Source organism: Lactobacillus amylolyticus DSM 11664, from assembly GCF_000178475.1.
Lineage (GTDB): Bacteria > Bacillota > Bacilli > Lactobacillales > Lactobacillaceae > Lactobacillus > Lactobacillus amylolyticus.
In genome coordinates, this window is record NZ_ADNY01000029.1 from 54,262 (window position 1) to 111,932 (window position 57,671).

A 57,671-nucleotide genomic window follows, 5' to 3' on the forward strand; every position below is an offset into this window, starting at 1 on the left:
ACCTAAGTGCAATTCCAAAAGCTGTCCAATGTTCATACGTGATGGAACACCCATTGGGTTCAAACAAATATCTACTGGAGTACCATCTGGCAAATATGGCATATCTTCTTCTGGTACAACTGCAGCAACAGTACCTTTGTTACCGTGACGACCAGACATCTTGTCCCCAACTTGAATCTTTCTCTTTTGGGCAATGTAAACACGAACCATTGTGTTAACACCTGGTGAAAGTTCATCGCCTGCTTCACGAGTGTAGACCTTAACGTCTTGAACAATACCGCCACCACCGTGTGGTACACGAAGTGAAGTATCACGAACTTCACGAGCCTTTTCACCAAAGATAGCATGAAGCAATCTTTCTTCGGCTGATAATTCAGTAACACCCTTTGGCGTTACCTTACCAACTAAGATATCACCATCATGAACTTCAGCACCGATTCGAACAATACCATCTTCGTCCAAATCCTTCAAAGCGTCTTCACCAACGTTAGGAATTTCACGAGTAATTTCTTCTGGACCAAGCTTAGTATCACGTGCTTCTGATTCATAATCTTCAATACTGATTGAAGTGTAAACATCGTCTTTAACAAGACGTTCAGAAAGCATGATGGCATCTTCGTAGTTGTACATGTTCCAAGTCATAAAGGCAATCAATGGGTTTTGACCCAAAGCAAGTTCACCGTGGTCCATTGCTGGACCATTAGCAATAATGTCGCTTGCATCAACCTTATCACCCTTCTTAACGTTAGGAGTTTGGTTGTATGACTTAGAGTTGTTTGAACGACGATACTTTTCAAGAGTGTACTTATCTAAAGTACCATCTTCACGTCTAATTCTGATTTCATTACCATCAACATATTCAACCGTACCTGGAGCCTTAGCTAAAAGTGCAGCACCTGAGTCATGAGCAGCACGGTATTCCATACCAGTACCAACAAGTGAACCATGAGGATTAATCAATGGTGCAGCCTGACGTTGCTGGTTGGCACCCATCAAAGCACGGTTTGAGTCGTCGTTTTCAAGGAATGGAATACATGCAGAAGCTACAGACACAACTTGTTTAGGAATAACGTCCATGTAGTCGATCTTGTCTGGAGAAACTTCGACGTTGTCTTCCTTGTGACGAGCCAAAATCAATTTTTCTTTGAAGGAACCATCTTCGTTCAAAGGAGTGTTGGCACCGGCAATGATGTAGTTATCTTCAACATCAGCTGTTAAGTAGTCGATCTTATCAGTAACCTTGTGAGTCTTCCAAGATACACGACGGTATGGAGTTTCAATAAAACCATACTTGTTAATAATCGCATATGTAGCCAAAGAGTTGATCAAACCAATGTTAGGACCTTCTGGCGTTTCAATAGGACATAGACGACCATAGTGAGTATAGTGAACGTCACGAACTTCATAACCAGCACGATCACGAGTCAAACCACCAGGCCCTAAGGCTGACATACGACGCTTGTGTGTCAATTCACCCAATGGGTTGTGTTGGTCCATAAACTGTGAAAGTTGTGAAGAACCAAAGAATTCTTTGATACTTGCAACGATTGGACGAATGTTGATCAATTGTTGTGGAGTTACGGTTGAAGGATCTTGAATTGACATTCTTTCACGAACAACACGTTCCATTCTTGCCAAACCAATTCTGAATTGGTTTTGAAGAAGTTCACCAACACGACGAATACGACGGTTACCTAAGTGGTCAATATCGTCAGTAGTACCAATTTGATCTTGTAAAGCAAAGAAGTAGTTGATTGAAGATAAAACATCAGCTGGAGTCAAGTGCTTTACATCTGAACCGATATGACCATTAGAAATAAGCTTAACTTCTCTTTCAGGGTTAACCTTTGAGTAAACTTTAATTTCTTGAACAGTAATTGGGTCTGACAAAACACCTTCCTTTGAAGGTTGGTAAGTTACCATCTTGAAGTCATCACGATCAAGGTACTTTTCAAGTTTGTCCATTACTTCGTGAGTAACAACAGTACCCTTCTTAGCAATAATTTCACCAGTATCTGGATCAGCTAAAGTTTCAGCCAAAGTTTGCCCATATAGACGGTTCTTAAGTGAAAGCTTCTTGTTGATCTTATAACGACCTACTGTAGCCAAGTCATAACGACGTGGATCAAAGAAACGAGCGTACAAAAGTGAACGTGAAGAATCAGTAGTCTTTGGTTCACCTGGACGCAGTCTTTCATAAATATCCTTTAAAGCTTCAGCAACACGTGAGTCAGCTGGGTTCTTGTGAACATCCTTGTCCAAAGTAAATTGCAAAGTATCACTTTGACCAAACATATCTAAGATTTCGCCATCTGAGCCAAGGCCCATTGCTCTAATTAAAACAGTCAAAGGCAACTTACGAGTACGGTCAACACGTACGTAAGAAACATTTTTAGCATCCGTTTCATATTCAAGCCAAGCACCACGGTTAGGAATTACTGTTGTGCCAAAGGTTTGACGACCATTTTTATCAAAATCGCCTGAGTAATATACACCAGGTGATCTTACCAATTGAGAAACGATAACTCTTTCAGCACCATTAACAATGAATGAACCTGATTCGGTCATCAAAGGCAAATCGCCAAAGAATACATCTTGAGTCTTGATTTCGCCAGTTTCTTGGTTGGTTAATTTTAAAGTAACATGCATAGGTGCAGCATAAGTTGCATCATGATCACGAGCTTCATCGACAGTATACTTAGGCTTTTGAAGCTTATAACCTACATATTCAAGTGACAACTTACCTGAAAAGTCGCCAATTGGCATAATGTCATCAAAAACTTCTTTAATGCCTTTGTCGAGAAACCACTTATATGATTGGGTTTGAACATCGGTCAAGTTAGGTAGTTTCAAAACTTCTTTAATCTTTGAAAAGCTACGTCTTGTTCGGTGTTTACCGTAATTCAATACGTGTCCGTTTAACAAGGAAAAACATCCTTTCTGTTAGAGAAAGCAAATATTACAATTCTGTTACAAATAAAAAAAACTGCAATTTTAGGCATAAAAAAGACAAAAACAACTAAGTGTCGTTTTTGTCTTTATCATTTTGCTGGACAATAGATCAGCAAAATCCTGAAATTCAGCCTTTTAAATCACTCATCACTATACTTGCTTTTGAGGAATTTGTCAACTGCAAGACCTGCTAAATCAATTAATTCTTCACTTTTTCTTTTGCATTTTCGACATCAAATTTCAATTGACCATGACTGCAGCCAATCTTTAAAGTTTGTCCCGCTGCTAAATCTCCATTGATCAACATCTCAGCAATTTGATCTTCAATATCGTTTTGAATAGCTCTTCTTAGTGGTCGAGCACCATTTTCTGGATCAAACCCATCTTTAGCAATCTTATCAAGTGCCGCACGAGAGACTTTCAATTCAACGTCTTTCTCTTGCAGACGCACAATCAATTTATGCATCAACAGGCTGACAATTTGACGAAGCTGCTTTTGATCAAGTTCATCAAAAATAATTGTTTCATCAATTCTGTTCAAAAATTCTGGACGGAAGAACTGCTTGAGCGCCTGACGAACTCGATCAGCACGAAGTTGTGCCTGACTTGCGTTATCAGCATTAAAGCCAACAGCTTTAGTATCAAACAAACTGCGTGAGCCCAAGTTAGAGGTCATAATAATGATCGTATTTCTGAAGTCAACTTTGCGTCCTTTAGAATCTGTTAAAAATCCTTCATCCAATACTTGAAGAAGCAAATTAAAGACGTCTGGATGAGCCTTTTCAACTTCATCAAGCAATACTACTGAATATGGGTGACGGCGAACTTGCTCAGATAACTGACCGCCTTCTTCATAACCTACATAGCCTGGAGCGGAACCAATCAGCTTGCTGCTGGCAACCGGATCCATATATTCTGACATGTCAATTCGAATCATATTATCTTCGGAGCCAAACATTGCAGCAGCAACTGATTTAGCCAATTCAGTCTTACCAACACCAGTTGGCCCTAAGAATAAGAACGATCCGATTGGACGACGTTCATCCTTAATTCCACTTCTGCTGCGGCGAATTGCACGAGCGACAGCTGACACAGCCTTATCCTGACCAATAACACGTTCATGCAAAATAGCTTCCAAATTAGCTAAACGCTTTGTTTCGTTATGTTTCATTTGCGTAACTGGTACGCCAGTCCAAGAGGAAACAACTTTCGCAATATCCTCTGGTTCTACCGTTGCTGATTGACTAAGATTATCATTCAAACTATTCATAATTTGCTGCTTGTTTTCTTGCAAAGCATTTTGTTTATCTTGCAATTTTGCCGCTTCAACGAAATTTTGATTAGCTGCAGCGTCATTTTTTTGACTAATAATCTTTTTAATTTGTTGATCAAGTTGAAGCAAACGATTATCAGAACCGGCATTATTTCTAATCTTAACCGCAGCTCCAGCTTCATCAATTAAATCAATTGCTTTATCAGGAAGATAGCGGTCCGAAATATAGCGCGTAGACAAACTAATCGCATCTTTCAAGCTGTCCTCGGAAATTCTGACATGGTGGAACTTTTCATATTTTGGCTTTAATCCTTCCAAAATTTTTAAAGTATCTGCCTTAGTTGGTGCATTTAACCGAACTTGTTGGAATCTGCGAGCCAAGGCCTGATCTTTTTCGATATATTTTTGATACTCATCAAAAGTCGTCGCACCAATCATTTGCAAATCGCCACGAGCCAAAGCAGGCTTCAAGATATTTGAGGCGTCAATTGCGCCTTCGGCACCACCGGCTCCGATAATTGTATGGATTTCGTCAACAAACAAAATTACTTTTCCGTCTTTGGCGATTTCCTTGAGTATCTTTTTCATTCGATCTTCAAATTCGCCCCGGTATTTGGTACCTGCGACCAAATTAGCGATGTTCAAAGACATTACTCGTTTATTCAATAAATCCGTTGGCACTTTTTTATTAACGATGGCTGTTGCAATTGCTTCTGCCACAGCTGTTTTACCAACACCAGGTTCACCAATTAAGATTGGATTGTTCTTTGTCCGTCGTGACAAAATTTGAATAACACGTGCAATTTCACGATCACGTCCAATTACAGGATCAATTGCGCCTTCAATTACTCGCTTATTAAGATTAATGGCGGCATTATCCAGTGTTGGTGTTGCTGACTTTTTGATTTGTACATTGTTAACAGTTGGAACGTTGTCAAGCCAGTCGGAAGAATCGTCAAAGTTTTGTCCTTGATTCAAACTATCTTCCACATCTTGGCGCAAATGAGCCAGGTCAACATTCAGATTTTTAAGAATCATTGCTGATAAAACTTGTTCACTCGCTACTAAGCCAAGTAAAAGATGATTCGTTTGGATTTCATGATATCCGCCTTGATCGGCAGCACGTTTAGCGTAATCAAGTATTAAGCTAAGACGTGGTGAAATTTCCATGTAATCAGTGTTGGCAGCTGAGCCGTAACCTGTATAGCGTTCAATTTCTTCTCTAATTGCTGTTGGCGTTAAATTCCATGAACGCAGGATTTTGCCTGCATCCCCATCAGACTCAATTACTAATGCAAGCAATACATGTTCTGTTCCAATTAAACGGTGATGGAAATTTTGCGCTTGTTCTCGGGCAATTTCCAAGACCTGATTTGAACTTTTACTATAAGAATTTTCCATACAAACACCACCTTAAAATTGACGTTCAATATTTTAGTCGTGATCGTCAGTAAAGTAAAATATTTCGCATTAATGCTTAAAAATCACTGCCGCAATTTTTTCTAAATATTCTTGATCTGTTTGATCAAAGTTGTCTTTAACCAACGCATCAAAGTCAAACACGCCCCAGATTTGTCTGTCTTTAAAAATAGGGACAACAATTTCTGACTTTGAACGACTGTCACAAGCAATGTGTCCTGCAAATTGATGCACATCGGTGACAATTTCAGTTTTTTCATTAGCAACTGCTGTACCACAAACTCCCTTGCCAAAAGCAATATGGACACAGGCTGGTTGACCTTGAAATGGACCTAGTATCAGTTCATTATTTTTAATACGATAAATACCTGCAAAATTGACATTTTTTAAGCCATGAAATAAAAGAGCAGATAAATTTGCCGTATTTGCAATCCAGTCGTCTTCGCCTTCAACTAAGGCTGCGGCTTGTTCGACCAACAATTGATAATCTTTTTTTGAAGCTGCTGACAATAAGACCATTCCTTTCCCTTGGTTCATGTCATTATAACAAAAGCCAAAAGGATTAACTAGTAATTAACTTATTTTAGATAAGTGAAGGCTAAATAAAAAAATAAGCATCCCTTATTGAGATGCTTATTCTAATATCAGTCGGGAAAACGCGATTCGAACGCGCGACCTCTACGTCCCGAACGTAGCGCTCTACCAAGCTGAGCCATTTCCCGGTAACAAAAAAACCCACCTGGCGGTGAGCTTTTATTCTTTGGAGCGGAAGACGGGATTCGAACCCGCGACCCCCACCATGGCAAGGTGATGTTCTACCACTGAACTACTTCCGCAGAACAGTTATTATTATAGCAAAGCATCTAATAAATGCAAGCACTTTTTTAAAAAACATTTTTCATAAATTTAGGTACAAAAAAAGCTCACAGACGTGAGCTTTCATTCTTTAGAGCGGAAGACGGGATTCGAACCCGCGACCCCCACCATGGCAAGGTGATGTTCTACCACTGAACTACTTCCGCGATACAAAAAGTATTATAGCAAAGATTATTCTCTTTGCAAATACTTTTTGAAAAAATATTACTTATCCGTTTTTAACTAAGTTAATTTTAGTTATTGTACCGAATTAAAAAAATTGCTACAATATCTTCAATTTAATTAAAGGAGATTTCACATGAGATTACGTACTATTGCTTTCTAAATCAAAATCTTAATATTAGGAAGCGAGAAAAACATGCCAAAATTTAATATCAGACAATATCAACCAAACGATTATGCTGAAGTATGCCGCATTCACGACGTTAGTCGTAAAGAAGAGCTAACAATTGGTGGTGCGGAAAAATACTTCATACCTTTAGAGACAGCTCCATATAAGGATGATTTTTTCTCCTGCAAAATTTATGTAGCTTATGATGCTGACAGCATATTGGGCTTCGTTGCAGTTCATCTCCAAGAACTGGATTACATTTATGTAGATCCAATTCATCAAAATAAAGGTATCGGGTATGCTTTAGCAACGACAGCTTTGAGGTACATGAGTCGACCAGTTAGTCTTGATGTATTTGCAGAAAATACTAAGGCCAAAAAGCTTTACAAAAAATTAGGCTTTAAGTGTCAAGAAGTTAGATATCAGCAATGGGATTTAAATGATCCTAAAAAATACTCTGATGAAAAAATGATTCTCAATTAAAAAATACATAAACAAAAACTCTTATCCATGCTTAAAACATAGATAAGAGTTTTTTAATTTATAAGATTACTTATTTTCTTTATTCTTCTTTTCCATATCAGCCTTAACTTCTGCATCAATTGAAGGAACTGCTTCTGGACGCATTGTTGGGAAGAGCAATACATCACGGATAGCTGGAGCATCAGTCAAAAGCATTACCAAACGGTCAATACCGATACCCAAACCACCTGTAGGAGGCATACCGAATTCCATCGCACGAAGGTAATCTTCATCGATCATATCAGCTTCATCGTTACCAGCATCACGTTCAGCCATTTGAGCTTCAAAACGAGCACGTTGATCATCAGGATCGTTTAATTCTGAGAAGGCGTTGCCGTATTCTTCACCCATAATGTAAATTTCGAAACGGTCAGTAAATCTAGGATCATCGGCGGTCTTTTTAGCTAATGGTGAAATTTCTACTGGGTGACCGTAGACAAATGTTGGATCAACAATGGTTTTTTCACAGTACTTTTCAAAGAAGGCGTTAATTATGTGACCAACCTTCCAATAGCTTTCACAGTGAATATCGTGATCTTCAGCAATCTTCTTGGCTTCTTCGTCAGTCATTGGCTTCCAGAAGTCAACACCGGTCTTTTCCTTAATCAAGTCAACCATGTGAACGCGGCGGAATGGCTTGCCTAAATCAATGTCTTGACCTTGGTAAGTAATCTTGCCATCTGGAGAAACAACCTTAGCAGCTGCACGAATAATGCCTTCTGCTTCATCCATGACATCATGGAAGTCCCAGTATGCTGCATAACTTTCAAGTTCAGTAAATTCTGGGTTGTGGTGAGTGTCCAAACCTTCGTTTCTAAATACACGACCGATTTCGTAAACACGTTCCATATCGCCGACAATCAAACGCTTCAAAGGAAGTTCCAAAGCAATTCTCATGTAAAGGTCAATATCCAAAGCGTTATGGTGAGTAATAAATGGACGAGCTTCAGCACCACCTGGAATATTGTGAAGAACTGGAGTTTCAACTTCCAAGAAGTCTCGCTTGTTTAAGTAGTCACGAATAGCTTGAATAATTTGAGTACGGTGAACAAAACGCATGTAGCTTTCACGGTTAGTGATTAAGTCAAGGTAACGTTGACGATAGATTTGCTCAACATCTTTCAAACCATGGTACTTATCTGGCAATGGACGGAGAGCTTTTGATAAGAAAGTAACGTGAAGTGCACGGATAGTTAATTCACCCGTATCAGTCTTCATGACTTCACCATCAATTCCTAAGAAATCACCAATATCAGATTTCTTGAAAATCTTGTAGTTGTCTTCACCAACGATGTCTTTACGTACGTAAATTTGGATCTTGCCAGTCCGGTCATAAAGATCAGCAAAGCCTACCTTACCTTTACCACGTTTTGCAAGCATTCTGCCCGCGATCTTGGTCTTAGGCATATCTTCGTTTAATTCGTCTTTATCTTCCTTACTGTACTTTTCGTTCAAAGTTTTTGCTAAATCTTGACGATCAAACTTTCTCATGCCATATGGCTCAATACCATTTTCACGCAGTTCTTCCATCTTTTGACGACGAGCGATCAATTGGTCGTTCATTTCATTCTTTGCCAATGTATCTTTCCTCCATTTATTTGTTCACTATAGCGCGTCTAGCTTCGCGTTCGGCCTGCCGTTTTTCATAGTCATCAACGAAATTGTCGAGCAAATCATATACTTCTTGACGTGTCCATACTTCATTTATTTTAGCACGAGTACGAGCTGAACGGGGAATTCCCTTTAAATAGTATGCTGCCTGTTGCCGAAATTCAGGGACGGCAATTTTTTCACCCTTTAATTCTACCAAACCATCCAACTGATGTTTAGCAGTTGCTACTCGTTCACGCACAGTCTGTGGTTTTAGCTTTTCGCCAGTTTCAAGATAATGAACCATGTCTTTGATAATCCATGGATTTCCCAAAGCTGCACGTCCAACCATTACTGCAGTCGAACCAATTTCATCCAGAGCCTTCTTAGCATCTTCAGGCGTACGAATATCTCCATTTGCTACAAAAGGAATATCCAGTGCGTTAGCTACATCATGCAACACTTCCCAGTCTGCATGACCCTGGTACATTTGTTTACGAGTTCTGCCGTGCATTGCAATCATTGATGCTCCAGCTTCTTGAGCTGCTAACGCATTTTCAACTGCAAAAATATGCTTGCGATCCCAGCCGATTCTCATTTTAACCGTGACTGGCTTAGAAACATTTTGCACAACGGCATGAACCATCTGGTAAATCTTGTTTGCATCCAATAGCCATTTTGAACCGGCATCGGTTTTAGTTACCTTGGGCACGGGACAACCCATATTAATGTCAATTATGTCAGCCGCAGTATGTTTATCAACATATTGAGCCGCTTCAAGCAAAGTTTCTTCCGTTCCCCCGAAAATCTGAATACTCATTGGGTGTTCACGTGGATCAACTTGCATCATGCTCAACGTTTTTTTGTTGCGATAAATAATTCCATGATCAGAGATCATTTCACAAACAACTAATCCTGCACCGAATTCTTTGCACACCATTCTAAAAGCCGAATTTGAAACACCAGCCATTGGGGCAACTACAACTCGATTTGGGATAGTAATATCGCGTATTTTCCAGCTATTATCCACCAAATCATCCTTTCAAATACTCCAATATTGTAACAAAAAAAGCCCCTAAATGCGAAAGCACAGGGACTTAGAAAATATTTTTTATTTTAATAATCTTTTTCAGATGTCTTTTTAGCTAAAATTGCCTTTAATTCATCTTCACTGTAGTGGTATTTATTGCCGCAAAAACTGCAAGTCAATTCAGCACCATGATCTTCATTAATCATTGCTTCTAACTGATCAGTTTTTAGCGTTTCCATAATACCGGCGTACTTTTCCTTAGAGCAATCGCAACTAAAGGCCACATCATCTTTTTCCAAAATCTTGCAGTCCGTGCCCAAAATCTTACGAGCCAAATCTTCTGGCGTCATTCCATCCAAAAATGAAGTCGACAAAGCTGGCAACGACTTAATTCGTTTAATCGTTCTTGTAATCAGTTCGTCACTTGCACCTGGCAAGGCCTGCAGCATAAAGCCGCCAGCTTCACCAATTGTATTATTTGGATTAACAAAAACAGAAAGACCAACAGCAGAAGGAATTTGCTCTGATTTAGTCAAATAATATGCGAAGTCTTCCGCAATTTCACCAGAAACAATTGGTACTTGACCAGTGTATGGTTCTTTAAGTCCAAGATCTTTAGTTACTTCCAGCCAACCTTGTCCGACAGCCTTTTTAACATCAATATGTCCGTCTTTCTTAGGCGGCAAAGCAATATGCGGATTCTTTACATAGCCTTTAACAGTTAAGTCAGATTTGGCAGTTACAATGGTTGGTCCCACTGGTCCATTTCCTAATAAACGCACTGTTAATTCTTCTTTATCCGTTAATTCAGCTCCTGCTAAAAGCAGACTGCCGACGATGGTTCTGCCCAAAACGGCTGAAGAAGCAGACCAGGTATCATGACGCTGTTGTGCTTCACCTACCACGCCTTTGGCTGTAATCGTCAATAAGCGAAGATTTTTGGTTTTATCAATTGATTTTACTAAATAATCGTTCATTGCTTTCTCCTAAAAAAATAGAGCCCGTTACAGGCCCTATTTTTATTCAATTATTCATCCTTATCATCAGAAGGTTGATCAGGTTCAGTTGACTCAGTAGTTTGAGTTGGTTGAACTTGATCATCTTTTGGTTTTTCCGGTTCATTTTCTGAAGGGGTATCTAATTCATTTGCAGCCTGTTTAGCTTCAACTTCATCTTGATCCTTCTTTTCAGCCTTTAAAACTTCCTTCTTCTCTGCAGCAGCCCTTGCTTCTTCATAAGTTGAAATTTTAGACTCACTAGGATATTCTTCTTCATCCTTTTCAGGCATCTTGCCAGTCTTGTATAAAGACATGATTTGCTTTTCGTTCAAGGTTTCGTACTTCAGCAATGCATCAGCAATTAACTTATGCTTTTCACGATTATCCTTAACAATTTCAAGAGCCTTGGCATGAGCCTTATCTAAGATCTTCTTAACTGCTTCATCAATCTTAGTAGAAGTTGCTTCACTATATGGCTTCATGCCGTAAGGATTGGTTTCGCCTTCTTTTTCAAGCTCAACCATTCCTAACTCATCAGTCATACCGTAATTTACAACCATGCTATGAGCAATTTGGGTAGCTTGTTCGAAGTCGTTGGAAGCACCAGTTGATTTATCACCAATCGTAGCTTCTTCTCCGGCACGACCACCCATCAAACCAACAATTTGTTCAAATAATTGCTTCTTGGTCAAAATAAATTGATCGTCTTTTGGAAGCATGATGTTGTAACCGCCGGCACGGCCACGAGGAACAATCGTAACTTTACGAACAGTACGAGAATCGCTCAAGACCAAACCACAGATTGCGTGACCAGCTTCGTGGTAAGCGACTCGTTTTCTTTCTTGTTCAGAAATTAAACGACCCTTCTTGGCTGGACCTGCAACAACACGGTCTTCAGCTTCATCAATATCTGAAGCGGTAATTTCATTCCCATTGCGACGTGCAGCAACAAGGGCAGCTTCATTCAAGACGTTAGCTAAATCAGCACCAACAAAGCCTGGAGTTTGACGAGCAACTTCTTTTAAGTCAACGTCAGGAGCAAGTGGCTTATTCTTGGCATGAACTTTCAAAATAGCTTCACGTTCGCGAACATCAGGAAGACCAACTAAAACTTTACGGTCAAAACGACCTGAACGAAGCAAAGCTGGGTCCAAAACATCTGAACGGTTAGTAGCAGCGATAACGATAACACCTTCATCGCCTTCAAAACCATCCATTTCAACCAATAATTGGTTTAATGTTTGTTCACGTTCATCATTGCCGCCACCCATGCCATTGCCACGACGACGACCAATCGCATCAATTTCATCAATGAAGATGATACTTGGTGCATTCTTCTTGGCATTGTTAAACAAATCACGTACACGACTTGCACCAACACCAACAAACATTTCAACGAAGTCTGAACCTGACATTGAATAGAATGGAACGTTAGCTTCACCAGCTACAGCACGAGCAAGTAAAGTCTTACCAGTACCAGGAGGACCCTCAAGCAAAACACCAGATGGAATTTTGGCACCTAACTTAGTGTATTTTGCTGGATTCTTCAAAAATTCGACAACTTCAACTAATTCTTGTTTTTCTTCTTCTTCACCGGCTACGTCAGAGAAACGTACCTTGTTCTTAGACGGATCTTCTGGCTTAACGTGGGAACGACCGAAGTTCATAATTCCGCCTTGGCCACGTCCAGCACCACCTTGATTCATCATCATCCAAAGCATAACAATGAACAAAATGGTTGGCACAAGCATGACAATCGTTGAAATCCAATTACCAGTTTGTGATTCTCCTTGTGTCGTCATCCGAGCATTATTCTTTTGTGCCAAGCTCTGCACAGTGGAAACGCTAGAATCATTTTGCAACATTGTGGTTGAAAAGCGAGTTACGCTTTGGCCAGATTTGCTATTGAAGAAATCTAGGCTATTGCTTGATTGACTTGTTGATTTTTGTGCTTTCTTGTAAGTACCTGAAACAGTATAGACACCATTAGCAGGCTGAACGCTAAAGTTTTTAACTTTGCCTTGACGTAAATCCTTAACGAATTCTGAATAACTGATATTTTCAGTGCTTCCAGAACTGCTAGAACCGCCGAGTGCCCAGTTGATTCCCCATAGGAGCAGAAGGAACACAACTATATAGAAAAGGCCATTTGACAACAGCCGATTCCGGTTATTCTTCATAAAAAACCTCCGCAAAGTTTCTAAAAGTTATACGAATAAAAGTTTAACACAAATCTACGTATAGCACTAATTTTTTACAAGTTCTTATTCTTTTTTTAAACGATATACATAATAATGTTGAGCGTTTTCAATCCACCTTTGATCGCGATAGCATTTTTCTACAAAAATTGCCTGGTTTTTCTGATTAAAAACAGCTAGACACAGTGATCGCAGTTCGTTTGGAATCGCTGCTTGAGCAAACATTTTCTTTGCCTTGGCATGTTGCCCATTTTGCAATTGCAATTTGCTGCCTGCAGGCAAAGAAGCAATTTTAAATTCATGCTCATCTGACCAAAAATCACCAATTAAAGGCAAAGAATGCTCAACTACACTAAGCATAAATTTATGATCACGAAATGTAAACTCCTCTTCGGCGCGAACAACTTTTGGTTCCTGCCTAAGAAGCAGCTTTTGCGGCCATAAATAATAATATTTTTGATAAAGACGCAAATTATAACCTGTGAGATAGTGGCTGCAGCGTTTATGCCAAGTCTGCCAAATAAAGTTTTGCCAGAAATAAGCCCGCTGCCTTTGATCAAGTTGGAGTAAGGCTTCTCCTTTAATGCGATAAGCCTGATCTAAAAATCGTTCTGGTCTTCCAATCTCTGCCACTTTTTCATCAGCTAAAGCCGTCAGTACTTTTTCATCATCACTATAACGCAAGGCATTTTCCAGCAAATGGGAATTTTCCTTTTTTAGCAGTGGGACCACATGGTGCCGCAAGCGATTGCGCAATGTATCGTCTTTGGCATTGGTTTCATCTTCAATAAAAGCGATATGATGCTGCTGATCATATTCAAGCAGTTCCGCCTTAGAAGTTGATAAAAGTGGACGCAGCAGCGCTGTACCATGCATTTTCCCAACAGCTTGCAGGCTATTCATTTCTTGCGGATTTCCAGAACGAATAAATTTTAATAGAATATTTTCCAGCAAATCATCCCCGTGATGAGCCGTTAATAAATAATCTGCTTGATATTGGGCAACTACCTGGCTTAAAAAAGCGTAGCGAAAATGCCGTGCGGCTGCTTCAATGCCAGTTCGCGGCTGCTCTTTTTTAAGCCAAACCCCCTTTGCCAACGGCAAATTATGCGAATGGCAATATTCCGTTAAAAGCTCGGTCTCCTTCTGACTGTCAACACGCAGTTGATGATCAAAATGCGCCACAATTAGCGAAAAATTATGACTTTTACGCAGTTCATTCAGCATATCGAGCAAGGCCATCGAATCCGGACCGCCACTGGCCGCAATTACCAATTTTTTATTATTTAGCTTAATTTGATGCTGTTTGAAAAAAAGTTCAATCTTCATTTTTACCTAGAAAAAATGACCCTTCCGGGTCATCAATTAATCCTCAGCTAATACCTGCTTTAGCTGCTTAATCTCAGCTTTGGCATCTGCTGCTGTTTGATTCAATATTTTACTAAAATCCTGTTCCTTGACCTTAGAAAATCGATTACGATGATCAATTAAATCAGGATCATTAACGCGGGCTAGAGATAAACCTAACCGTCCTTTATAATTATGAACGACCACAACGCGCAATTCATCACCAACACGATGCTGATTTCTTTCTCTAAGCCAATTGCCATCAAAATCTTTATGATGGATTAATCCAGATTTATGTCCCGGCAAAGTTAAAAAGATACCCAAATCAGTGATGTTGTTGATGACGCCTGTTACACGTTGACCAACTTCATATTTCATTAATTGTTGTCTCCATTAGGAATAGAATAAACTTTTTCGTTAGTCTTACTATACAAAAACTTATTCCGGATAAATTTAGCTACGTAGTCGGTATCTTTCAAATTATTGCGTTCTTGCGTCAACTTTTCGTCTTTTGTCTTTACCGTATTCAAATTCTTCTTTGCGACTTCAACTTGCTGATTAATTCTTGCGGTTTGCGACACTTTGATGCCGATTTGAATGCCTAAGGCCACAAAGATAATTGCAAAGACAGCAATAATCCGATTGCGACGAACGCGATGAATTTCTTTTTCTCTGTTAGCTTGTTTCTTTCTCAGTCTTGCTTCTCGTTCTTGTGGGCTTTCTGAGTTATAAATTCGTGGTCCGTTCATTTTTGATCCCCTACTACCAAAATAAAAATACTGCTTGTATCATAACAGTGTTTCACGTTTTAATCAACGATCTCATATAATTCGCTGGCTTCTGCCTTCTTGGTAGTTTCTCTGATATCAAGCACCTTAGCCTTTACTTGGCGGGTACCGTAGCCTACTTCAATGCTGTCGCCAACTTTGACATCATAGCTTGATTTAACGACACGACCGTTGACCTTAATTCTGCCTTGATCTGCCAATTCTTTAGCAACGGTTCTTCTTTTTACCAAGCGTGAAACTTTTAAAAATTTATCGATTCTCATTTTCTACCTCATTATCTCTGAATAATATCGCTTGCTGCTTGTAAAAAAGTGGTCAATTCATTAAACAGCTGACGATTGTTCATTTTATCTGGCAATTCTAATAAAACCACCAGCTTCTTCTCTGGCGTCAAATTAATTCTTGCCTTTAAGCTGACGTGCTCAAGTGCTCTAAAAATATTTGGCCCTTCTAATTCACGTGAAGCTGCTAGATCAAATTCAACTCTAATCTTGTCTTTTTTATTTTTGATAACGCTCAAGACTTGTGCAAGATCTGCATCGATCTTTAATCCGGCAATTGCCAGCAAATTTTCAACTGCAGCAGGATAATCGCCGAAACGATCAATCAATTCATCTTCAATTTTATCAAGTTCATCTTGACTATTGACAGATTTAATCTTCTTGTAAAATTCAATTTTTTCTTCTTGATCAGCAATATAGGATGCCGGAATATAAGCTTCAAAACCCAAGTCAATTTCAGCATTAGACTTTTTAACTTTCTTCTTGCCTTTGCGTTCTTTAATCGCATCGCTAAGCATTTGTGAATAAAGATCGTAACCGACGCTGTCAATAAAGCCGTGCTGCTGTGACCCCAGCATGTTTCCGGCACCACGAATCGCCAAGTCGCGCATCGCAATTTTGAAACCCGATCCTAATTCAGTAAAATCACGAATTGCATCCAGCCGCTTTTCTCTTACTTCGGTTAGCACCTTATTTTGCTTGTATAAAAAGTATGCATAAGCTAACCGTGCACTGCGTCCAATCCGACCACGCAATTGATAAAGCTGACTTAAGCCGTAATGGTCTGCATCTTCAATAATCATTGTATTGACATTTGGCATATCAATCCCAGTTTCGATAATTGTCGTTGTAACCAAAACATCAAATTCACGGTTTAAAAAGCGGTAGAGAATATCCTCCAGTTGATTTTGACTCATACGCCCATGAGCACTGGCAATTCTAGCGTTTGGCAGCAATTTTTCAAGACGAGCGACTACTTCATCAATATCGCCAATCCGGTTGTGCAGGTAAAATACCTGGCCACCACGCTGCATTTCTCTTAAACAAGCATCCCTAATAACGCTTGGCGTCTGTTCCATAACATAGGTCTGAATTGGATACCGGTTCTGCGGCGGTGTTTCCATTACTGACAGATCACGCACGCCTACCATTGACATATGAAGAGTACGTGGAATTGGCGTAGCAGTTAAAGTCAAAACATCAATGTTAGCCTTCATCTGCTTTAGTTTTTCTTTGTGCTTAACTCCAAAGCGCTGCTCCTCATCGATAATTAATAGGCCAAGATCCTTAAAATGAACGTCTTTTGACAAAATCCGGTGAGTACCGACAACTAGATCAATCTTTCCATCTTCTAAGCCGGCAATAATTTTCTTGGATTCTGCTGGTGTTTGAAAACGTGAGAGCATGGCAGTATTAACCGGAAAATCTTTAAATCGATCCTGAATTGTTTCGTAATGCTGCTGCGCCAAAATTGTCGTTGGCACTAAAAAGGCCACTTGCTTGTTGTCTTGAATTGCTTTAAAAGCTGCCCTAAGTGCAACTTCGGTTTTACCAAAACCAACATCTCCTACTAGCAGGCGATCCATTGGCTTGGGCTTTTCCATATCTGCTTTTATTTCTTTAATCGAACGCAACTGGTCTGGTGTTTCAACATACGGAAAGGCATCGTCAAACTTCCGTTGCAGCTCATCATCCGGTGAAAAAGCAAAGCCTTTTTCAGATTCGCGTGCAGCATAAAGGTTGATCAAATCGTCAGCAATATCTTCAACTTTGGATTGTACCTTCCGTTTGGTCTTAGCCCATTCGCTGCCGCCTAATTTATTGATATGCGGAGTTTTGCCTTCTGAAGCGACATATTTTTGTACTAGACGCAACTGATCAGCTGGAACAAATAATTGATCGCCGTGCTGATAAGTAATTGTGATGTAATCACGTTTTACGCCATTATTCTCCAGCGTCTTGATTCCCTCAAAACGCCCGATCCCGTGGTTGACGTGAACAACATAGTCGCCAGGTTTTAATTCCGTATAATTTCGCAGACGTTGAGCATTTTCTAATGTTTTAATTCGGCGTTTATGCTGCGGACGTTTGTTAAATAATTCGCGCTCAGTTAAATAAACAAGGTTGACGCTTGGCAAAGTAAAACCGCTGGCAAAACCACCAACAATAATCTGCGCCTTTTTTTCACTAAGCTCATCTTCATGAACTACCGGAATATCGAGATCAAAATCACGCATTGTTTGGGCCATTTGCTTTGCGCGCTTATCATTATCAGCTTGCAAAACTACAGTCTGTCCTGATTTGTAGTAGCTTTCCAATTCTGTACGAATGAGAGGCATTTGACTAAAGAATTGTTCTGGCTCACGCGTGGTCCAGTCCAGCATTTGTCCAAAGCGAATCCTGCCCATGCTTCTTTGAAAAAGTGAAAAGTAAATTCGATGGTGACGGTCGCGAGTCATAACTTTGGTGTAATCTGACCGCAATTTTTGGCCAGGAAGAAGAGCACCAATCTTTAATTCATCATCAATAAAGCCCTGATTTTGCTGATCAACAGTTTCAACAGCTTGTTTTATAAGAGGTAAATCGTCCAAAAACAGCAAGCCGTCTTTTGCTAAATAATCAACAAGGCTGCTAGGCTTTTTTATTAAAAAATCAATCAGGAAGGCATAGTTGCTAGGCAGACCACCATCATTCAGCTCATCCAATACTTGAGTGAAATGATCCTTTACCGCCTTTTGATCCGCTTTTGACTCAGACATCGCCGCCTTAATTTCTGCAGCCGCTTGACTTATTGCATCTGCAGAAAAGACGCGATCTTGTGCTGGTCCTACAACTAGTCGCTTTATCTCTCGCTGACTGCGCTGCGTCGATAAATCAAATTCTTTAATCGTATCAACTTCATCGCCAAAGAATTCAATTCTAACGGGATTTTCTTGGTCTAAAGGATAAATATCCAAGATATCGCCACGGATGGCAAACTCACCTGGCCGTGCTACTAAAGCTTCACGATGATAGCCAGCAGCAAGCAGCCATTTGTTCATTTCGCCTAAATCATATTCTTTATCTTGCACGAATTCCCGTTTAAAAGCGGCAAAGTCCTTCACTGCGGACAACTTGTACTGCAATCCTTGAGGTGTCGTAATGACAACTCCGGACTTCTGCCCCAACAAAAAATTAAGCGTCTGAATTCGGCTGCTAAGTTCATCTGGTGAGGCTAAAGCCGTTTGGGTGGCTAAAGTGCTATCAACTGGGAAATACTGTACTTGTCCATCATCCATAATGCCGCTGAGCTCATTGAAGATATTTTGTGCCTTGTTTTCATTTTCTTCAATTACCAGCAATGACACCTTTTTTTCAGTGACAATCTGTTTTAAGAGTAGACTAAAAGCACCGGCATTAGCGCCAGTGATTAGTGAGTTTTTTACTTGTGATGTTTTTGCAATAAAATTGGTTAAATTCTGATCTTTTTTGACAAAATCTGTTAAACGCATTTTTAATTATACTTATTCATCAAATATTGACTATCGTGACCATTAATGAAGTCATCGATAATTTCAGTACCTGTTTCAAAAGCGTCATCCATCAGTTTTTGCTGTTCTTCATTAAACGGGGTTAACACCCAAGAAACAACGGTCATCTTTTGTGGATGACTAATGCCAATCTTCAAACGATTAAACTTTTCAGTTCCTAAATCGCGGATAATGCTTTTAATTCCATTATGACCGCCAGATTTACCATTAGCTCTAATTCTGATCTTGCCAATTGGCATATCCATATCGTCTTGGATAACCAGAATATCTGCAGGATCGATCTTAAAAAAGTTGACCACTTGTGCAATTGAACGCCCTGAATCATTCATGTAAGTTTGTGGTTCAAGCAAAATCACATCTTCGCCATTTATCTTTTGTTTTGTCCATAAGCCTTCGAACTTATCCTTATCAAGACTAAAATTGTTTTCCTCTAAATAATGATCCAAGGCCATAAAACCTGTATTATGCTTTGTCCGATCATATTTTTTACCGGGATTGCCCAAGCCTGCGATTAATTTCATTTCTACACTCCTCGAATTGACAATAATTCGGTTAACAATTATAGCACAGCACTTCTAACAGCAGTTAGCATATGCAATTGTTAAAAATTTCACTAAGACTGTAGAAAGCTCCTACATTTCTTGCTATAATAAGCTTGTTTAATAAGTCACTAATGTCTTGAAAGGAAGTTTTAGATTTATGGTAAGAGACGAAAGACCTCATAAAGTTATTTTAGTAGGCGACGGTGCCGTTGGTTCTACCTTTGCATTTTCAATGGTTCAACAAGGTATTGCTCAAGATCTTGGAATTATCGATATTCTTAAGGATCACACTGAAGGTGACGCAATTGACTTAGCTGATGCTACTCCTTGGACTGCTCCAAAGCACGTTTACTCAGCAGATTACGCAGACTGCAAGGACGCAGACATTGTAGTTATCACCGCCGGTGCTGCACAAAAGCCAGGTGAAAGCCGTCTTGACCTTGTTAACAAGAACCTTAAGATTTTGTCATCAGTTGTTGAACCAGTCGTTGAATCAGGCTTTAACGGTATCTTCGTAGTTGTTGCCAACCCTGTTGATATCTTAACTCACGCAACTTGGAAGATGTCAGGCTTCCCTAAGGATAGAGTTATCGGTTCAGGTACTTCACTTGATACTGGTCGTCTTCAAAAAGTTATCGGTGAAATGGAAAAAGTTGACCCACGTTCAGTTAATGCATACATGCTTGGTGAACACGGTGATACAGAATTTCCTGCATGGAGCTACAACAATGTTGGTGGCGTAAAGGTTGTTGACTGGGTAAAGGCTCACGGTATGGACGAAAGCAAGCTTGAAGACATTCACCAAGAAGTTAAGAACATGGCTTACGATATCATCAACAAGAAGGGTGCAACCTTCTACGGTATTGGTACTGCTTCAGCATTCATCGTTAAGGCTATTCTTAACAACGAACACAGAGTTCTTCCACTTTCAGTGCCAATGGATGGTCAATATGGTTTACACGACATTCACATCGGTACTCCAGCTGTTATCGGCCGCAAGGGTCTTGAACAAATTATTGAAATGCCACTTAGCGATCACGAACAAGAATTGATGACTGCATCTGCTGATCAATTGAAGAAGGTTATGGAAAAAGCCTTCAAAGAAACTGGCGTTAAAGTTCGTCAATAATTAACAAGCCTAATACTAAATTAAAAGTATCTTCAAATGAAGAATACCTTTTCTTTGTCAAAATATTGCTAAAATAGAGTTTGAAAAGCATTTAGGTATCTTTAATTTATCTTTAATTTAAACGCCATCTATGCTATAATGACTACAATATTTTCATGTATGGAGGCAATCTTATGCTCATCAAATCTTTAGTTCTTAAAAAAGATTACCTGACAACAGTCAGTGAAAAAGCTACTCTTTCAGAAGCTTTAAAAACTCTCGAAGACTCAGGTTTCAGATGTGTACCGATCTTAGACGAAACAGGTACAATTTTCCGCGGTAATATTTATAAAATGCACATTTACCGTCACAAGTCACAAGGCGGAGATATGAATTTGCCTGTTACCTACTTGCTTAAAAACGCAACTAAGACAATCAAGGTTAATTCACCATTCTTCAAGGTATTCTTCAATTTGAAAGACTTGCCTTACATTTCTGTACTCGATGAAGACAACAAGTTTTACGGCATTTTAACTCACTCAAGTTTACTTAGAATGTTGTCTGATGCTTGGAACGTTAAGCATGGTTCTTACGTTTTGACAGTTTTGTCTGACAACGCTCGCGGCAACTTGGTTAAAATGGCAAAGATCATTTCTAAATACAGCAACATGGCCAGCGTTATGACCTTGGATGCTGCTGCCGGTGAACTTGGTGGGGACTTTGTTCGTCGTACTTTGTTCACTTTGCCCGCTGGCGTTTCTGAAACAACGATGAAGACAGTGGTTGAAAAACTGCAAAAGAAAGGCTTCGTTGTTTCCGAAATTGAAGACTTGCAAGCAGGGATAAACATCATGAGTGATGAAAACCCTGGCGTTTGGATTGATAATCCACATGAATAATTAACAAGACATAAATAAAAAGGAGTTCAGTTGAACTCCTTTTTATTCTTGCTTAATTTATTGAATTTTATTTTTCATAATATTCGCGTGGCAAACGATCGCTTAACAAACAAGCAACCTCATAGTGAATCGTATCAACATAATCGGCAGCAGCTTTAATATTATTAGGATCATTTGGATTATCAGAAATCAAAACCACTTTAGTGCCAACCGGCATTTTTTCTGGCATTTCAACCATAAATTGATCCATGCAGACCCGGCCAACGATTGGACAATACTGATCACCAACTTTTACCTTAAAGCCTTGAAACTTTCGAATCCAGCCATCAGCATAGCCAACTGGCACTGTTCCGATAATCGTGTCATGATCAGCCACAAAAGTTGAGCCGTAGCCAACACCATCACCTTTGTGAATCGTCTTAACATGAGTTAATTCACTGACAAATGACAAGGCAGGCTTTAATGCAATATCTGCCTTCAAATCTGGGCTATCTGGATTAGATGAGGGATTTAAGCCGTAAATGCCAATCCCAAAGCGAACCAGATCACTGTGGATATCTTTGTCAAAAATACTTGCAGCAGTGTTTGCAACATGGATCCATTTCGGATGAACCGTTAAAAGGTCTTGCATATGTTTAAACTTGGCTACTTGCTTCTTAAAGTAGCTGTCATCACTGCTATCGGCGGAAGCAAAGTGGGCAAACATCCCTTCTACAAAGAAAGAATCATTTTTTTCAAGGAATTTGTTTGCGGCAATAAATTCATCATCTTCACTAAAGCCAATCCGACCCATTCCTGAATCTATACCTAAATGGATTTTTAGTTGCAAGTTTTCCTTTTTCAAATACTTCTCTGCTTGCTTAAGCCATTTCAAATTAGGAACAGTTAAAGAAATATCATTAACTGCAGCAATTGGCGCATACTCAGGTGAAACTACCCCCAAAACCAAGATTGGCTTGACAATGTCAGCCTTTCTCAATTCCAATCCTTCATCCAAAATCGCTACGCAAAAGCCACTTGCTCCAGCCTTTTCTGCTACTTTTGCTACTGGAACGGCGCCATGACCATAGCCATTAGCCTTTACCACGGCAAACAACTTTTGACCAGGCCTCAAATGCTTCATTTCGTTGTCGATATTTTGTTTTATTGCGCCCAAGTTCACACGAACTACAGCTGGGCGATGGATACCTGCTATCATTCCGGATCCTCCAAAACTACAAAAGTAATAATTTCATGATTATCATGCGTGATGCTAGGAAAAATACGGCCAGCATATTTAGTTGAGGTCATCACTGGATGCCCCGATTCGTCCCATAACGTCTCCACATCCTGAAAACCTACGTATTTGCCTAAGCCCGTTCCCATTGCTTTTGAAAAAGATTCTTTCAATGAAAAGCGCCCGCCTAAGTATTCGACTTTACGCTTGCCTTTCATTTTTTGATATTGAGCAAACTCATTTGGGGTTAAAACTTTTTTTGCAAAACTATCCCCGCGTTCAACTATTTTTTTAACTCGTTCCACCTCAACTGAGTCAATACCCACACCTTTAATCATCTTTTCCACCTCACACAAGAAAATATTATAATACAAAAAATGGGCTGCACGACACAACCCATTAATTAGTATTAAATCTTAATCTTTCTTATTCTTAATGACAAAATCATGTCCATAATTTCTGCGATTACGGTGACCACCATCAGTATGACGACGGCCACGATAGTTGTTGTTATTGCGCCGTTGACCATAATTGCCACTACGGCCATGGTGACCGCGACGGTGGCGACCATCACCTTTATATGGCAAAGGCTTTTCAGGCGTGATCTTAACTTTAACATCAGTTGAGTCCTTAGAAAGATTCTTCAAAAAGGCAGCAACCAAGTCTAATGCGGAATAATTTTCAAGCAATTCGTTCGCATCATCTTCGTACTTGCTCAAGTCACCATTCATCAAGTCTTCAATTTCAGACTTAGCCTGCTTTAATTGACCATGCAAAGCCTGATCATCTGTTGGCGGACGAAGTGGTGACATTTTCTTTTTAGTTAATTGCTCAATGGTCTGCATGTAGCTAATTTCATTCGGAGTGACAAAAGTAACAGAAATTCCATTCTGACCAGCACGACCAGTACGTCCAATCCGGTGAACATAGGAGTCTGGATCTTGAGGAATATCATAGTTATAAACGTGCGTAACTCCTGAAATATCAAGTCCACGAGCAGCTACATCGGTTGCTACCAAAATTTCCAATTTGCCGGCACGGAACTGTTTCAAAACACTCATTCTCCGTGCTTGTGACAAATCGCCATGAATTCCTGCAGCATTATAGCCACGAGCTTGCAAACCACGGGTTAATTCATCAACACGGCGTTTAGTTCGACCAAAGACCAAAGCGAGATCTGGACCTTGAACATCAATTAAACGACACATAATGTCGAATTTTTCTGATTCTTTTGCCCGAACAAAGTATTGATCGATTAAATCAGCAGTCAATTCTTTGGCTTTGATCTTAACGACCTCAGGATCATGCATAAACTTTTCGCCAATTTGCAAAATTGGCTTTGGCATTGTGGCACTGAACAATAATGTCTGCTTACGCTCGCCTACATATTTCAAAATACTTTCAATATCTTGAATGAAACCCATATCAAGCATTTCATCGGCTTCATCCAAAACGACGGTCTTGGTCTTGCTTAAATCAATCGTCCCGCGTTTTAAGTGGTCAAGAAGTCGACCAGGTGTCCCAACCAAAATAGCTGGCACATGATGCTTTAATGATCTAATTTGGCGACCAATATCAGCCCCACCATAAACTACTTGAACGCGTGCATGTTCATCACGACCAAGACGGAATAATTCTTCTTGAGTTTGGATGGCTAATTCACGCGTTGGCTCAATAATCACAGCCTGGATAGTTTTTTCATGCTTATCCAAATTTTGCAAAATTGGTAAGCCAAAAGCAGCTGTCTTACCTGTACCTGTTTGAGCCTGTCCAATAACATCCTTGCCTGCTAAAGCAAGAGGAATAGTTTCTGCTTGAATCGGCGTTGCTTCTTCAAAACCTGATCTTTTAATTGCTTTGAGCAAATCCTCATTTAAGCCTAATTCCAAAAATTTCACTAGTTAATTTCTCCTATCTAAGCCGAGCAACAACCTTTTCAAGGTGCATTCCATGTGAGCCTTTTAAGACTACGATATCATTCGGCTTAATATCATTCTTCAAATCATCAATCATATGATCCATATGATCAGCTTGGTAGTAATGCAAGCTTTCTTCGCTGTATTTAGTTTGCAAAGCTTCATATAGATGCTTCATTTCATCCCCGATCAAGTAAACTTCGTTAATTACTTGCGGATCAAGACTATTGGCTAAACCAGCATGCAATTCCGGAGATTTCTTGCCAAGTTCAAGCATGTCTCCTAAAACAGCGATTCTGCGACCACCATTTGGCATTTCGATTTGTCCAAAACTATTCAAAACTGCACGAACAGCGGTTGGATTAGAGTTATAAACATCACTCATGATGTCTTCACCGACATCGCCTTTTTCCCATTCCATCCGGTTGGCAGTTGGAGTAAAGTTAGCAAGTGAAGCCGCAATTTCTTCGTCGCTTTCACCAAAGTGATGACCAACGCTAATTGCTGCCATTGCATTAGAAACATTATGTTTACCAATCATTGGAATTGAGAATTTTTGTTCTGAATCATTAATGGTAAAAGTAGCATGGTGCTTGTAGCTTCTAAAGCCAGTAGCATATACAGTATCGTTGTCTTCAAAGCCAAAAGTAGCCTTTGCTTGATTAATCTTTTTAGCACGTTCAGCTAATAATGGTTCATCGCCATTGTAAATAAATTCGCCGTCTTCACGCAAAAAGTCGGTGATTTCCATTTTGGCATCAGCAATCTTGTCACGCGTGCCGAAAAATTCAATGTGAGCTTCACCAATCATAGTAATGACACAGACATCCGGATGAGTTAACTCACTCAAATGATGCAGTTGTCCAGGACGGTCCATCCCCATTTCCAAAACTAAAATTTCAGTATTTGGCTTCATTTCCAAAATAGTCATTGGTACGCCAATACCGTTATTGAAGTTTTCTTGGGTCTTATGAACATTGAATCTCTTGGATAAAACGGCAGCTACCATATCCTTGGTAGTAGTCTTACCATTTGAACCAGTAATGCCAACAACCGTTGGATTAACCTTGCGCAAATAATAGCGTGCTAAATCCTGCATTGCTTCTAAAGGATCATCTACTTCAAGAACAGCAATATCATCTGGCTTGTTAGGATGACCTTTCTTCCATAAAGTAGCAGAAGCACCATTGTTAATTGCACCTGCGACAAAATCATGGCCGTCGCGTTCGCCTTCAAGTGGAACGAACAAACCACCATCTGTGATTTTTCTGGAGTCAAAGGCGACTGAAGTAATAATAGTTTTCTCGTCGCTTTCACATGTTGTATTCAAAGCTTTGGCAATTTCAGCCAGTTGCATCTTCATTGATCTTTACTCCCATAAAAATATAAAATTTATACAGCAATAATTATACGTTCTTTCGGCCCATCTGCCAAATTGAACTTTCAGATCATAATAATAAAAGAAGCAGCCCCTAATGGGACTGCTTCCACCAGATTCATCGGTTTTACTTCTTCAAACCATACTTCTTGTTGAACTTTTCGATTCGACCATCTGCTTGAGCAAACTTTTGCCTGCCAGTGTAGAATGGGTGAGAATCTGAAGAAACTTCAACACGAATCAATGGGTAAGTGTTACCTTCGTAATCTACAGTTTCCTTTGATGTCAAAGTCGAACCTGCCAAGAACTTAGCACCAGTTGCTGAGTCCATGAAGACAACTTGTTGATAATCTGGATGAATACCTTGTTTCATAATTATTACTCCTTTTGCCATGATCATATCTCAGATCATAGATTAATCGATTAACGTTTATAAGAATACCATCTTTAAACTCTATTTTCAAGAATAAATTTTTGTTAAAATTTTTGGATAATAGTTTCATTAAATTATGAAAGCGCTTTAAAATAGTAGCTAGATTATTCTTAGAAAGAGATTATTATGACCAAAATACCATTTAAGGCCGTCGTTGTTGATATGGACGGTACATTTGTTGATAAAAACAATCAATTTAATCGGACAGAATTTAAAGAAATCTTAGCGCAATTGCAGGCTAATGGCATTCACTTCATTGCCGCAAGTGGTCGCCCCGCTGCCAGATTAGCCGATGATTTTAAAGGATTTAATGATCATGTAGACTTCGTTGCCGATAACGGAGCTGTTCTTGTTAGAGATCAAAAAGTAATTCAAGCTACTGCTTATTCAAAAGAAGCTGTCTTAAAAATGACCAAGATCATTCAAGACGATTTTCCTAAAGCTTTGCCAGTAACCTTGATCAGCGGCGTCAAGCACACTTATTGCTTGAAGAGCATCCCTGAAGATAAGAAAAAGATGATGTTCTTCTTCTACCCAAATACCGTTGAAATTGACGATTTTGCTAATTTACCTGATGATACCTACACAAAAGTAACTATTTCATATCCTTATTACATTGGCAAAGATATTGCACGCGAATACAATCAGATTTGCGATGAAAAAACTGAGTTTAAGACTAGCGGTTTTGAAAATATTGACCTGGTTCCTGCTGGCGTCAATAAAGGCATTGGCCTAAAAAAAATGCTTAAATACTTGCAAGTAAAGCCAAATGAAATTATCGCTTTTGGCGACAGTGGCAATGATATTGAAATGCTTGAAATGACTGATATGAGCTACTGCATGGCCAACGGAACCGACGATGCGAAAAAAGCAGCCAAATTCGAGGCACCTAGCAATACTGATGACGGTGTCTTCAAGGTTCTCAAAAAGTATTTGCAAGAATAAAACTCGACAAAAAAACGCCCATCAAGGGCGCTTTTTATTGCGTTTTTTGGTTAATTTTAACAGCTGCTGGATCTGGCTTATTTTTACTGGTATGAATGCCCCAATAATAGAACAGCAAAGAAACTACGATGATGAGTACGAAGTCCCAAGGATATTTTATCCAGTCTTGCCCGCCGAATCCGCTGCTGCCGCAGTATGACATAAGTGACATGCCGACTAAATAAACGATAATCCACCAAGCATGCTGCAATTGTTCATGCAAACCGGATTTTTGATACTTTAATTCATAATAAATATAAACTGGCAAGCCAAGAGCAATGACAAAAATTACTTGAATCGTGGTTGGCCACATTGACCAGTAGATTGCCAAGCTGGTTAGCACAAAAGCTAGCGGCGCTAAAAATTTCATTTGGTTTAAACGGACGCTGCAATTGCGGTGCAATTTTTCTTAATGAAATCGCGGTGACTGGCCCTGTTAAATAAGCAATCAAGGTTGAAGCCGCGATCACAGTTGCCAGTAAATTCCAGTTGCGAAAAACGCTGACTAAAATCATTGCCAAAAGCAAATTGGTAACCATCGCAAAACGTGGAATCATGTATTTTTGATTCAATCTTCCTAGCCACTTCGACAAGTGCTTGGTATGCGTCATTGCTGCCAAAGCTCTCGAAGCGGTAGCAACAAAGGCTACTCCCGCCCCAAACGGCGACACGAATGCGCCTAAGTAGAGCAAAATAACCAGCCAGTTAATGCCGAGCAAAATAGCTAAATCAGCAAATGGCGAGTTAAAGTTGATGCCATGCCAGCCGGATCTTGCCAAAGAACTCGGATCAATTGCGCCGATAAAGATCACTTGCAGCATGATATAGATCGCTGCCGTAATCAGCATTGAAATTAAAACCCCACGCACAATGTTTTTGCGTGGATTTTTTATTTCGCCACCCATATTAATTACTGTTTGAAAGGCATCATAAGACATAATGATCCCTGAAACTGAGGTAGCTTCGAAAATTGATCGGCTGCCATATGGCATGAAGCCGTGCAAACTGGTGCCAAAGTTCTGCGCATGAAAGCCACTGCAAATTAAAGTAATAATCGTCAAAGTTGGCAGTACAATTTTAAAAACCGAAATCAAATTGGTAAAGTGCGTCATAATTTTGACAGACCAATAATTGATTAAGGTAAAAATTACCATAAACGCAAATACCACGGCCAAACCACTAGTAGTGATATTGCCTTGATGCATAAAATTCTTCGTCCAATTAGCCCAGGGCCACGGCCAAGATGACATATATTGCACTGCGGCAACGGCCTCCATCGGAACCAAAGTTACCAATGAAATCCAGTTGGCCCAGGCTGCAATAAAGCCAAGCAATGGCCCATGACTGTATTGGACATAACGGCTCATTCCACCGCTTTCCGGAAACATTGACCCGAGTTCAATGTAGGTTAACGCAATCGCGATAATAATAATTGCTCCTAGAACCCACGATAAAATAGCTGCTGGGCCAGCAATTCTAGCAGCAGAGCCTGAGCCAAACAGCCAGCCTGAACCAATCAGTGAATTAAGGGCCAGCATGACAGCTGAAAAAAGACTTATTTGATGTAATTGATGTTTTTTCACTATTCTCTATTCCTGCCAACTAATTAATTGGATGCTTAGCAGTTAACTCTTGAACTGCTTTTTTAACTTCGGCAATGGTTGCTTCGTCCGTAGAATTGTTTAAAATCTTAGAGATCAGATCGGCAACTTCACGGGCATCTTTTTCGCTAAAACCCCGGCTGGTAATTGCTGGAGTCCCTAAACGCAAGCCACTGGTTACAAATGGACTGCGTTTATCCCCAGGAATTGATTCTTTATTAGTCGTAATATTAACGGAATCCAGCAAGTTTTGGGCATCTTTACCGGTTAAACCGGTTTTCGTGATGTCAATAATCATCAAGTGGTTATCGGTGCCACCGGAAACGACGCGAATATTTGCACCATTTTTGGTAAATTCATCAGCCATTGCGGCCGCGTTCTTCACTACTTGATTAATATAATCGGTAAATTGCGGCTGCAGATCTTCGTAAAAAGCCTGGGCTTTGGCAGCAATCACATGCTCGAGCGGTCCGCCTTGCGTGCCTGGGAAAACAGCGGAATTTATTTTTTTGCCCAATTCAAGGTTGTTGGACAAAATCATCCCACCACGAGGGCCACGCAAAGTTTTGTGCGTTGTTGTCGTTACAACGTCGGCGTAAGGAAGCGGACTTGGATGAGCACCTGTAGCAACCAAGCCGGCGATGTGGGCCATATCAACCATTAAGTAGGCATGAACATCATCGGCAATTGCCCTGAAGGCTTCCCAGTCAATAACGCGACTGTATGCGGAAGCACCAGCAATAATCAACTTTGGTCGCACTTCTTCTGCTGCCTTTTTAATTTCATCATAATCAAGTTCTTCAGTTTCTAGATTCAGACTATAGCTGTATGAATGAAAAACTTTACCCGAAAAATTGACCTTTGAGCCATGAGTAAGGTGGCCACCAGCATCCATCCCCATTCCTAGAATTTTATCGCCGGGATTTAATAATGCGTTATAAACGGCCATGTTGGCTTGTGAGCCTGAATGTGGTTGAACGTTAGCGTATTTGCAATTAAACAGCTTTTTAGCATAATCGATTGCGAGCTGCTCAACTTGATCGATATATTGGCACCCGCCGTAGTAGCGTCTGCCGGGATATCCTTCTGCGTATTTGTTGGTTAAGACTGAGCCTTGAGCTGCCCTAACTGCATCGGAGACAATATTTTCGGAAGCGATCAATTCAATTGTGTTTTTTGCCGCTTCTCTTCCTTGCTGATTGCTGACCATAATTCTGGAGATTTTTCTGCGTATTTCATCGTGCCCTGCTTTGGAGTAAAGATATTTGTTTTAGCTACATTATACTTTATTTTTTCACACAAAAAACTCCCAGTTCAATTTGGACTGAGAGTTTTATTTTTATCAAATTATTCCCATTCAATCGTGGAAGGCGGCTTACTCGTGACATCGTAAACTACGCGATTAACGTTATCTACTTCGTTTACGATTCGATCAGAAATGTGACCTAACACATCCCATGGAATCTGTGCAAAATCAGCAGTCATCCCATCAATTGAAGTTACGGCACGAATACCAATCGTATAGTCGTACGTCCGACCATCGCCCATCACGCCAACTGACCGAATGCCTGGCAAAACCGTGAAGTATTGCCAAATCTTTTCTTGTAATCCTGCCTTCCTAATTTCTTCACGCAAAATCGCATCAGATTCACGCACGATCTTCAACTTATCAGGCGTAACTTCACCTAATACACGAATACCCAAACCTGGGCCTGGGAATGGTTGACGCCATAGAAGATCATGCGTGCTGCTCAATTTTTCACCTAATTCACGAACTTCATCCTTGAACAATTTACGCAAAGGTTCAATCAGCTTGAAGTGCATGTCCTTAGGAAGTCCACCAACATTGTGGTGTGATTTAATTGTTTGCGCCGTATTAGTACCTGATTCAATTACATCAGTGTACAAAGTACCTTGAGCCAAGAAATCAACATCATTTAGCTTCTTAGCTTCTTCATTGAAGACTTCGATAAATTCCTTACCAATAATCTTCCGCTTCTTTTCAGGATCAGTAACGCCCTTTAGCTTACCCAAAAAGCGATCTGCCGCATTCACACGGATAATGTTAACGCCCAAGTCCTTATTTAAGGCCTTCATAACTTGGTCGCCTTCGTCTTTACGAAGCATTCCGTGGTCAACAAAAATACAAGTTAATTGCTGGCCAATTGCCTTATGCAAAAGAGTTGCAGTTACGCTTGAGTCAACTCCGCCGGAAAGACCTAAAATAACCTTCTTGTCACCGACTTCTTTACGGATGTCATCAATTTTCATTTCAATGAAATCATCCATCGTCCAGTTTGCTTTAGCACCACAAACTTTAAAGGCAAAGTTCTTCAAAATATCCAAGCCATATTCAGAGTTTCTAACTTCAGCGTGGAACTGAATACCATAAAACTTCTTTTCATCATTAGCAATGGCAGAAATTGGGCAGTTCTTGCTCTTGGCAGTAACTTTGAAGCCTTCTGGAGCCTTAGTTACCAAGTCGCCATGACTCATCCAAACATATTGTTTTTCTGGCAAGTCACTAAATAAAACTGCATTTGGATCAGTAACTTCAATATCTGCACGACCATATTCAGAATTATCGGCCTTTTCAACCTTGCCGCCCAGATCATATGACATTAATTGCATCCCGTAGCAAATCCCTAAAATTGGAATCCCCAACTTGAAGATTTCTGGATTAACCTTAAGAGCGCCATCATCATAAACACTGTTTGGACCACCAGAGAAGATGATTCCCTTTGGTGCCAACTCTTTAATTTTATCAATGCTGATATCATGGGCTAGAAGTTCGGAATAAATACCAAAATCACGAATAAATACCAAAATCACGAATACGACGAGTAATCAATTGGTTGTATTGACTACCAAAGTCAAGCACGATAATTTTGTCAAAGTCGTTAAGATTCTTTTTTGACACTGTTCTTTGTTCCCTCTTTTCGGACACTTTTTCTCTAACTCTACTAGGAAAAATTGAAAAGGTCAATCATAAAAATTAAAAAGCAGCCGCTGAATTAAAATCGAACAATTTTTGTAAAATTAAATCTTGCGTTCGGTATCCTTCTTTGTTAAAATACAAACAACAAAATAATAATATCTATATATCGTCGCAATAAGGGCGACAGTTTCTACCCGGAACCGTAAATTCTGGACTATAGGTAATCGAGTCATTAAAAAGAAAACAAAGGATCTCTTTTACCGTAGTTGCGGTATGAAGAGGTCCTTTTTGCGTGCTTTGGGAGGAAAATGTGAAGTTATTAGAAGACAGAATTAAACAAGATGGCCAAGTATTGCCAGGTGATGTGCTTAAAATCAATTCATTTTTGAATCACCAAGTTGATCCAGAATTAATGATGGCTGTGGGTAAAGAATTCGCTCGTCTCTTTAAAGATGCAGGCATCACCAAGATTTTAACCTGTGAGGCTTCAGGAATTGCACCTAGCATCATGGTTGCTTATGAATTAAAAGTGCCAATGGTTTTTGCCAGAAAGAAAAAGCCATCAACTCTTAATGATGCAGTCTATTGGGCTGACGTCTTCTCTTATACTAAAAAAGTTACCAACAAAATTTGTGTTGAAGAAAAATTCTTATCTAAAGATGACACTCTTTTAATCTTGGATGACTTTATTGCTCATGGTGAAGCCGTTAAAGGAATGGTCAATATTGCAAATCAAGCAGGCTGCAAGATTGCCGGCATCGGTGCAGTAGTTGCAAAAACTTTCCAAGGCGGCAGTGACTGGATCAAGGATCACGGCTACCGCTTTGAAGCTTTAGCTAATATTGACAGTTTCAAAGACGGTCGAGTTCACTTTTTAGGAGAAGAATAAAATGCACGAAGTTAGCCACAAAAAAGCCGCTGTCTTAGGTCTGCAGCACTTGCTTGCAATGTATTCCGGAGCGGTTGCCGTTCCACTGTTAATTGGAACAGCGCTTAAATTCAATGCCGTTCAAATGACCTACTTGGTTTCAATCGATATTTTCATGTGTGGGCTAGCTACCCTTTTACAATTACTCCGCAATCGCTATTTCGGAATCGGACTTCCAGTTGTCTTGGGCTGTGCCATCCAGGCCGTTGCACCTTTGGAGTTGATTGGACAAAAGTTTTCAATTAATACCATGTATGGTGCCATCATCGTTGCCGGGATTTTCGTTATTCTCATTTCAAATTGGTTTTCAAAAGTTAAAAAGCTCTTCCCACCTGTCGTAACCGGAACATTGATTACAGTCATCGGTTTAACTTTGATTCCAGTTGCCTTTCAAAATATGGGTGGCGGAACTTCAACAGCAAAGGATTTTGGCGATAGCAAAAACTTGATTATTGCCTTTGCTACTATCCTGATCATCGTCTTAGTTGAAGTTTTGGCAAAAGGTTTTGTTAAATCCATTTCAGTTTTGATCGGTCTGATTGGTGGTTCAGTTCTTGCCGGCTTGATGGGCATGGTTTCAATTAAACCCGTACTAGAAGCATCCTGGTTCCACTTGCCACAATTCTTCTACTTCGGCAAACCTGAATTCGAATGGTCATCTTGTTTAACAATGATTATCATCGCCTTGGTGTCAATGGTCGAATCAACTGGTGTCTTCTTTGCCACGGGTGATTTGCTTCATAAAGATATTAAAGCTGACGACTTAAAGCGGGGTTACCGTGCTGAAGGCTTAGCTCAAATTTTCGGCGGTCTGTTCAATACTTTTCCTTACACTACCTTCTCACAAAACGTTGGCTTATTGCAACTTTCAGGAATTAAAACCAAGCGTCCAATCTACTGGGCCGCTGGTCTCTTAATGGCAATGGGACTTTTGCCAAAAATTGGTGCAGTTGTTACAATTATTCCAACACCAGTTTTAGGCGGAGCCATGCTGGTAATGTTTACCATGATTGCTGTTCAAGGGATCAAGATGCTGCTGAAAGTAGATTTGAGCGATAACCGCAACATCTTAATCGTGGCTCTTTCAATTGGTTTAGGTTTGGGCGTTACTTGTTACCCACAAATTTTCCAATCTATGCCACAAACCATCCAATTATTCTTAGCCAACGGCATTGTAATCGCCAGTGTCAGTGCTACGCTTCTTAACTTAATTCTCAAGGGAAGAGGTGGTTTGAAGTAACCACTTTTTCTCTTAAAATATTCGTTGTTACACTATCTCTATCAATACACAATTTAACCCCATACGAAGCTTGAACATTTGCTCAAGCTTTTTCTTTCATATTTCTTTTATTTTCCTTACAATATAAATATATAAAGACACAGAAAGGAAAATTTACCCTATGAGAAAACAAACTGAATGTACAACTATTCTTGTCGGTAAAGACGCAACCATCGACGGTTCCACTATGATTGCCAGAAGTGAAGATGGTGGTCGAACTATTATTCCTGAAGGTTTTAAAGCAGTTAATCCTGAAGATCAACCTAAGCACTACGAAAGCGTTATTAGCCACCAAAAGATCGATGACGAAGATTTAGCTCAAACCCCGCTTCGTTATACTAGTGTTCCTGATGTTTCCGGCAAAAACGGAATTTGGGGTGCTGCCGGCATCAATGCAGCAAATGTTGCAATGACTGCTACTGAAACAATTACTACTAATTCACGTATTCAAGGCGTTGACCCCTTACTTGACCCAGAAGATGGTGGTCTTGGTGAAGAAGATTTCATTACTTTGACTTTGCCATACCTTCATTCAGCAAAAGATGGTTTGAAGAGAATTGGTCATTTGCTTGAAAAATACGGTACTTATGAAATGAACGGAATGGCCTTTTCCGATAAAGATGAAATCTGGTACCTTGAAACAATCGGCGGTCACCACTGGGCAGCTCGTCGCATCCCTGATGATGCATATGTAATTGCTCCTAACCGTCTAAATATCGATGAATTCAAATTTAATGATCCTGACTTTGCCTGCTCAGCTGATCTGAAGGATTTGATTGAAGAATATCATTTAAACCCAGATCGTGAAGGATACAATTTGCGTCACATCTTTGGTTCTTCTACTATCAAGGATGCTCACTACAACAATCCACGTGCTTGGTATATTCACAACTTCTTCAATCCTGATTTTGGTGGTCAACCAAGCGATCAAGACCAACCATTCATTTGCCGCGCTAACCGCAAGATCAGTATCGAAGACATTAAATGGGCCGAAAGCTCTCACTACCAAGACACACCATATGATGCTTATGGCGATGAAGGTACTCCTGAGCAAAAGAAGACTTTCCGTCCAATCGGTATTAACAGAAACTTTGAAACTCACGTTTTGCAAATCAGAAATGATGTTCCTGCAGAAATCGCCGGTGTTCAATGGTTAGCATTTGGTCCAAATACGTTCAACAGTTTCGTCCCATTCTACACTAACGTTACTGATACGCCTGAATGCTTCCAAACAACCCCTAAGTTCAACTTGAACAAGATTTTCTGGCTTAACAAGTTAACCGCCCAATTAGGTGATACCAATTATCGGGTATATGGCGAGCTTGAGGACGCTTTTGAACAAAAGAGTCTGTCTGAATGTCATAAGATTCAACACGACACAGACAAAGCCGTAAAGGGCCTCTCGGGCAAGGAATTACAAGACAAGCTTGAAGAAGCTAACAAGAAGATGGCAAACACTGTTTACAACAATACAGTTGAGCTTCTTGGACAAATGGTCGATGAAGGCCACGGCTTGATGACTTTGAAATACGATTTGTTAGATTAAACAATCAAATATATTTTTAGATACTAAAAAAGATGCCTCATTTGAGGCATCTTTTTCTTATGCTTATTTATTAATTTTCCACAGGATCCATCACACCAGGCACATCCGGATCATCCACAATCTTAGCGTCAGCACCTAATTGTTCTAACTTTTCTTGTACGCGATCATAGCCCCGCAAAATATTGCCAGCCTTATCAATCGTCGTCGTACCATCAGCCATAAGGCCCGCAATCATTAAACAAGCGCCAGCTCTAATTTCGCCAGCAGTAACCTCAGCTCCATGAAGCTGAGCTGTTGGATGAACCAGAATAATATTATCTTCGACCTTAATATCAGCACCCATCTTTTGCAACTGAGCAATGTGACCAATTCGTTTTGGATAAATATTATCGATGACAACACCTTCGCCTGTTTTGGCTGTCAGAAGAAGCGGCGTAATTGGCTGCTGCAGATCTGTTGCAAAGCCTGGATAAACGTCTGTCTTAATTTGTACCATCTTCAAATCACCGGCAGGGTAAACATACAAAGAGTCTTCATCAGCATCAATGACGACGCCCATTTCTTCAACCTTAGCCAAATATGAGTCAAGGTGCTCTTCAATAATGTTGTGAATGCGAATTCCATTCCCAATGCAGGCAGCGAGTGAAACATAGGTGCCTGCCTCAATTCGATCTGGAATAATTGTATGCGGTATTTGTGCCTTTAACTGATCTACCCCTTCAATTCTGATTGAATCTGTTCCAGCACCACGAATAGTTGCGCCCATATTGTTTAAAAAGGTAGCTAAATCAATAATTTCCGGTTCCTTAGCAGCATTTTCAATGATTGTTTGGCCTTGGGCAGTTACGCTAGCCATAATAATATTCATTGTTGCTCCAACGGATGGCATCTTCAAATGAATCTTCGCACCCTTAAGTCCCTCACTTGGAGCCGTAATTATTATTTGATCATTTTCATTCTTTACTGATGCGCCTAATGCTTCAAAGCCCTTAATATGCTGGTCAATGGGACGTGGGCCAATATCGTCACCACCTGGAAAACCTACAATTGCCTTGCCAAAACGGCCGAGAAGTGCACCCATAAAGTAATAAGATGCACGTAAGCTTTTGATCTTACCGGCTGGCAATGGGCTCATTTTGATATTTTCTGGATCAATGCGCAAAGTCGTCTCACGAAAATCACACCGTACATCCATTTCTGCTAACAAATCCATCAAATTATCTACATCAGCAATCCGAGGCACACCCTCAAGCGTTACTGGCGTTCTTGATAAAATTGAAGCTGGAATTAGCGCAACTGTGGAATTCTTTGCGCCACCGATCCAAACATCGCCCTGCAGGGGCTTTCCACCATGAATTATCATCTGCTTCATTGGCGAAAACAAATCCTTTTCTACTTTCAATAATCATAATAATGTTAAAGGATATCAAGCAAAAAAACAAGAGGTGAGGCTTGCTCATCTCTTGTTTTTTAAGCTTTTGTATTATTCAAGTTATTAGAATTCTTCTGCAGACAAACCACTAGCTGCGCCGATAAATGACTTAAACAAGCCTTCTGGACGTTGTGGACGGCTCAAAAATTCTGGGTGGTATTGAGCAGCAATGAAGAATTTCTTCTTTGGCAATTCAATAATTTCTACCAAACGGTTATCTGGTGAAACGCCACTGAAGACCATTCCTGCATTTTCAAAGGCTTCACGATACTTGTTGTTGAATTCGAAACGGTGACGGTGACGTTCTTGAATGACATCTTGATCATCGTAAGCAGCTCTAGTCTTAGTACCCTTCTTCAAAGTTGCTGGGTAAAGACCTAAACGCAAAGTACCACCAATGTTTTCTTCATCACGCTTATCGGCCATGATGTCGATAATATTGTTCTTGCAGTTTGGTTCTGCTTCAGTACTGTTTGCATCTTCAAGATTAAGCACGTCACGAGCAAATTCAACACTAGCCATTTGCATCCCCAAGCAGATGCCCAAGAATGGAATGTCATTTTCACGAGCATATTTAATTGCAGTAATCATGCCTTCAAGACCACGAGTACCAAAACCACCAGGAACGATTAAACCATCTGAGCCCTTCATAATGTCAGCAATGTTGTCTTCGGTAATATCCTCAGCTTGAACCTTGTCAACATCAATCTTGGTATTGTAAAGATAACCTGCGTGTTGCAAAGCGTCAGTAACTGAAATATATGCATCTTCAAGGTCAACGTACTTACCAACCAAAGTAATTTTAGTGTGGTGCTTCAAGTTCTTAGCACGTTCATCAAGTCTAGTCCAAGCTGTCATATCAGCCTTTGGAAGTGGACTCTTAATTCCTAAGAAGTCGCAAACTTTTTGATCCATGCCTTGTTTTTGGAATGCTAAAGGCACATCGAACAATGATGGTGCGTCAATTGATTCAATGATTCTTTCAACTGGAACATCAATGAAAGTAGAAATCTTATCTTTGTGTTCTTGATCAACTGGCTTTTCAGCACGCAAAACCAACATGTTTGGTTGGATACCGATGCTGCGAAGTTCAGCAACTGAATGCTGCGTTGGCTTAGTCTTCATTTCCTTTGCTGCGTGAAGATATGGAACCAAAGTACAGTGAATGTACATTACGTTTTCAGCACCAACTTCACGACGCATTTGACGAATTGCTTCCATGAATGGAGTTGATTCAATATCACCAACTGTTCCGCCGATTTCAGAAATAATTACGTCTGAATCAGTTGTAAGAGCAGCACGCATGATCTTCTTTTTGATCATATCAGTGATGTGTGGAATTACTTGAACAGTAGCACCATGGTAGTCACCACGACGTTCTTTTTCCAAAACTTCTTGATAGATCTTACCAGTGGTTACGTTAGAGTACTTACTGGTTCTTACATCAACGATTCTTTCATAGTGGCCTAAGTCAAGGTCAGCTTCAGTACCATCATCAGTAACATAAACTTCACCGTGTTGGTATGGGTTCATTGTGCCCGGGTCGATGTTGATATATGGGTCAAATTTTTGCATAGTTACTTTAAGACCGCGGTTCTTAAGAAGACGACCTAAGCTGGATGCAGTGATTCCTTTACCCAATGAAGATACGACACCGCCAGTAACGAAGATGTATTTAGTCATTTACCTGCTTCTCCTTCTTTTTAACTGAATTAATAAACAAAAAAGCTCCCTAACTAGAGGGAGCTAAACGCACATATGGTGCCCAAGAAAAATACTATCTGCTTTTTGACTGTAAGTCAAGCAAATTAATCATCATCTTCGTCATCATCGTCATTATTTAATTGTGACAATTGACCTTCGATGCCGTCTGGCAAGCTATCATCGGTGTCATCGTAGTCGTCATTTTCGTCATCGTCAGTTGCATCCAAATCATCATCTTCTGGATCATCATTGTCATAGTCGATGATATCGTCGCTGTCAGTAGCTGAAGCCAAGAAAGCATTAACCTTCTTGTGGTGCTTTCTAGTTGATTCTTCGTCTTCATCTTCTGGGTGGTTAACTTCTTCGTCAACTGATTCGTATGGGAACCATGAACGAAGTGCCCATACATTTTCACCCATGGAGATAAATTCACCATCAGTGTTCATATCTGTATAAAATTGTGGCAAACGTTCACGAATTTCTTCATCGCTCTTGTTTAAGTATTTTTGAACAGCGTTAACGATATCAGCAAATGCCATTCTCTTGCCATTATCTTCTAAAATTGCGCGAGCAACTTCGATCATTGACAATTCATCGCGGTTTTTGTCTTTAAACTTGTCTAATCCCACAGTTGTACGTCCTCTCTTTTACAATCTTTACTATTTTACTAAGCGTTTAAGTAAAAATCAACGTGACTGTATAGTTACCTATTAAGTATAGCCCACTAAAGAGGTCATATTCAATATGAAGTTTTTCAGATCCATCATTTTGTGGTTCATATTCCAGTAAATTGGTTACGCTGGTCAAATCCATCTGGCGATCACTCACCACATAGCGACAAGCTTGTTTTTCACCGGGAACAAAACGCATCAACGAATAATTCTGATGATCTACACCACGTCGCAAAATCAATTCATTGTCCTTCAGCAGCATTTTAACAGGGATTGTTCCATCTTCCAAGTAAGACACCCGAATTGTCTTATCATCTTTTTTGATTTCGCCGTCCATGTTTTTATGAAAAGTCTCACTGTCTTTTTCTTGCGTAATTGTGCTTGTTAAATCAATGTTTATCTTCGTCATGCCACTCACTTATTTGCTATAATTAGTTATTATATATTTTAAGCTATATTTGCTAAAAAATTAAAGATTCAGCTCGAGGAATTTTTTATGCCAAGATTTCAAAGTAAAAAATTACCGGCCGAGGTTGTTCTGCGTGACCCGGTTCACGGCTATATTCATATTGAAGACCAAGTCGTTCTTGATATTCTGCAATCAAAAGAATTTCAACGCATGCGCAGAATCAAACAATTAGGACCTATCAGCTTCGTTTTTGATGGAGCTACTCATACGCGCTTTGAACATAATTTGGGTGTTTATGAGTTAACGCGAAGAATTTGTGACATTTTTGCCAAAAAATATCCCTCCCTTTGTCCAGGAGATGGGCTCTGGGATGATGACAATCGCTTGCTGGTAGAATGTGCCGGCTTGCTGCACGACATCGGTCATGGTCCTTATTCGCATACATTTGAGCATTTATTTGGGACTAATCATGAAAAATTAGGTCAAAAAATTATTACTGATCCGTATACCGAGATCAACCAGGCCCTAAGACAAGTTACACCTAACTTTCCTGAAGCAGTCGCAAGCGTAATTGCGAAGACTTATCCTAACGCGCAAGTTGTTAAGATGATCTCCAGTCAGGCTGATGCCGATCGGATGGACTATTTGCAAAGAGATGCCTACTTCACAGGCGTAACTTATGGTCAATTCGACTTGTCGAGAATCCTGCGTGTTATTCGTCCTTACAGTGATGGCATTTGCTTTACCGATAACGGCATGCATGCCGTAGAAGACTATATCGTCTCCCGCTATCAGATGTACCAGCAAGTCTACTTCCACCCAGTAGGCCGATCAATGGAAGTAATTCTTCACCATCTATTGCAACGGGCAAAGGATGTTTATGAACAAGGAACATTGCCGGTAACGCCCCGTTTAGCAAAGTTTTTGGACGGCAATTGGACTTTGGAAGATTACCTTAAATTAGATGATGGCGTGATGGAAACCAACTTTTCAATGTGGACTGAAGCAAACGATCCAATTTTGTCAGATCTTTGCAAACGCTACTTGTATAGAAAGCCATTGGCCAGTGTCAAAATCAATGAAGAGACCAAAAATCTGCTGCCTAAGCTAAAAGATTTAATCAAGCAAGCAGGTTTTGATCCTGACTATTATACTGATATCAATTCGGCCTTTGATGAACCATATGATGCGTATAAACCGACCGGTAAAAACGCCAACAGCCAAATCGAAATCATGCAGGATGATGGCAGTCTGATTGAATTGTCAGAATTAAGTCCGCTGGTTCGCGCGCTGAATGGTACTTTTCAAGGGGATGAACGCTTCTTCTTCCCCAGAACAATGCTGTCAAACGATGATGAACCGCAAATTTTCGATCCTCTTTATCAAGAATTTCAAAAATACGTAAGAAATGGCGAATTACGATATTTAAGAAGACATAACAAGAAGAAATGATTTTATACAAAAAAAGGGATGAATCACATTGGAATGATTCATCCCTTTTTGATAATCACTATTAAATTTTATTCTTCAACTTCGTGACTGGCTTCGTATCTTTGGTTGAACAATGGGCTTAATGCATGGTGAGTTTGAATAAGTTTAATTGCATCACCCATTAATGGTCCAACGGATACCAAAAGCATCTTGTCGAGCTTCTTTTCAGCTGGTTGATTAATTGAATCTGTTAAGACTAAATTCTTAATTGGTGAGTCATTTAATCTCTTGATAGCTGGACCAGACAAAACAGCGTGAGTAGCTGAAGCATAAACTTCAGTCGCACCTGCATCCATCAAGGCCTTAGCTGCTAAAGTAATGGTACCGGCAGTATCGATCATATCATCGATAATGATGGCACGTTTACCTTTAACGTCACCGATAATGTTCATAACTTCGGAAACATTGGCTCTTGGGCGACGTTTATCAACAATTGCGATTCCTGTACCCAAGAATTCAGCAAGCTTTCTTGCACGAGTAACACCACCGTGGTCTGGAGAAACAACAACAGCATTTTCTTGCAGCTTGTTGCGTAAGAAGTAGTCAGCCAAAAGAGGAGCACCCATCAAATTATCAACAGGAATATCGAAGAAACCTTGAATTTGAGGAGCGTGCAAGTCAAGTGACAATACTTGATCAGCACCAGCAGTTTGCAACATATCAGCTACAAGCTTAGCAGTGATTGGTTCACGAGCACGAGTCAGACGGTCTTGACGAGCATAACCATAGTAAGGCATGACAATGTTGATGCTGCGTGCACTTGCACGACGAACGGCATCAATCATGATCAACAGTTCCATCAAGTTATCATTAACTGGATCACTGGTGGATTGAATCAAATATACATCTTTACCACGAACAGATTCATCAATATTGATTTGAATCTCGCCGTCACTAAAACGTTCAACACTTGATTTTGAAAGTGGAACGCCAACTCGATCAGCGATCTTTTGTGCCAAAGGTACATTTGAATTAAGGGCAAAAATCATTAAATCGTCTTTATAAGACATAATTTCCTCCGTAAAAATATGCTAACAACTTTTATTTTAGCAGAGATTCAATAAAAATAAATCTAATATAGCTTAATTTTGCCAAAAACAAAAAGCAGCCAATTCAATTGATTGACTGCTTTTCTCTGTTAAACTTTTTTTTCTCTGTTCTGTCTTGCGTCTAAGATTATTATATAACAGCCGTTATTCATTGCAAGTCACTTTTTTAAAAATAATTTTGGTGCCAGCTCCAATAACTTTCAATAAATCTAGATCGTTTGACACAACATGCCCAATAACATTCACCCGCTCATCAGCTGGCAAATCGATCTTGGTTATCTGCAATTCACCCTTGTAGTGCAAATACTTGTCGTTATCGCAGGTTATACTGCCCTTTGGACGTGGTTTAGTCTCCTGCAGGCCAGTATTAAACAATTGTCTTTCTCTGCCTTCCTGCAGTCGAACAACCTGTTCTGCGAGGTCAGGCCGGTTATGCCATGTGTTTTCAGTTAATTCTGGCAAATCCCGATCAATATGCAGTGTGATCGCATCCTGCTTTAAATAATTGATAAAACTGTTGATCGTACTTTGCTTAAGGGAAACATCCCCAACAAAAACATGATCTACATGCAATTTTTTCAATTCAATCATCGCTGCCAACGGATTCTCATGCCGTTGACATTCAAGCGTTGGCAAGCCTGCAAAAATTGGGCCACGTAATTCTCCATCACCTGGAATAAAGGCCAATGTCTGCAAATCATGCTCCTTGAGCCATTTATTCTTTTTATCTAACCATTCTGTTCCCAAGCCAGTCTCAGGACGTGGATAATAATTATGCCAAGCAACCAAATGATCAAAAGCAGCGTTGTACTCTTTTAAATCGAGCAAGTCTTTTTCTGTAATCGTACTTGCATTTAGGGCAATTGGCATTGACTTAGATAATTTGGCAACTACATCCATGCCGATGCCTGCATCGATTCTCAAGCCAGTTAAATCAAGAGCCTGAACTTGTCCGACATCATGAATATCGACACCGATTTTTTCTAATCCAACTGCCGAAACATCAGCAATAATTGACAGATCAAGATTTGAGCACCACTTGGTCAATTCCTTTAGGTGACTCTTAGTCTGTTCAGGATCATTTTCATTAATCTGTAAAGAAGTAAATACCGTATCAAAGCCGGCATTTCTCATCGCAATTAAGTAATTATAATCATCAGCCGTTAGCATCCGGCCAACATAAATTGAAAATCCTAGCATAAATATCCCACTTCTCCAAGCGCTAACTTTACTTTTACGCTATTATTTTAAACTACTTTTTTAAAACTTTTTACTTGTATTCAAACTGTAACTTTTCTCCAAAAAAATAGAATCGACACCCAAATTGAATATCGATTCTATTTAAAAGCTCGATTAATCAAATTAGTTGATGTAATCAGAAATATTCAAAGTCCGGCTTTGACCATTAGATGAATTGATTGTCAAAGTTTGGTTATTAGTGTATTGAATATCGCTTTCGTTAACGTCGTTAGCTGCAGCTGCAACCTTGATAATTGCAGCAATTTCAGTTTGCGTAAGGACGTTTCTGTCAGTAACATTTACACGAGCACCATTCAAAGCAGATTGAGCTGAAGTGATGGCTGAAACAGCTTGCTTAACTTGAGCAACAGTTGCGGTGCTTGAATTATTAACCTTTTCACCAGCAGCAATAGCTGAGTCGTAAGTGCTTCTCAAAGTATTAGCTGATAACTTGTAAGCATCGCTTTGCTTTACAGTTGAAGCATTGCTGATCAAGCTGTTTAATTGACTCTTGTCTGAGCTAGTAGCAACAGTAGCAGCATCCTTAGCATCTTGCATAGTGTTAGTTGGTGTTAATTGCCTGCCGCTTACTAATTGAACATCGCTTACCTTAACGTACGATGATGAATCACTAGCAATCTTGTAGAATTCGACTGCTTGGTTTTCTACCCAAATCCATAACATGCTGCTTACACGCAAGCTTTGACCAGCACTAAATCGATTGCTGCTTATAGCCTCACCTTTAGAGTTGTAAGTTGGTGCATCAGTCTTCATCATAACAATGGTGTCAGCTGTAGTGTTAGTTGGAGTTGGTTCAACGTAAGTTGGGTCTGTAATAATGGTCTTGCCTTGAGAAACATAAGCATTAACAGCCTTGATGTATTGGTTTTCACCAATTTGATAGTACCACTTTTCACCAATCTTCTTAGCGCCAAGAACGGCATATTGTGAACCCTTGATTCCGTATTGGGCTGGTTCAGTATAACTACCGTTTTTATCATAAATAATAGAGTTAGAAACTAAAGTAATGTAAGTTTCGGCATCATCAGTATCAATGTCATTAGTAGAAGTTTTAACTACCTTAGCGTTAGCCTTCTTAATGTATTGACCTTTGCCTAAGTTATAGTATGACTTGCCGCCAATTGTCTTGGTGCCAACGTAAGCCACAGTCGCATTTTTCTTTAAAGTACCTGCTGACTTGATTCTCTTGCCATTTTTATCATAAACATAAGCATTGTGAGTCAACTTAATTCTCTTAGTAGTAGAAGCTTCAGCAGAAGCCTTAGCACTGCTAGTAGTTACCTTCTTGCCATTAACAGTACCAACATTAGCAGCCTTAACGTAACTATTGTTGCCAAGGAAGTAGTAAACTTTGCCATCAATCTTCTTGGTTCCGTATGCCTTAAGAGAAGTACCTTTAGCAAGTTTTGAATAAGTCTTGCCGTTGTACTTGTACTTGGTGATACGTTTGCCAGTTGATGAGTAAACGTATGAATGATGTGACAAAACAATTGTATCTGCTTTAGTGGTTGCTGCTTGAACGGTTGTACTTGTAGTATTTTGCACGCCAGCAGCAAGAACTGGACTGATGCCGATCAAAGCAGCTGCAGAAACTGTAACTAATTTATGACTTAATTTCATATATACCTCTACCTTATAAATAAACAATAGTAAATACGTTAGTATTATAACGCAAAAGAAAAGAGAACTTCATTAAGAGGTTCTCTTTATAATAGATAATTAATCTAGTTGATAAAGACTTGTAACATTTATCTAGTCTTTACGTCGCTGGCCTTAATGTAATACTTGCCTGGTTGCAAAGCATAGTACTTAACGCCACTAATTGTCTTAGTGCCTAAGCCGTTAATCTTAATACCCTTGCCAATAACAGTGTACTTCTTGCTGTCCATGTAAGTAGTAGCCTTCTTGCCCTTGTTAGTATAAACTTGAGCCTTGCGAACAGTTACCAACTTAGTAACAGTAGTCTTAGTAGTGGTCTTCTTTGAACTAGAAGAAGTGGAGCTGCTCTTCTTAGTAGTTGTTGTCTTGCTAGTAGTCTTCTTAGTTGAAGTGCTCTTAGTTGCAGCAGACTTAACAGTAACAGTTTTACCATTAGTGGTAAGGGTAATGGTCTTGCCGCTTACTTTGTAGCTAACAGTACCCTTGGTTGAAGCAGCTGGGATCCAGTACTTAGAATCGCTTTGGATAGCGTAGTAGTATTCACCATTTGCTTCCTTGACTCTCCAAATCTTATAAGTTAAACCCTTGTAAGCTTTTTTGCTAGTCTTCTTGCCACTGTTGTTAACAGAATACATTGTCTTAGTAGCAGTAACTTTATCACCATAAACAATGTGAGTTGAGCTAGTAGCAGCTTGAACAACGTTTGCATTTGGGGCAGCAGCCAAAACTGGACTTACACCCATTAATGCAGCAACAGAAACCATAACTAATTTGTGACTTAATTTCATATTTCTCCTCCTCAATATAAACAGTTTTAAACCTCACAGTTCACTAACTATTGTAAGCCAAAAATAAAAAAAGGCGCAACTTTAGGAGAGAAATTCAGACTTTCTTAGTTTTTGAAACGTTTTTGGCTTTAATCCAGCCTTTGTTAGTGACATAAAAGCTGGTGCCATTGACCTTTTGAATTGAATAGCCTTTCAAACGCGTGCCTTTTTTCAGGACTTTAACCGTGCCTTTATTTAAATAGCCACGACTGTTATAAACATACGAATTGCGTTTCAACACTAATGAAGTCGTCACTACAGGATCATAAGTTGTATATGTAACCGTGCTCTTGGTTTTTTTTGTCGTCAGCACCATCATGCTTCCGCCGGCAGCCTTATACCAGACCGTGCCATAGACAGCCGAAATTGGCAGCCATTGCTTATTTTTAGTGGCATAGTAAATTTTTTTGCCGTAGCGCAGATAATAAATACGATAACCCTTGCCTTTTTTAGCCAGTGTTTTCGTCTTTTTATTCTTGCTGGTTAAAAAGTAAGTATTTTTCTTTAAAACAACGTAGCTATTTTTAGAAACCGTCTTAATCCATGTACTAGGAATAGTGGTCGTTGTCTTTTTAGTACTGCTTGCTAAGGCAGGCTGCGAAAAAATTAATAAGCTGCATAATGTCGCTATCAATATTAAAATTTTTCGCTTCATTTGATCTCTAATCTCCCTTTATGTTTATTTTTCAATGATTATTATAAAGCAAAAAGACTGAGAAAATTTTCCCAGTCTTTCTTCTTAACAATAATTTTTTATTCCCAATCCTTGTCTTTGGAAAGAGGAAGCTTATGCCAATAATCTGGCTTGTTGACTTGACGGCCACGACCAATTGCCATTTCGTACTTGCCAACATCCTTAGTAACAGTGGTATCAGCTGCAATAAAGGCATGGTCAGCCACATTGATTGGTGCAATTAAGGTTGAACCTGCACCGATAAAGGCGTGATCACCGACATTAGTATGGAACTTCTTAACACCATCGTAGTTTGAGAAGATAGTACCACAACCGATATTAATGTCTTTGCCTAAAGTAGCATCGCCAACATAAGTTAAGTGACCTACCTTGGTATTTTCACCAATTTCAGCATTCTTGACTTCAACAAAGTTGCCGATATGAGCGCCTTGACGAACAACAGCCTTTGGACGAAGGTGTGAGTTAGGACCAATATCAGTATTGTCATCCATTTCAGCTTCTTGCAAAGTAGAAGAAGTAATTGTTACGCCATTGCCAATCTTAGAGTCAACAATTCTTGAACCGTTGGTAATCAAGCAATCGCTGCCAATTTCAGTATTGCCTTTAATGACAACATTGCCTTCAATAACAGTATCATTGCCAATTTTAACATCGCTATCGATATAAGCAGTTGCAGGATCAATAAAGGAAACACCGTTACGCATGTGAGCTTCATTGATTCTCTTTTGCATAATCTTAGTTGCTTGGGCTAAAGCGATTCGATCATTTACACCAAGACTTTCACTGAAGTCATGCATCTTATATGCACCAACGCGTTCGCCTTCATTACGCAAAATTTCAAGAACATCAGTTAAGTAGTATTCACCTTGAGCGTTGTTGTTATCAACATGCTTTAAAGCTTCAAACAATTTCTTGTTATCGAAGCAAAAGACGCCAGTGTTAATTTCCTTAACCTTCAATTCCTCTGGCTTACCGTCTTTTTGTTCAACGATTCTTAAAACATTGCCTTGGTCATCACGAATAATTCGACCATAGCCAAATGGATTTGGAGCTTCAGCAGTCAAAACAGTAGCTGCATTTCCCTTTTCTGCATGATAAGCAAACAAATTCTTAAAAGTATTAGTTGTAAATAATGGGGTATCACCAGTTACTACCAAGGTGGCGCCATCTTTATCAGCCAATTTTTCTTTAGCTGTTAATACGGCATCCCCGGTTCCCAATTGTTTTTCTTGGAAGGCAAAATCAGACTTGCCAGTTAAAACCTTTTCTACTTCGCCTGCACCAGTACCAACAACAGTGATGATTTCTTCTGGATCAACGCCACGTGCAGCGTCAACAACGTGTTCCACCATCATTTTGCCACAAACCTTGTGTAAAACTTTGTAAAGTTTAGACTTCATTCGCGTACCCTTGCCTGCGGCAAGAACAACTACATATTTTTTCATTGATTAAACCTCTTAATTATCAAAACTAGATAATAGTATACCATTTTTATTTTAAAAACGACTAAAGTCCGTTTGATCTAAGAAGTTGCCTGGTTCAGCTAAAATGATTCTTTTTTGCGTATCGATCTTGCTGATCTTAACCAAAGAAAGATAATTATCGACTAATTTTTCTTTATCAAAGTCTGCTTCACAAAGAACGCAAATGCCAGAAATACTGCCTTCAAATTCCTTAACTAATTCTTCCATTCCAGTCAAGGTACCGCCGCCCTTCATAAAGTCATCGACGATTAAGACATTGGCGCCTTTTTGCAATGCTCTAGTTGGCAATTCCATCTTGGCTACTCGTGAAAGTGAAGAAGAAATGTAGTTAACAGAAACAGTAGCTCCTTCAGTAACTTTTGAGCGCTTGCGAGCAGTGACAAAAGGAACGTCCAAATAACGAGCAGCCGCTTCAGCTAACGGAATTCCTTTGGTTTCAACTGTCATAACTGCATCAACTTTTGAATAAGCAAAATGAGTTGCAATTAATTTGCCAATCTTTTGCAAGTCTTGTGAATTGCCTAAAATATCTGATAAATAAACAAAACCACCTGGCAAAATTCTGCTTGAATCTTCAATTCGTGAAGATAAATCTGCTAAGTAGTCTTCAGCATGCTTTTGACCTAAATATGGAATATAGCGTACACCACCAGCAGCACCTGCAGCAGTTTCCAAAATGCCATCCTGATTGCCAGCAAGTGTGTGCTTCAAAATAGCCAAGTCTTCAGAAATGGATGATTTTGCGGCATCATAACGCTTAGCAAAGAAAGGCAAAGAAATTAAAGTATGCGGACGCTCCATTAAATATTTGGTCATGTCCACCAATCTTTCTGAACGTTTCATGTAATTTCCTTTCTTAATGTTTGTATTTATCTTTTTCAATATACTCTAAAAGAGAAAAAAAAAGCACTAACATTTTCAAAAATGTTAGTGACAAAATTTCATTTGCTAGTTATTTAAGCTTCGGCTTTTTCAGCTTCATCATCAAATTCTAATGCAATATTCTTAGTTAATAAATCAGTGTAACTATAAGAAACGTGTTTAAAATTATTTTGATGTTGGTCTAAATCAACTACAAACACTGCCGGAAAAGTTTCGCGTAAAACTCCCCGTCTTTTTGTAATCTTCTTACGTCCCGCTTGGGCAACTACTGTTAAAGGATCGCCTAAGTGAGAATCTAACTTTGCTTTAATCGTATGAATTGATGTTGGCACTAAGAAACATCTCCTTCGTGTCAATTTTATCATAATTTTAATTTATTAGCAAGATCGTTCACAAACTGGTAATTATTGCTTAGGCAATAGCATTGGCAATTTTAATAAATTGCGCAATCGTTAAGTCTTCCGGCCTGATCTTAGGGTCAACACCAAGACTAGCTATCAATTCTGCTCTTTTATCAGCATCCGGAATCAAATTCTTTAAATTATTGTTGAGCGTCTTTCTTCTTTGAGCAAAACACATTTTCACTACCTTGTTAAAATGTGCCCGCCGACCAACATCAGGTTTATGCTCTATTGGCGTTAAAACTACAACGCTTGAATCCACCTTAGGCCGTGGCATAAATGAGGTATGGTCAACTTGCAAGGCCAGTTCAACATGCATCCGCGTTTGAGTTGCAATAGTAAGCGGGCCATAAGCTTTGCTGCCTGTTTTTGCTTCTAAACGTTCAGCGACTTCCTTTTGCATCATCAAGGTTAAACTGGCAAAACGCAGATCAGATTCTGCCAAAGCAAAGATAATTGGCGTTGTAATGTAATAAGGCAAATTGGCAACTACTTTAATCGGCTGACTAAAATCAAAGAAAGCACCAATATCCTTTTTAAAATCAGCCTGCAAAACATCTTTAAGCAGCAAATGGAAACGCTGGTCAAGTGGCTGATCTCCTATTTTGGCTGGCAATTCGTTTTGCAAAATTTTAGGCAAACTATCATCAACTTCATAAGCGAATACTTTGGCACCATGAAGCAAAAGCTGCTCAGTCAATGAACCGATTCCGGGACCAATTTCAATTACTTGGTCTCCTTCTTGAATATCAGCGGCATTGACAATTCCTAAAATTGCATTTTGATCAACTAAGAAATTTTGTCCTAAATTCTTCTTTGCTTTAACAAAGTAGCGATTAATAATTGCCTGCGTTCTAACCGGTGACCCGATCGGAATTCGATTAGTCATTCTTAGCCTCCTCGACTGCATGCTTCAATTCCGTATAGCCAATGCCAAAAGTATTCAAGCGCTGATAAAAAGTCTTAGCATTGCCGTAGCCGATGCTTAAAACCGCGCCTACTTTTTCGCGCAAGTGCTTAGAGCCACTTCCGGCAGCCAAGCCTAATTCACGATAACGTGGAAAGGTCAGGTCACTCTTAGTTTCTTCGACTTCGTGTAAATCACCTAAAGCACGCTCTAATGCTTCTTTTGAAGCATGCTCAACCCCAAGACTGTTGCCTCGTTTTTGCGGCTCGCCTTCCTTACGCGTGATAAAAGCTTGCTTAGCAGTTGGGACTGCTTTGGTTACAATTCGCCGAATGCGTTCGCCATTAAAGTCTGGATCAGTAAATACGATGATCTCACGACTTTGACTTAATTTTTTCAATTCGGCCAATACTTCATCGGAGACAGCCGAACCGTTCGTTTCTACTGTTTCAATTCCCGGGAAAAATTGTTTCAAGCGGATCGTATCGTCTTTTCCCTCAACGACAACAACCGCATTAAATTTCTTTTTATTTAAGATCATAAACTCTCACAGTATTTGCATATGTAGCTTTAGCTACTTCATCTAGAGTAATTCCTTTTAACTTGGCAATTGTTTCGGCCACGTAACGCACATAACCCGTTTCGTTTTGATGGCCACGATATGGCTTGGGCGTTAAGTATGGCGCATCTGTTTCAATCAAAAAGCGATCCATTGGAACAGACTTGGCCGATTCGTGAACTTCTGTTGCTTTAGTAAATGAAACGACACCTGAATAAGAGAAGTAGACGTTCAATTTCAAAAATCGATTCAGCCAATCTACGCCACCATTAAAGCTGTGCAATATTGCACCATATTCAAGATTGCTGTTTTTCAAAATGTTATAGCAATCTTCAAAAGCATCTCTGGTGTGAATATTAACCGGCATTTTTAATTCATGAGCAATTTCAATTTGACGTGCAAAAACTCCCCTTTGCACATCGCGTGGCGATTCATCCCAATAATAGTCAAGGCCTACTTCGCCTAAAGCTACAACCTTAGGCATTTGCAACTGCTCAATCAATTCATCTTCTGCTTTTTGATCAAAATCCTTCGCCACATCGGGACAATAGCCAACCATTGCATAAACTTCATCAAAACGGTCTGCTAAATCAATTGCTCGCTGATTGAAATCTGGATCCTGTCCCGCACAAATAACTTTGGTTACGCCCAAAGCTTTTGCTCGTTCAAGGTAATATTCTTCTTTTCCGCGAAAAGGTTCATCATTTAAATGCGTATGGTTGTCAATAAGTTCCATTAGCCTAATTCAGCTCCAACAGCATGTTCATCCCCAACAAGGGCCAACTTGATTTCGCCGTTCTTTTCACTAGACAAAAGCATACCTTGGCTTTCATGACCAAGCATCTTGCGTGGCTTCAAGTTAGTAACGGCCAAAACCTTCTTATCCAAAAGTTCACTTGCATCTGGATAGAATTTGCGAATGCCGCTCAAAATTTGTCTTTCTTGGCCATCGCCAAAGTCGAGCTTGAACAAGAGAAGCTTGCTTGAGCCTTGAACTGGTTCAACTGACAAGATCTTGCCGACTTGAATTTTAACCTTGTTAAAGTCGTCAATGGTAATTTGCTTACCTTCTTTTTGCTCGCTTCTGGTTTGCTTCTTTGGCTTAGCCTTCTTCATTTGTTCTTTGATGTATTTCACTTCAATATCATTCTTAAGTCTTGGGAAGATTGGCGTTGGTTTTTCTGTTACCTTGACATTCCAGTCAAAGCCAGCAAATTCAAGTTTCTTTTCTTCCGCATTATTCCAGTCAAGACCAAGCTGCTTAAACATTTTAAGTGGGCTTTCGGTCATAATTGGTGAAATCAAAATTGCCACAATCCGCAAACTTTCAGCTAAGTTGCTCATTACCCGTGACAATTCTTCCTTCTTGCCCTCTTTGTTCAAAGTCCAAGGAGTGGTTTCATCAATGTACTTGTTGGCACGAGAAATCAATTTCCAAATTGCATCCAAAGCTTGGGAGAAGTGCAAAGCATCCATTTGCTTTTGGTATTCGGCAATTGTTTCTTTAGCAGTTTTAATCAAATCTGTACCTAATTCATCTTGGTCGCTAGCAACAGGTGCTACTTCGCCATCTTGGTATTGATTGATCATGGAAACTGTTCTGTTCAAAAGGTTGCCAAGGTCATTAGCCAAGTCAAAGTTTACTCTTTCAACAAAGTCTTCAGGAGTAAAGATTCCATCTGAACCAAATGGAATTTCACGCATCAAGTAGTAGCGAAGAGCATCAAGGCCGTAACGTTCAACAATCATTTCTGGATAAACGGCGTTGCCCTTGGACTTAGACATCTTGCCGTCTTTCATCAATACCCAGCCGTGGCCAAAAATTTGCTTAGGAAGCGGCAAGCCTAATGCCATCAGCATAATTGGCCAGTAAATGGTGTGGAAACGGACAATTTCCTTACCTACCAAATGAACATCTGCAGGCCAGTATTTCCTAAAGAGTGAATCATCATATGAGCCATAACCTAATGCCGTAATATAGTTGGACAAAGCATCGATCCAAACATAAACAACGTGCTTTGGATCGCTTGGAACTGGAATTCCCCAGTCAACAGTCGTCCGCGTTACAGAAAGGTCTTCCAAACCTGGCTTGATGAAGTTGTTGATCATTTCTTTTTCACGTGAGTGAGGCAAAATGAAATCTGGATGGTCCTTATAGTATTGAACCAATCTGTCGGCATACTTGCTCATCTTGAAGAAGTATGAAGGTTCCCTAACCAATTGAACTTCGTGACCTGATGGTGCTTTACCACCGATAACATTGCCGTCATCATCTTTGTAAACTTCGGCAAGCTGCGATTCAGTGAAGTATTCTTCATCTTCAACTGAGTACCAGCCAGTGTATTCGCCAAGATAGATATCGCCTTGCTTTAATAATTTTTCAAAAATCTTTTGTACAGCTTTAACGTGTTGTGGATCAGTCGTCCGGATAAATTTGTCATAGGAAATATCCAGCATCTTCCACAACTTCTTGTATGAAGCTGCCATTTTATCAACAAATTCTTGAGGCTTAATGCCTTGTTTTTCAGCTTTTTGTTCAATCTTTAAACCGTGCTCGTCAGTTCCAGTTAAGAAGAAGGTATCATAACCTTGAGCACGCTTGTAACGGGCCATTGAATCAGCCGCAATTGTCGTATATGCATTACCGATTGTTAACTTACCAGATGGGTAATAAATTGGGGTTGTAATATAAAAAGTCTTTTTATCAGCCATACTTTTTGATACTCCTTAAATGAAAATAATCTTACATACAATAATACACCATCAAAAAAGGAATTCCTTACTAGGAGTCCCCTTTTTTAGTGTTAAATTAAAAATTTCTTGTGCTTTAAGTAAATTAATTTGATCAAGCTGGTCAATAGCAGATAAAAAATCATTAGGGCAAAAACCAAAATGAGATATTCGCTTGGCAAAGCCGTAAATTGCAATATTTGACCAGTAGCCGTATATGGTATTGCCGTCCCAATAATGCCGGCAACAAAGCTGACCATGATAACCGCGCTAGTCGCATGCTGCTTAATAAATGGCAGATGTCGATCACGCAAAGCACGGATTGCCATTTCCTGTACCCACAGATTTTCAATAAACCAACCAGTTCGGAAAATTGAAACAAAGAGTGTCTGGCTGCCCGCACTGAGATGCGGACAAATAATAAAGAACAAGAAGCCAAAACTAATGATATTTGTAATCGCTGAAGCGGGACCAAACCAAAACATGAATTCAGGCAAGTTTTTAAACGACCATCTGCGAGGCGTTTGCAAGTAGTACCGCGGCATTTTATCAAACGGGATTGCGAGACAGCTTAGACCAAAGATAAAGTTCAAAACCACTAGTTGCAGCGGCAGCATCGGCAAAAATGGCAGAACAATCGAAGCAAATAGAATCATCGCGGCAATTACTATAATCGTGCCCAAATTATTATTTCCACCGAGTGGGAAAATATTTTTAAGCAATAAAACCACAATCAGCAGCAATAAAACGATGGTAAAAGGAGTAATAAATGCTTCGAGCAAGAAATGCATTTTTGATTCCTTGGCCCTGTTTTCTAATTCATTAGAACCGTATTATTTGCGGTTGATTAAAGCTTGTTTAGTCGATAAGCCTTCTGCACTTGCGTGAAGCCTCGCCAAAGTGCCGACACGAGTTTCTCGTGCTATTTGCTTAACCCACTATAAATCAACGTCATTTAGCTTCTTTTTATCCGTTGTCTTTAGCATAAGCCCTCCCCAGCTTCTTCGTTTTATGCAAACAAACCAAAAAGGCCACCTGCAATTTCTGCAGGTGGTCTTCATGCCAAACAAGGCTTTTTGTACTCGTCGTTCAGTTTTAACACTACGTGACGTAAGCACATGCTAGCTATCTGAATCTCGCCTTAAGTCGACGACACCTATTTAACCCGTTGGCATCTCTAGATGTTTCCGGGCGATAGCGTGTGTTCACGTAGGAGTCTCACCTAACAGTTTATTTGCTAACTTATTTCATTCCTTGAGTAGTTTAATACTTAAAAGCAGCCAACGTCAAATCTTGATTAGTTATTATGACTATTTTTTCTGCGAATTTGTCTAAAGAAATACATCAAGACCCCGATCAAAATGACCACAGCCAAAGCAATCGGCAAAGCTACCCGATTAGGGTGATCAATCTTATTCTGTTCCGCAGTCGATAAATCATATTTATCCCGTGAATATTGATACTGATAATCAATTCTGGTCGTGCAGGCTCTGAAGACAAAACGCAAGCCTTTATTAAAAGTGGCTGAATTGGTGCTGCGCAAATCTTTGGCAGCTGCGCGAATAATATTCAGTCGTGTTTCGGCAGTAAATGCGCTATGCAAATCTTTAGAAGAATAAATCTGAACTTTTTTCTTCTTGCCCTTAACGCCAACTACGATATAAACCGTCCGCTTCATTTCGCTCAAATGAGCTTGCGTCAACTTGTTCAACCGTTTAACCGTTACTACAGCAACTTGTGGCTGTTCTTTAGTTTGCAAATAGCGGTTGTTCTTAGCCTCAATTAACTTTTGCGTCTTAGAGTTAATTACATGTGCTGCATCATCGATATTCGGCTGGACAAAAGCGGTTGTTGTCACAAAGCCGATTGCCAGCAGCAATAGCATAAATAATTTAGTAATTTTCGTCTTCTTCAAGTTTATGCTCCAAGCTTTCAACGTATTTTCGATTAATTTTAATCTGCTCATATGGCACCCCACAATCTTGTAAGAGCTTCATTGCCAGCGGATTATCACGATAGTTGAAATAATAGTTTATCCGTTTAACACCCGCTTGAACTAGAGCCTTAGTGCAATTATAGCAAGGAAAATGAGTAACATAGATCTCTGTTCCATCAGTTGAAACGCCATTTTTGGCACATTGAATCAGGGAATTCATCTCTGAGTGAATCGTTCTGACACAATGACCATCAACCATCTGGTGCCCAACATCATCGCAGTGCGGTTGTCTGGATATTGAACCATTGTAGCCGGTTCCGATAATCCGATTGTCTCTTACTAAAACACTGCCGACCAAAGCCCGATTACAGGTAGAGCGTTGGGCAATTACTAATGCCTGCATCATAAAGTATTGTTTCCAAGGAATTCGATCGCGCATTTTTAAGCCTTCTTACTTATCAAAGTGACCAAAATAATTCAAACCAATAGCATCTCTAACTTCTTGAAGAGTTTGGTTGGCTTTCACGTTTGCTTTCTTTGAGCCTTCAACCAGCATTTCGTAAACAGCATCTGTATCTTGGGCATATTTAGCTCTTCGTTCACGAATTGGTTCTAGTTCATTTTCCAAAACCTTATTCAAATAACGCTTAATCTTTACGTCACCAAGGCCGCCTTTTTGATACTCTTCCTTAAGTTCTGCCACTTTGTCCTTGTCTGGATCAAAAACATCAAGATAAGTAAAGACAGTATTGCCTTCAACTTTTCCTGGATCTTCAACGTGAATGTGGTTAGGATCAGTGTACATTGACATTACTTTCTTTTGGACAGTCTTAGCATCATCTGACAAGTAAATGCAGTTGCCAAGCGACTTAGACATCTTTGCATTGCCATCAAGGCCCGGAAGACGGCCTGAACCTTTAGGTGGGAAGAAGCCTTTAGGTTCAACCAATACATCGCAGTCGTATACACGATTAAAAGTCCGCACAATTTCACGAGCTTGCTCGATCATTGGTTCCTGGTCGTCGCCTACTGGAACTAAAGTAGCCTTAAAGGCAGTGATATCGGCAGCTTGTGAAACTGGATAGTTCAAGAAACCAACAGGAATTGAGTCATTGAAGCCTTTTTGCTTAATTTCTGTTTTAACAGTTGGGTTTCTTTCCAAACGCGATACAGTTACCAAATCCATGTAATAAGCCGTTAATTCAAATAAAGCTGGGATTTGTGATTGAACAAAAATCGTTGATTTTTTCGGATCAAGGCCAACAGCTAAATAATCCAAAGCGACTTGAATCAATGAATTTTGAATTTTTTCTGGATCACGAGCATTATCAGTCAAAGCTTGCGTATCAGCAATCATAATGTAAGGATCATATTTGCCTTCATTTTGAAGCTTAACTCTGTTTTTCAATGAACCGATGTAGTGACCGATGTGAAGTTTGCCTGTTGGGCGATCACCTGTAAGAAAAATTTCTTTGGCCATAATTTTTTCTCTTTCTATTATTAATTTGCGTTAATCTTTTATCCTTATTACGCTCAATTTTACCAAAAATCAAGCTATTATTAAACTCTCCTTAAATCAGTTACAATATTAGAGGAGGTGGAGCACATGTGTCATCAATTTCGCTTGCCCGCTTTATATGAGATTTCGCAGTACTTAAAGCATGATTTGAACT

At 39.7% G+C, this 57,671-nt stretch carries 47 protein-coding genes, 3 tRNA genes, 4 pseudogenes and 2 riboswitches (2 of these 56 only partly in view); of the genes and pseudogenes, 9 read left to right on the plus strand and 45 right to left on the minus strand.

Annotation, left to right across the window (positions count from 1 at the left end; translation table 11 throughout):
* The 6 genes from rpoB to HMPREF0493_RS03675 all read right to left on the minus strand — a co-directional run.
* A protein-coding gene (gene rpoB, locus HMPREF0493_RS03650; protein ID WP_006351939.1) for a DNA-directed RNA polymerase subunit beta crosses the window boundary here: on the minus strand, positions 1-2,925 show its 5' portion. The gene continues 708 nt to the left of window position 1, outside the view; the window shows 2,925 of its 3,633 coding nt (coding positions 1-2,925); the start codon lies at positions 2,923-2,925; its stop codon lies beyond the left edge, outside the window.
* Positions 2,926-3,151: 226 nt separating this feature from the next.
* Complete coding sequence (locus HMPREF0493_RS03655) at positions 3,152-5,626, minus strand: ATP-dependent Clp protease ATP-binding subunit (protein WP_006351940.1); 2,475 nt, start codon at positions 5,624-5,626, stop codon at positions 3,152-3,154.
* A gap of 69 nt (positions 5,627-5,695) precedes the next feature.
* Positions 5,696-6,163 carry a GAF domain-containing protein gene (locus HMPREF0493_RS03660; RefSeq protein ID WP_392391077.1) on the minus strand — a complete coding sequence of 156 codons (468 nt, stop codon included), beginning with the start codon at positions 6,161-6,163 and terminating at the stop codon, positions 5,696-5,698.
* A gap of 129 nt (positions 6,164-6,292) precedes the next feature.
* Positions 6,293-6,366: transfer RNA gene (locus HMPREF0493_RS03665), tRNA-Pro, on the minus strand.
* Between the two features lie 39 nt (positions 6,367-6,405).
* Positions 6,406-6,480, minus strand: a tRNA-Gly gene (locus HMPREF0493_RS03670).
* 114 nt (positions 6,481-6,594) lie between these two features.
* Positions 6,595-6,666: transfer RNA gene (locus HMPREF0493_RS03675), tRNA-Gly, on the minus strand.
* Positions 6,667-6,878: 212 nt separating this feature from the next.
* Between HMPREF0493_RS03675 and HMPREF0493_RS03680 the strand changes: the two genes are divergently transcribed.
* Positions 6,879-7,334 (plus strand): GNAT family N-acetyltransferase, encoded by a 456-nt coding sequence (locus HMPREF0493_RS03680; protein ID WP_006351942.1) that lies wholly within the window; start codon positions 6,879-6,881, stop codon positions 7,332-7,334.
* 66 nt (positions 7,335-7,400) lie between these two features.
* Here the strand turns inward: HMPREF0493_RS03680 and lysS are convergent, their stop codons facing one another.
* The 10 genes from lysS to pth all read right to left on the minus strand — a co-directional run bounded on the left by lysS (position 7,401) and on the right by pth (position 19,656).
* Positions 7,401-8,951 (minus strand): lysine--tRNA ligase, encoded by a 1,551-nt coding sequence (gene lysS, locus HMPREF0493_RS03685; protein ID WP_006351943.1) that lies wholly within the window; start codon positions 8,949-8,951, stop codon positions 7,401-7,403.
* Positions 8,952-8,967: 16 nt separating this feature from the next.
* Positions 8,968-9,993, minus strand: coding sequence for a tRNA dihydrouridine synthase DusB (gene dusB / locus HMPREF0493_RS03690; protein ID WP_006351944.1), 1,026 nt, complete (start codon positions 9,991-9,993; stop codon positions 8,968-8,970).
* Positions 9,994-10,079: 86 nt separating this feature from the next.
* Entirely contained in the window at positions 10,080-10,970 is an 891-nt protein-coding gene (gene hslO, locus HMPREF0493_RS03695) for an Hsp33 family molecular chaperone HslO (RefSeq protein WP_006351945.1), read from the minus strand.
* Positions 10,971-11,020: 50 nt separating this feature from the next.
* On the minus strand, positions 11,021-13,171 hold the full coding sequence (ftsH, locus tag HMPREF0493_RS03700; RefSeq protein WP_006351946.1) for an ATP-dependent zinc metalloprotease FtsH: 2,151 nt from the start codon (positions 13,169-13,171) through the stop codon (positions 11,021-11,023).
* An 84-nt stretch (positions 13,172-13,255) separates the two neighbouring features.
* Positions 13,256-14,518, minus strand: coding sequence for a tRNA lysidine(34) synthetase TilS (gene tilS, locus HMPREF0493_RS03705; protein ID WP_006351947.1), 1,263 nt, complete (start codon positions 14,516-14,518; stop codon positions 13,256-13,258).
* A 36-nt stretch (positions 14,519-14,554) separates the two neighbouring features.
* Positions 14,555-14,914: a S1 RNA-binding domain-containing protein gene (locus tag HMPREF0493_RS03710; protein ID WP_006351948.1), complete on the minus strand. Its 360-nt coding sequence runs from the start codon at positions 14,912-14,914 to the stop codon at positions 14,555-14,557.
* Complete coding sequence (locus HMPREF0493_RS03715) at positions 14,914-15,285, minus strand: FtsB family cell division protein (protein ID WP_006351949.1); 372 nt, start codon at positions 15,283-15,285, stop codon at positions 14,914-14,916. Before HMPREF0493_RS03715 ends, HMPREF0493_RS03710 begins: the two co-directional genes overlap by 1 nt.
* 59 nt (positions 15,286-15,344) lie before the next feature.
* Positions 15,345-15,587: an RNA-binding S4 domain-containing protein gene (locus HMPREF0493_RS03720; RefSeq protein WP_006351950.1), complete on the minus strand. Its 243-nt coding sequence runs from the start codon at positions 15,585-15,587 to the stop codon at positions 15,345-15,347.
* An 11-nt stretch (positions 15,588-15,598) separates the two neighbouring features.
* Complete coding sequence (mfd, locus tag HMPREF0493_RS03725) at positions 15,599-19,096, minus strand: transcription-repair coupling factor (RefSeq protein WP_006351951.1); 3,498 nt, start codon at positions 19,094-19,096, stop codon at positions 15,599-15,601.
* Positions 19,097-19,098: 2 nt separating this feature from the next.
* Entirely contained in the window at positions 19,099-19,656 is a 558-nt protein-coding gene (gene pth / locus HMPREF0493_RS03730) for an aminoacyl-tRNA hydrolase (protein WP_006351952.1), read from the minus strand.
* Positions 19,657-19,834: 178 nt separating this feature from the next.
* On the opposite strand from pth, the gene HMPREF0493_RS03735 reads away from it, so the two are divergent.
* Together HMPREF0493_RS03735 and cbpA are read left to right on the plus strand one after the other, a co-directional pair.
* Complete coding sequence (locus tag HMPREF0493_RS03735; protein WP_006351953.1) at positions 19,835-20,806, plus strand: L-lactate dehydrogenase; 972 nt, start codon at positions 19,835-19,837, stop codon at positions 20,804-20,806.
* Positions 20,807-20,979: 173 nt separating this feature from the next.
* Entirely contained in the window at positions 20,980-21,684 is a 705-nt protein-coding gene (gene cbpA, locus HMPREF0493_RS03740) for a cyclic di-AMP binding protein CbpA (RefSeq protein ID WP_040457165.1), read from the plus strand.
* A gap of 67 nt (positions 21,685-21,751) precedes the next feature.
* Here cbpA and alr read toward each other — a convergent pair whose 3' ends face one another.
* The 5 genes from alr to HMPREF0493_RS03765 all read right to left on the minus strand — a co-directional run bounded on the left by alr (position 21,752) and on the right by HMPREF0493_RS03765 (position 26,567).
* Entirely contained in the window at positions 21,752-22,882 is a 1,131-nt protein-coding gene (gene alr, locus HMPREF0493_RS03745) for an alanine racemase (RefSeq protein WP_006351955.1), read from the minus strand.
* Positions 22,879-23,238, minus strand: a complete 360-nt coding sequence (acpS, locus tag HMPREF0493_RS03750) for a holo-ACP synthase (protein WP_006351956.1) — start codon at positions 23,236-23,238, stop codon at positions 22,879-22,881. The genes alr and acpS overlap by 4 nt, the downstream gene beginning before the upstream one ends.
* A gap of 78 nt (positions 23,239-23,316) precedes the next feature.
* A complete protein-coding gene (gene cshA, locus HMPREF0493_RS03755) occupies positions 23,317-24,798 on the minus strand; it encodes a degradosome RNA helicase CshA (RefSeq protein ID WP_006351957.1) in 1,482 nt (493 codons plus the stop codon).
* Positions 24,799-24,811: 13 nt separating this feature from the next.
* On the minus strand, positions 24,812-26,179 hold the full coding sequence (locus tag HMPREF0493_RS03760) for a UDP-N-acetylmuramoyl-tripeptide--D-alanyl-D-alanine ligase (RefSeq protein WP_006351958.1): 1,368 nt from the start codon (positions 26,177-26,179) through the stop codon (positions 24,812-24,814).
* A 142-nt stretch (positions 26,180-26,321) separates the two neighbouring features.
* Complete coding sequence (locus tag HMPREF0493_RS03765) at positions 26,322-26,567, minus strand: type B 50S ribosomal protein L31 (protein ID WP_006351959.1); 246 nt, start codon at positions 26,565-26,567, stop codon at positions 26,322-26,324.
* Between the two features lie 186 nt (positions 26,568-26,753).
* Between HMPREF0493_RS03765 and HMPREF0493_RS03770 the strand changes: the two genes are divergently transcribed.
* The gene (locus HMPREF0493_RS03770) at positions 26,754-27,572 is read left to right on the plus strand and encodes a Cof-type HAD-IIB family hydrolase (protein ID WP_006351960.1); all 819 of its coding nucleotides are present in this window, start codon (positions 26,754-26,756) and stop codon (positions 27,570-27,572) included.
* Between the two features lie 34 nt (positions 27,573-27,606).
* Here the strand turns inward: HMPREF0493_RS03770 and HMPREF0493_RS03775 are convergent.
* The 3 pseudogenes from HMPREF0493_RS03775 to guaA all read right to left on the minus strand — a co-directional run bounded on the left by HMPREF0493_RS03775 (position 27,607) and on the right by guaA (position 32,132).
* Positions 27,607-29,149: pseudogene (locus HMPREF0493_RS03775) on the minus strand (APC family permease).
* A gap of 64 nt (positions 29,150-29,213) precedes the next feature.
* Positions 29,214-30,451: pseudogene (gene glyA, locus HMPREF0493_RS03780) on the minus strand (serine hydroxymethyltransferase).
* 108 nt (positions 30,452-30,559) lie between these two features.
* Positions 30,560-32,132, minus strand: a pseudogene (gene guaA, locus HMPREF0493_RS03785) (glutamine-hydrolyzing GMP synthase).
* 157 nt (positions 32,133-32,289) lie between these two features.
* Positions 32,290-32,387, plus strand: a riboswitch (purine riboswitch).
* 73 nt (positions 32,388-32,460) lie between these two features.
* Between guaA and HMPREF0493_RS03790 the strand changes: the two are divergent.
* The 3 genes from HMPREF0493_RS03790 (at position 32,461) to HMPREF0493_RS03800 (ending at position 35,903) form a co-directional block, all read left to right on the plus strand.
* Positions 32,461-33,039 (plus strand): xanthine phosphoribosyltransferase, encoded by a 579-nt coding sequence (locus HMPREF0493_RS03790; protein ID WP_040457166.1) that lies wholly within the window; start codon positions 32,461-32,463, stop codon positions 33,037-33,039.
* 1 nt (position 33,040) lies between these two features.
* On the plus strand, positions 33,041-34,318 hold the full coding sequence (locus HMPREF0493_RS03795; protein WP_006351966.1) for a nucleobase:cation symporter-2 family protein: 1,278 nt from the start codon (positions 33,041-33,043) through the stop codon (positions 34,316-34,318).
* A gap of 160 nt (positions 34,319-34,478) precedes the next feature.
* A complete protein-coding gene (locus tag HMPREF0493_RS03800) occupies positions 34,479-35,903 on the plus strand; it encodes a C69 family dipeptidase (protein WP_006351967.1) in 1,425 nt (474 codons plus the stop codon).
* 70 nt (positions 35,904-35,973) lie between these two features.
* On the opposite strand, the gene murA is transcribed toward HMPREF0493_RS03800, so the two are convergent.
* The 4 genes from murA to HMPREF0493_RS03820 form a co-directional block, all read right to left on the minus strand.
* Positions 35,974-37,275 (minus strand): UDP-N-acetylglucosamine 1-carboxyvinyltransferase, encoded by a 1,302-nt coding sequence (gene murA / locus HMPREF0493_RS03805; RefSeq protein WP_040457168.1) that lies wholly within the window; start codon positions 37,273-37,275, stop codon positions 35,974-35,976.
* Positions 37,276-37,398: 123 nt separating this feature from the next.
* On the minus strand, positions 37,399-39,018 hold the full coding sequence (gene pyrG / locus HMPREF0493_RS03810; RefSeq protein WP_006351969.1) for a CTP synthase: 1,620 nt from the start codon (positions 39,016-39,018) through the stop codon (positions 37,399-37,401).
* Between the two features lie 125 nt (positions 39,019-39,143).
* The gene (gene rpoE, locus HMPREF0493_RS03815) at positions 39,144-39,668 is read right to left on the minus strand and encodes a DNA-directed RNA polymerase subunit delta (RefSeq protein WP_006351970.1); all 525 of its coding nucleotides are present in this window, start codon (positions 39,666-39,668) and stop codon (positions 39,144-39,146) included.
* Between the two features lie 46 nt (positions 39,669-39,714).
* Entirely contained in the window at positions 39,715-40,119 is a 405-nt protein-coding gene (locus HMPREF0493_RS03820; protein ID WP_006351971.1) for a DUF1934 family protein, read from the minus strand.
* Positions 40,120-40,206: 87 nt separating this feature from the next.
* Here HMPREF0493_RS03820 and HMPREF0493_RS03825 point away from each other — a divergent pair, with 87 nt between their 5' ends.
* Positions 40,207-41,571 carry an HD domain-containing protein gene (locus HMPREF0493_RS03825; RefSeq protein ID WP_006351972.1) on the plus strand — a complete coding sequence of 455 codons (1,365 nt, stop codon included), beginning with the start codon at positions 40,207-40,209 and terminating at the stop codon, positions 41,569-41,571.
* Positions 41,572-41,639: 68 nt separating this feature from the next.
* Here HMPREF0493_RS03825 and HMPREF0493_RS03830 read toward each other — a convergent pair whose 3' ends face one another.
* The 17 genes and pseudogenes from HMPREF0493_RS03830 to trpS form a co-directional block, all read right to left on the minus strand.
* A complete protein-coding gene (locus HMPREF0493_RS03830) occupies positions 41,640-42,620 on the minus strand; it encodes a ribose-phosphate diphosphokinase (RefSeq protein WP_006351973.1) in 981 nt (326 codons plus the stop codon).
* A 183-nt stretch (positions 42,621-42,803) separates the two neighbouring features.
* A complete protein-coding gene (locus HMPREF0493_RS03835) occupies positions 42,804-43,859 on the minus strand; it encodes a MupG family TIM beta-alpha barrel fold protein (RefSeq protein WP_006351974.1) in 1,056 nt (351 codons plus the stop codon).
* Positions 43,860-44,021: 162 nt separating this feature from the next.
* Complete coding sequence (locus HMPREF0493_RS03840; RefSeq protein ID WP_006351975.1) at positions 44,022-45,539, minus strand: SLAP domain-containing protein; 1,518 nt, start codon at positions 45,537-45,539, stop codon at positions 44,022-44,024.
* Between the two features lie 128 nt (positions 45,540-45,667).
* Complete coding sequence (locus HMPREF0493_RS03845; RefSeq protein ID WP_006351976.1) at positions 45,668-46,366, minus strand: SLAP domain-containing protein; 699 nt, start codon at positions 46,364-46,366, stop codon at positions 45,668-45,670.
* Between the two features lie 94 nt (positions 46,367-46,460).
* Positions 46,461-47,060: an SLAP domain-containing protein gene (locus tag HMPREF0493_RS03850; protein WP_006351977.1), complete on the minus strand. Its 600-nt coding sequence runs from the start codon at positions 47,058-47,060 to the stop codon at positions 46,461-46,463.
* A gap of 98 nt (positions 47,061-47,158) precedes the next feature.
* Positions 47,159-48,544 (minus strand): bifunctional UDP-N-acetylglucosamine diphosphorylase/glucosamine-1-phosphate N-acetyltransferase GlmU, encoded by a 1,386-nt coding sequence (gene glmU / locus HMPREF0493_RS03855; RefSeq protein ID WP_006351978.1) that lies wholly within the window; start codon positions 48,542-48,544, stop codon positions 47,159-47,161.
* Between the two features lie 51 nt (positions 48,545-48,595).
* On the minus strand, positions 48,596-49,426 hold the full coding sequence (gene purR, locus HMPREF0493_RS03860) for a pur operon repressor (protein WP_006351979.1): 831 nt from the start codon (positions 49,424-49,426) through the stop codon (positions 48,596-48,598).
* A gap of 113 nt (positions 49,427-49,539) precedes the next feature.
* The gene (locus HMPREF0493_RS03865; RefSeq protein ID WP_006351980.1) at positions 49,540-49,797 is read right to left on the minus strand and encodes a Veg family protein; all 258 of its coding nucleotides are present in this window, start codon (positions 49,795-49,797) and stop codon (positions 49,540-49,542) included.
* 79 nt (positions 49,798-49,876) lie between these two features.
* On the minus strand, positions 49,877-50,755 hold the full coding sequence (gene rsmA / locus HMPREF0493_RS03870; protein WP_006351981.1) for a 16S rRNA (adenine(1518)-N(6)/adenine(1519)-N(6))-dimethyltransferase RsmA: 879 nt from the start codon (positions 50,753-50,755) through the stop codon (positions 49,877-49,879).
* Entirely contained in the window at positions 50,748-51,314 is a 567-nt protein-coding gene (gene rnmV, locus HMPREF0493_RS03875) for a ribonuclease M5 (RefSeq protein ID WP_006351982.1), read from the minus strand. The genes rsmA and rnmV overlap by 8 nt, the downstream gene beginning before the upstream one ends.
* A complete protein-coding gene (locus tag HMPREF0493_RS03880) occupies positions 51,301-52,068 on the minus strand; it encodes a TatD family hydrolase (protein WP_006351983.1) in 768 nt (255 codons plus the stop codon). Before HMPREF0493_RS03880 ends, rnmV begins: the two co-directional genes overlap by 14 nt.
* Positions 52,068-54,044, minus strand: coding sequence for a methionine--tRNA ligase (gene metG, locus HMPREF0493_RS03885; protein ID WP_006351984.1), 1,977 nt, complete (start codon positions 54,042-54,044; stop codon positions 52,068-52,070). Before metG ends, HMPREF0493_RS03880 begins: the two co-directional genes overlap by 1 nt.
* Before the next feature lie 92 nt (positions 54,045-54,136).
* Complete coding sequence (locus HMPREF0493_RS03890) at positions 54,137-54,718, minus strand: cation transporting ATPase C-terminal domain-containing protein (protein WP_338324011.1); 582 nt, start codon at positions 54,716-54,718, stop codon at positions 54,137-54,139.
* Between the two features lie 81 nt (positions 54,719-54,799).
* A pseudogene (locus tag HMPREF0493_RS09265) lies at positions 54,800-54,883 on the minus strand (hypothetical protein); the annotation flags it as partial.
* A 252-nt stretch (positions 54,884-55,135) separates the two neighbouring features.
* Positions 55,136-55,299: riboswitch (M-box (ykoK) riboswitch) on the minus strand.
* A 60-nt stretch (positions 55,300-55,359) separates the two neighbouring features.
* Positions 55,360-55,977, minus strand: coding sequence for a TPM domain-containing protein (locus tag HMPREF0493_RS03895; RefSeq protein WP_006351986.1), 618 nt, complete (start codon positions 55,975-55,977; stop codon positions 55,360-55,362).
* Positions 55,955-56,437: a deoxycytidylate deaminase gene (locus tag HMPREF0493_RS03900; RefSeq protein ID WP_006351987.1), complete on the minus strand. Its 483-nt coding sequence runs from the start codon at positions 56,435-56,437 to the stop codon at positions 55,955-55,957. Before HMPREF0493_RS03900 ends, HMPREF0493_RS03895 begins: the two co-directional genes overlap by 23 nt.
* Before the next feature lie 12 nt (positions 56,438-56,449).
* Positions 56,450-57,478, minus strand: coding sequence for a tryptophan--tRNA ligase (gene trpS / locus HMPREF0493_RS03905; RefSeq protein ID WP_006351988.1), 1,029 nt, complete (start codon positions 57,476-57,478; stop codon positions 56,450-56,452).
* Positions 57,479-57,604: 126 nt separating this feature from the next.
* Between trpS and HMPREF0493_RS03910 the strand changes: the two genes are divergently transcribed.
* On the plus strand, positions 57,605-57,671 hold the 5' end (the start) of the coding sequence (locus tag HMPREF0493_RS03910) for an SOS response-associated peptidase family protein (RefSeq protein ID WP_006351989.1). The gene runs 530 nt beyond the window's last position; 67 of the gene's 597 nt are visible here — the first part of the coding sequence; its start codon is at positions 57,605-57,607; the stop codon falls past the right edge of the window.

Excerpts from the sequence above, each read along its gene's own strand:
- HMPREF0493_RS03820 (WP_006351971.1), bottom strand. The coding sequence starts at position 40,119 with ATGACGAAGATAAACATTGATTTAACAAGCACAATTACGCAAGAAAAA.
- HMPREF0493_RS03680 (WP_006351942.1), top strand. The coding sequence starts at position 6,879 with ATGCCAAAATTTAATATCAGACAATATCAACCAAACGATTATGCTGAA.
- HMPREF0493_RS03835 (WP_006351974.1), bottom strand. The coding sequence starts at position 43,859 with ATGCTAGGATTTTCAATTTATGTTGGCCGGATGCTAACGGCTGATGAT.
- HMPREF0493_RS03760 (WP_006351958.1), bottom strand. The coding sequence starts at position 26,179 with ATGAAGATGCAACTGGCTGAAATTGCCAAAGCTTTGAATACAACATGT.
- HMPREF0493_RS03710 (WP_006351948.1), bottom strand. The coding sequence starts at position 14,914 with ATGAAATATGAAGTTGGTCAACGTGTAACAGGCGTCATCAACAACATC.
- HMPREF0493_RS03900 (WP_006351987.1), bottom strand. The coding sequence starts at position 56,437 with ATGCGCGATCGAATTCCTTGGAAACAATACTTTATGATGCAGGCATTA.
- HMPREF0493_RS03845 (WP_006351976.1), bottom strand. The coding sequence starts at position 46,366 with ATGAAATTAAGTCACAAATTAGTTATGGTTTCTGTTGCTGCATTAATG.
- HMPREF0493_RS03825 (WP_006351972.1), top strand. The coding sequence starts at position 40,207 with ATGCCAAGATTTCAAAGTAAAAAATTACCGGCCGAGGTTGTTCTGCGT.
- tilS (WP_006351947.1), bottom strand. The coding sequence starts at position 14,518 with ATGAAGATTGAACTTTTTTTCAAACAGCATCAAATTAAGCTAAATAAT.
- rnmV (WP_006351982.1), bottom strand. The coding sequence starts at position 51,314 with ATGATCTTAAATAAAAAGAAATTTAATGCGGTTGTTGTCGTTGAGGGA.
- HMPREF0493_RS03890 (WP_338324011.1), bottom strand. The coding sequence starts at position 54,718 with ATGATTCTATTTGCTTCGATTGTTCTGCCATTTTTGCCGATGCTGCCG.
- cbpA (WP_040457165.1), top strand. The coding sequence starts at position 20,980 with ATGCTCATCAAATCTTTAGTTCTTAAAAAAGATTACCTGACAACAGTC.
- HMPREF0493_RS03715 (WP_006351949.1), bottom strand. The coding sequence starts at position 15,285 with ATGAACGGACCACGAATTTATAACTCAGAAAGCCCACAAGAACGAGAA.
- HMPREF0493_RS03850 (WP_006351977.1), bottom strand. The coding sequence starts at position 47,060 with ATGAAGCGAAAAATTTTAATATTGATAGCGACATTATGCAGCTTATTA.
- HMPREF0493_RS03770 (WP_006351960.1), top strand. The coding sequence starts at position 26,754 with ATGACCAAAATACCATTTAAGGCCGTCGTTGTTGATATGGACGGTACA.
- HMPREF0493_RS03830 (WP_006351973.1), bottom strand. The coding sequence starts at position 42,620 with ATGTCTTATAAAGACGATTTAATGATTTTTGCCCTTAATTCAAATGTA.
- mfd (WP_006351951.1), bottom strand. The coding sequence starts at position 19,096 with ATGCGTTTAACAGATTTTGTCAAAAAAGATCAGAATTTAACCAATTTT.
- HMPREF0493_RS03800 (WP_006351967.1), top strand. The coding sequence starts at position 34,479 with ATGAGAAAACAAACTGAATGTACAACTATTCTTGTCGGTAAAGACGCA.
- HMPREF0493_RS03655 (WP_006351940.1), bottom strand. The coding sequence starts at position 5,626 with ATGGAAAATTCTTATAGTAAAAGTTCAAATCAGGTCTTGGAAATTGCC.
- HMPREF0493_RS03735 (WP_006351953.1), top strand. The coding sequence starts at position 19,835 with ATGGTAAGAGACGAAAGACCTCATAAAGTTATTTTAGTAGGCGACGGT.
- HMPREF0493_RS03795 (WP_006351966.1), top strand. The coding sequence starts at position 33,041 with ATGCACGAAGTTAGCCACAAAAAAGCCGCTGTCTTAGGTCTGCAGCAC.
- HMPREF0493_RS03880 (WP_006351983.1), bottom strand. The coding sequence starts at position 52,068 with ATGGAACTTATTGACAACCATACGCATTTAAATGATGAACCTTTTCGC.
- HMPREF0493_RS03840 (WP_006351975.1), bottom strand. The coding sequence starts at position 45,539 with ATGAAATTAAGTCATAAATTAGTTACAGTTTCTGCAGCTGCTTTGATC.
- murA (WP_040457168.1), bottom strand. The coding sequence starts at position 37,275 with ATGAAGCAGATGATAATTCATGGTGGAAAGCCCCTGCAGGGCGATGTT.
- hslO (WP_006351945.1), bottom strand. The coding sequence starts at position 10,970 with ATGAACGATTATTTAGTAAAATCAATTGATAAAACCAAAAATCTTCGC.
- alr (WP_006351955.1), bottom strand. The coding sequence starts at position 22,882 with ATGATAGCAGGTATCCATCGCCCAGCTGTAGTTCGTGTGAACTTGGGC.
- pyrG (WP_006351969.1), bottom strand. The coding sequence starts at position 39,018 with ATGACTAAATACATCTTCGTTACTGGCGGTGTCGTATCTTCATTGGGT.
- purR (WP_006351979.1), bottom strand. The coding sequence starts at position 49,426 with ATGAAACGTTCAGAAAGATTGGTGGACATGACCAAATATTTAATGGAG.
- pth (WP_006351952.1), bottom strand. The coding sequence starts at position 19,656 with ATGAAATTAATCGCAGGCTTGGGCAATCCCGGTAAAAAATATGATCGG.
- rsmA (WP_006351981.1), bottom strand. The coding sequence starts at position 50,755 with ATGACTAATCGAATTCCGATCGGGTCACCGGTTAGAACGCAGGCAATT.
- glmU (WP_006351978.1), bottom strand. The coding sequence starts at position 48,544 with ATGAAAAAATATGTAGTTGTTCTTGCCGCAGGCAAGGGTACGCGAATG.
- HMPREF0493_RS03660 (WP_392391077.1), bottom strand. The coding sequence starts at position 6,163 with ATGGTCTTATTGTCAGCAGCTTCAAAAAAAGATTATCAATTGTTGGTC.
- HMPREF0493_RS03720 (WP_006351950.1), bottom strand. The coding sequence starts at position 15,587 with ATGAGAATCGATAAATTTTTAAAAGTTTCACGCTTGGTAAAAAGAAGA.
- HMPREF0493_RS03765 (WP_006351959.1), bottom strand. The coding sequence starts at position 26,567 with ATGAAACAAGGTATTCATCCAGATTATCAACAAGTTGTCTTCATGGAC.
- metG (WP_006351984.1), bottom strand. The coding sequence starts at position 54,044 with ATGGCTGATAAAAAGACTTTTTATATTACAACCCCAATTTATTACCCA.
- trpS (WP_006351988.1), bottom strand. The coding sequence starts at position 57,478 with ATGGCCAAAGAAATTTTTCTTACAGGTGATCGCCCAACAGGCAAACTT.
- acpS (WP_006351956.1), bottom strand. The coding sequence starts at position 23,238 with ATGATTAAAGGTGTGGGTATTGACTCAGTTGAGGTGGAACGAGTTAAA.
- ftsH (WP_006351946.1), bottom strand. The coding sequence starts at position 13,171 with ATGAAGAATAACCGGAATCGGCTGTTGTCAAATGGCCTTTTCTATATA.